The 54,283-nt window shown below is 72.3% G+C and carries 56 protein-coding genes and 1 pseudogene (2 of these 57 cut by a window edge); 24 read left to right on the top strand and 33 right to left on the bottom strand.

Annotated elements, in window-relative coordinates:
* The 6 genes in view from ACF9IK_RS10275 to ACF9IK_RS10300 are tightly spaced (at most 41 nt apart) and all read left to right on the top strand, a layout consistent with a single transcriptional unit that may run on beyond the window.
* Nucleotides 1-426 carry the 3' end of an ABC transporter substrate-binding protein gene (locus ACF9IK_RS10275; RefSeq protein WP_395293928.1) on the top strand. It extends 747 nt beyond the left edge of the window, so 426 of the gene's 1,173 nt are visible here — the last part of the coding sequence; its start codon lies off the left edge, out of view; the stop codon is at nt 424-426.
* Nucleotides 427-464: 38 nt separating this feature from the next.
* A complete protein-coding gene (locus tag ACF9IK_RS10280) occupies nt 465-1,370 on the top strand; it encodes an ABC transporter permease (RefSeq protein WP_395293929.1) in 906 nt (301 codons plus the stop codon).
* Entirely contained in the window at nt 1,358-2,203 is an 846-nt protein-coding gene (locus ACF9IK_RS10285) for an ABC transporter permease (protein WP_395293930.1), read from the top strand. The genes ACF9IK_RS10280 and ACF9IK_RS10285 overlap by 13 nt, the downstream gene beginning before the upstream one ends.
* 20 nt (nt 2,204-2,223) lie before the next feature.
* Entirely contained in the window at nt 2,224-3,309 is a 1,086-nt protein-coding gene (locus tag ACF9IK_RS10290) for an ABC transporter ATP-binding protein (protein WP_395293931.1), read from the top strand.
* 41 nt (nt 3,310-3,350) lie between these two features.
* The gene (locus ACF9IK_RS10295) at nt 3,351-4,034 is read left to right on the top strand and encodes an HAD family hydrolase (protein ID WP_395293932.1); all 684 of its coding nucleotides are present in this window, start codon (nt 3,351-3,353) and stop codon (nt 4,032-4,034) included.
* Nucleotides 4,035-4,041: 7 nt separating this feature from the next.
* Nucleotides 4,042-4,362 carry a DMT family transporter gene (locus ACF9IK_RS10300; RefSeq protein WP_395293933.1) on the top strand — a complete coding sequence of 107 codons (321 nt, stop codon included), beginning with the start codon at nt 4,042-4,044 and terminating at the stop codon, nt 4,360-4,362.
* A gap of 226 nt (nt 4,363-4,588) precedes the next feature.
* Here the strand turns inward: ACF9IK_RS10300 and ACF9IK_RS10305 are convergent, their stop codons facing one another.
* Together ACF9IK_RS10305 and ACF9IK_RS10310 are read right to left on the bottom strand one after the other, a co-directional pair.
* A complete protein-coding gene (locus ACF9IK_RS10305) occupies nt 4,589-5,677 on the bottom strand; it encodes an NAD(P)H-dependent flavin oxidoreductase (RefSeq protein ID WP_395293934.1) in 1,089 nt (362 codons plus the stop codon).
* A gap of 14 nt (nt 5,678-5,691) precedes the next feature.
* Nucleotides 5,692-6,300 carry a flavodoxin family protein gene (locus ACF9IK_RS10310; protein WP_395293935.1) on the bottom strand — a complete coding sequence of 203 codons (609 nt, stop codon included), beginning with the start codon at nt 6,298-6,300 and terminating at the stop codon, nt 5,692-5,694.
* Between the two features lie 119 nt (nt 6,301-6,419).
* Here ACF9IK_RS10310 and ACF9IK_RS10315 point away from each other — a divergent pair, with 119 nt between their 5' ends.
* The gene (locus tag ACF9IK_RS10315; RefSeq protein WP_395293936.1) at nt 6,420-7,025 is read left to right on the top strand and encodes a TetR/AcrR family transcriptional regulator; all 606 of its coding nucleotides are present in this window, start codon (nt 6,420-6,422) and stop codon (nt 7,023-7,025) included.
* Between the two features lie 129 nt (nt 7,026-7,154).
* On the opposite strand, the gene ACF9IK_RS10320 is transcribed toward ACF9IK_RS10315, so the two are convergent.
* The 5 genes from ACF9IK_RS10320 to ACF9IK_RS10340 form a co-directional block, all read right to left on the bottom strand.
* A complete protein-coding gene (locus ACF9IK_RS10320; RefSeq protein ID WP_395293937.1) occupies nt 7,155-7,832 on the bottom strand; it encodes a phosphonatase-like hydrolase in 678 nt (225 codons plus the stop codon).
* Between the two features lie 12 nt (nt 7,833-7,844).
* Nucleotides 7,845-8,966 carry a TIGR03364 family FAD-dependent oxidoreductase gene (locus tag ACF9IK_RS10325; protein WP_395293938.1) on the bottom strand — a complete coding sequence of 374 codons (1,122 nt, stop codon included), beginning with the start codon at nt 8,964-8,966 and terminating at the stop codon, nt 7,845-7,847.
* A 113-nt stretch (nt 8,967-9,079) separates the two neighbouring features.
* Nucleotides 9,080-9,592: a pyridoxamine 5'-phosphate oxidase family protein gene (locus ACF9IK_RS10330; protein ID WP_395293939.1), complete on the bottom strand. Its 513-nt coding sequence runs from the start codon at nt 9,590-9,592 to the stop codon at nt 9,080-9,082.
* A gap of 203 nt (nt 9,593-9,795) precedes the next feature.
* Nucleotides 9,796-10,488 (bottom strand): phosphatase PAP2 family protein, encoded by a 693-nt coding sequence (locus tag ACF9IK_RS10335; protein WP_395293940.1) that lies wholly within the window; start codon nt 10,486-10,488, stop codon nt 9,796-9,798.
* A complete protein-coding gene (locus ACF9IK_RS10340; protein WP_395293941.1) occupies nt 10,485-11,159 on the bottom strand; it encodes a DedA family protein in 675 nt (224 codons plus the stop codon). The genes ACF9IK_RS10335 and ACF9IK_RS10340 overlap by 4 nt, the downstream gene beginning before the upstream one ends.
* A gap of 325 nt (nt 11,160-11,484) precedes the next feature.
* Here ACF9IK_RS10340 and ACF9IK_RS10345 point away from each other — a divergent pair, with 325 nt between their 5' ends.
* Nucleotides 11,485-13,062, top strand: coding sequence for a GAF domain-containing protein (locus ACF9IK_RS10345; protein ID WP_395293942.1), 1,578 nt, complete (start codon nt 11,485-11,487; stop codon nt 13,060-13,062).
* On the opposite strand, the gene ACF9IK_RS10350 is transcribed toward ACF9IK_RS10345, so the two are convergent.
* Nucleotides 12,981-13,481 carry an SsgA family sporulation/cell division regulator gene (locus tag ACF9IK_RS10350; protein ID WP_395293943.1) on the bottom strand — a complete coding sequence of 167 codons (501 nt, stop codon included), beginning with the start codon at nt 13,479-13,481 and terminating at the stop codon, nt 12,981-12,983. The two genes, ACF9IK_RS10345 and ACF9IK_RS10350, sit on opposite strands and share 82 nt — an antisense overlap.
* Nucleotides 13,482-13,900: 419 nt before the next feature.
* Between ACF9IK_RS10350 and ACF9IK_RS10355 the strand changes: the two genes are divergently transcribed.
* The 3 genes from ACF9IK_RS10355 (at nt 13,901) to ACF9IK_RS10365 (ending at nt 17,321) form a co-directional block, all read left to right on the top strand.
* Nucleotides 13,901-15,334, top strand: a complete 1,434-nt coding sequence (locus ACF9IK_RS10355) for a hypothetical protein (RefSeq protein WP_395293944.1) — start codon at nt 13,901-13,903, stop codon at nt 15,332-15,334.
* 138 nt (nt 15,335-15,472) lie between these two features.
* Entirely contained in the window at nt 15,473-16,744 is a 1,272-nt protein-coding gene (locus tag ACF9IK_RS10360) for a TerD family protein (RefSeq protein WP_395293945.1), read from the top strand.
* Between the two features lie 85 nt (nt 16,745-16,829).
* A complete protein-coding gene (locus ACF9IK_RS10365) occupies nt 16,830-17,321 on the top strand; it encodes a GNAT family N-acetyltransferase (RefSeq protein WP_395293946.1) in 492 nt (163 codons plus the stop codon).
* Between the two features lie 34 nt (nt 17,322-17,355).
* Here ACF9IK_RS10365 and ACF9IK_RS10370 read toward each other — a convergent pair whose 3' ends face one another.
* Nucleotides 17,356-18,048, bottom strand: coding sequence for an RraA family protein (locus tag ACF9IK_RS10370; protein ID WP_395293947.1), 693 nt, complete (start codon nt 18,046-18,048; stop codon nt 17,356-17,358).
* A 160-nt stretch (nt 18,049-18,208) separates the two neighbouring features.
* Between ACF9IK_RS10370 and ACF9IK_RS10375 the strand changes: the two genes are divergently transcribed.
* Both ACF9IK_RS10375 and ACF9IK_RS10380 read left to right on the top strand, forming a co-directional pair.
* Entirely contained in the window at nt 18,209-18,487 is a 279-nt protein-coding gene (locus tag ACF9IK_RS10375) for a hypothetical protein (protein ID WP_395293948.1), read from the top strand.
* Nucleotides 18,474-18,941, top strand: a complete 468-nt coding sequence (locus ACF9IK_RS10380; RefSeq protein WP_395293949.1) for an NUDIX domain-containing protein — start codon at nt 18,474-18,476, stop codon at nt 18,939-18,941. The genes ACF9IK_RS10375 and ACF9IK_RS10380 overlap by 14 nt, the downstream gene beginning before the upstream one ends.
* Nucleotides 18,942-19,093: 152 nt before the next feature.
* On the opposite strand, the gene ACF9IK_RS10385 is transcribed toward ACF9IK_RS10380, so the two are convergent.
* Together ACF9IK_RS10385 and pruA are read right to left on the bottom strand one after the other, a co-directional pair.
* Nucleotides 19,094-20,023, bottom strand: coding sequence for a proline dehydrogenase family protein (locus ACF9IK_RS10385; protein WP_238863139.1), 930 nt, complete (start codon nt 20,021-20,023; stop codon nt 19,094-19,096).
* A gap of 122 nt (nt 20,024-20,145) precedes the next feature.
* Nucleotides 20,146-21,774 carry an L-glutamate gamma-semialdehyde dehydrogenase gene (gene pruA, locus ACF9IK_RS10390; RefSeq protein ID WP_395293950.1) on the bottom strand — a complete coding sequence of 543 codons (1,629 nt, stop codon included), beginning with the start codon at nt 21,772-21,774 and terminating at the stop codon, nt 20,146-20,148.
* Nucleotides 21,775-22,099: 325 nt separating this feature from the next.
* On the opposite strand from pruA, the gene ACF9IK_RS10395 reads away from it, so the two are divergent.
* Nucleotides 22,100-23,701, top strand: a complete 1,602-nt coding sequence (locus tag ACF9IK_RS10395) for a PucR family transcriptional regulator (RefSeq protein ID WP_395293951.1) — start codon at nt 22,100-22,102, stop codon at nt 23,699-23,701.
* 109 nt (nt 23,702-23,810) lie between these two features.
* Here the strand turns inward: ACF9IK_RS10395 and ACF9IK_RS10400 are convergent, their stop codons facing one another.
* Both ACF9IK_RS10400 and ACF9IK_RS10405 read right to left on the bottom strand, forming a co-directional pair.
* Complete coding sequence (locus ACF9IK_RS10400) at nt 23,811-25,292, bottom strand: alkaline phosphatase PhoX (protein WP_395293952.1); 1,482 nt, start codon at nt 25,290-25,292, stop codon at nt 23,811-23,813.
* Between the two features lie 246 nt (nt 25,293-25,538).
* Nucleotides 25,539-26,750 carry a hypothetical protein gene (locus ACF9IK_RS10405; protein ID WP_395293953.1) on the bottom strand — a complete coding sequence of 404 codons (1,212 nt, stop codon included), beginning with the start codon at nt 26,748-26,750 and terminating at the stop codon, nt 25,539-25,541.
* 261 nt (nt 26,751-27,011) lie between these two features.
* Here ACF9IK_RS10405 and ACF9IK_RS10410 point away from each other — a divergent pair, with 261 nt between their 5' ends.
* A complete protein-coding gene (locus tag ACF9IK_RS10410; protein WP_395293954.1) occupies nt 27,012-27,455 on the top strand; it encodes a VOC family protein in 444 nt (147 codons plus the stop codon).
* Between the two features lie 138 nt (nt 27,456-27,593).
* Here ACF9IK_RS10410 and ACF9IK_RS10415 read toward each other — a convergent pair whose 3' ends face one another.
* Nucleotides 27,594-29,246 carry a hypothetical protein gene (locus ACF9IK_RS10415; RefSeq protein ID WP_395293955.1) on the bottom strand — a complete coding sequence of 551 codons (1,653 nt, stop codon included), beginning with the start codon at nt 29,244-29,246 and terminating at the stop codon, nt 27,594-27,596.
* Between the two features lie 326 nt (nt 29,247-29,572).
* On the opposite strand from ACF9IK_RS10415, the gene ACF9IK_RS10420 reads away from it, so the two are divergent.
* Nucleotides 29,573-30,904, top strand: coding sequence for an MFS transporter (locus ACF9IK_RS10420; RefSeq protein WP_395293956.1), 1,332 nt, complete (start codon nt 29,573-29,575; stop codon nt 30,902-30,904).
* Between the two features lie 67 nt (nt 30,905-30,971).
* Here the strand turns inward: ACF9IK_RS10420 and ACF9IK_RS10425 are convergent, their stop codons facing one another.
* The 9 genes from ACF9IK_RS10425 to ACF9IK_RS10465 all read right to left on the bottom strand — a co-directional run bounded on the left by ACF9IK_RS10425 (nt 30,972) and on the right by ACF9IK_RS10465 (nt 38,551).
* A complete protein-coding gene (locus ACF9IK_RS10425) occupies nt 30,972-31,631 on the bottom strand; it encodes a Uma2 family endonuclease (protein ID WP_395293957.1) in 660 nt (219 codons plus the stop codon).
* A 125-nt stretch (nt 31,632-31,756) separates the two neighbouring features.
* Entirely contained in the window at nt 31,757-32,137 is a 381-nt protein-coding gene (locus ACF9IK_RS10430; protein WP_255752591.1) for a metal-sulfur cluster assembly factor, read from the bottom strand.
* Between the two features lie 21 nt (nt 32,138-32,158).
* Complete coding sequence (sufU, locus tag ACF9IK_RS10435; protein ID WP_313765944.1) at nt 32,159-32,611, bottom strand: Fe-S cluster assembly sulfur transfer protein SufU; 453 nt, start codon at nt 32,609-32,611, stop codon at nt 32,159-32,161.
* Nucleotides 32,612-32,631: 20 nt separating this feature from the next.
* Nucleotides 32,632-33,879: a cysteine desulfurase gene (locus ACF9IK_RS10440; RefSeq protein WP_395298534.1), complete on the bottom strand. Its 1,248-nt coding sequence runs from the start codon at nt 33,877-33,879 to the stop codon at nt 32,632-32,634.
* Nucleotides 33,880-33,902: 23 nt separating this feature from the next.
* Nucleotides 33,903-34,667: a Fe-S cluster assembly ATPase SufC gene (gene sufC, locus ACF9IK_RS10445; protein WP_238863128.1), complete on the bottom strand. Its 765-nt coding sequence runs from the start codon at nt 34,665-34,667 to the stop codon at nt 33,903-33,905.
* 6 nt (nt 34,668-34,673) lie between these two features.
* Nucleotides 34,674-34,991 (bottom strand): bifunctional 3-phenylpropionate/cinnamic acid dioxygenase ferredoxin subunit, encoded by a 318-nt coding sequence (locus tag ACF9IK_RS10450; RefSeq protein WP_313765941.1) that lies wholly within the window; start codon nt 34,989-34,991, stop codon nt 34,674-34,676.
* A gap of 5 nt (nt 34,992-34,996) precedes the next feature.
* Nucleotides 34,997-36,229 (bottom strand): Fe-S cluster assembly protein SufD, encoded by a 1,233-nt coding sequence (gene sufD / locus ACF9IK_RS10455; protein ID WP_395293958.1) that lies wholly within the window; start codon nt 36,227-36,229, stop codon nt 34,997-34,999.
* A gap of 57 nt (nt 36,230-36,286) precedes the next feature.
* Nucleotides 36,287-37,702 (bottom strand): Fe-S cluster assembly protein SufB, encoded by a 1,416-nt coding sequence (sufB, locus tag ACF9IK_RS10460; RefSeq protein ID WP_313765939.1) that lies wholly within the window; start codon nt 37,700-37,702, stop codon nt 36,287-36,289.
* A gap of 9 nt (nt 37,703-37,711) precedes the next feature.
* A complete protein-coding gene (locus ACF9IK_RS10465) occupies nt 37,712-38,551 on the bottom strand; it encodes a helix-turn-helix transcriptional regulator (protein ID WP_395293959.1) in 840 nt (279 codons plus the stop codon).
* A gap of 288 nt (nt 38,552-38,839) precedes the next feature.
* Here ACF9IK_RS10465 and ACF9IK_RS10470 point away from each other — a divergent pair, with 288 nt between their 5' ends.
* Together ACF9IK_RS10470 and ACF9IK_RS10475 are read left to right on the top strand one after the other, a co-directional pair.
* Nucleotides 38,840-39,766 (top strand): ABC transporter ATP-binding protein, encoded by a 927-nt coding sequence (locus ACF9IK_RS10470; protein WP_395293960.1) that lies wholly within the window; start codon nt 38,840-38,842, stop codon nt 39,764-39,766.
* Between the two features lie 47 nt (nt 39,767-39,813).
* Nucleotides 39,814-40,533: an ABC transporter permease gene (locus ACF9IK_RS10475; RefSeq protein ID WP_380234801.1), complete on the top strand. Its 720-nt coding sequence runs from the start codon at nt 39,814-39,816 to the stop codon at nt 40,531-40,533.
* Between the two features lie 62 nt (nt 40,534-40,595).
* On the opposite strand, the gene ACF9IK_RS10480 is transcribed toward ACF9IK_RS10475, so the two are convergent.
* The gene (locus ACF9IK_RS10480) at nt 40,596-40,850 is read right to left on the bottom strand and encodes a hypothetical protein (protein WP_395293961.1); all 255 of its coding nucleotides are present in this window, start codon (nt 40,848-40,850) and stop codon (nt 40,596-40,598) included.
* The gene (locus ACF9IK_RS10485) at nt 40,847-41,221 is read right to left on the bottom strand and encodes an ATP-binding protein (RefSeq protein WP_395293962.1); all 375 of its coding nucleotides are present in this window, start codon (nt 41,219-41,221) and stop codon (nt 40,847-40,849) included. The genes ACF9IK_RS10480 and ACF9IK_RS10485 overlap by 4 nt, the downstream gene beginning before the upstream one ends.
* 297 nt (nt 41,222-41,518) lie before the next feature.
* Between ACF9IK_RS10485 and ACF9IK_RS10490 the strand changes: the two genes are divergently transcribed.
* From ACF9IK_RS10490 to ACF9IK_RS10500, 3 genes and pseudogenes are all read left to right on the top strand, one after another.
* A complete protein-coding gene (locus ACF9IK_RS10490; RefSeq protein WP_395293963.1) occupies nt 41,519-42,382 on the top strand; it encodes a helix-turn-helix domain-containing protein in 864 nt (287 codons plus the stop codon).
* Nucleotides 42,375-42,569, top strand: a complete 195-nt coding sequence (locus ACF9IK_RS10495; RefSeq protein WP_395293964.1) for a DUF397 domain-containing protein — start codon at nt 42,375-42,377, stop codon at nt 42,567-42,569. Before ACF9IK_RS10490 ends, ACF9IK_RS10495 begins: the two co-directional genes overlap by 8 nt.
* Nucleotides 42,570-42,713: 144 nt before the next feature.
* Nucleotides 42,714-42,887: pseudogene (locus tag ACF9IK_RS10500) on the top strand (IS5/IS1182 family transposase); the annotation flags it as partial.
* A 7-nt stretch (nt 42,888-42,894) separates the two neighbouring features.
* Here the strand turns inward: ACF9IK_RS10500 and ACF9IK_RS10505 are convergent.
* A complete protein-coding gene (locus ACF9IK_RS10505) occupies nt 42,895-43,659 on the bottom strand; it encodes a maleylpyruvate isomerase family mycothiol-dependent enzyme (RefSeq protein WP_395293965.1) in 765 nt (254 codons plus the stop codon).
* 223 nt (nt 43,660-43,882) lie between these two features.
* On the opposite strand from ACF9IK_RS10505, the gene ACF9IK_RS10510 reads away from it, so the two are divergent.
* Nucleotides 43,883-44,386 (top strand): N-acetyltransferase, encoded by a 504-nt coding sequence (locus ACF9IK_RS10510; RefSeq protein WP_395293966.1) that lies wholly within the window; start codon nt 43,883-43,885, stop codon nt 44,384-44,386.
* A gap of 419 nt (nt 44,387-44,805) precedes the next feature.
* Here the strand turns inward: ACF9IK_RS10510 and ACF9IK_RS10515 are convergent, their stop codons facing one another.
* Nucleotides 44,806-45,990 carry a damage-control phosphatase ARMT1 family protein gene (locus tag ACF9IK_RS10515; protein WP_395293967.1) on the bottom strand — a complete coding sequence of 395 codons (1,185 nt, stop codon included), beginning with the start codon at nt 45,988-45,990 and terminating at the stop codon, nt 44,806-44,808.
* Nucleotides 45,991-46,134: 144 nt separating this feature from the next.
* Here ACF9IK_RS10515 and ACF9IK_RS10520 point away from each other — a divergent pair, with 144 nt between their 5' ends.
* Nucleotides 46,135-47,649, top strand: coding sequence for a hypothetical protein (locus ACF9IK_RS10520; protein WP_395293968.1), 1,515 nt, complete (start codon nt 46,135-46,137; stop codon nt 47,647-47,649).
* A gap of 53 nt (nt 47,650-47,702) precedes the next feature.
* Here the strand turns inward: ACF9IK_RS10520 and ACF9IK_RS10525 are convergent, their stop codons facing one another.
* The 6 genes from ACF9IK_RS10525 to ACF9IK_RS10550 all read right to left on the bottom strand — a co-directional run bounded on the left by ACF9IK_RS10525 (nt 47,703) and on the right by ACF9IK_RS10550 (nt 53,589).
* A complete protein-coding gene (locus ACF9IK_RS10525; RefSeq protein WP_395293969.1) occupies nt 47,703-48,101 on the bottom strand; it encodes a hypothetical protein in 399 nt (132 codons plus the stop codon).
* A gap of 231 nt (nt 48,102-48,332) precedes the next feature.
* On the bottom strand, nt 48,333-48,875 hold the full coding sequence (locus ACF9IK_RS10530; protein WP_395293970.1) for a hypothetical protein: 543 nt from the start codon (nt 48,873-48,875) through the stop codon (nt 48,333-48,335).
* Nucleotides 48,863-50,560 (bottom strand): alpha/beta hydrolase, encoded by a 1,698-nt coding sequence (locus ACF9IK_RS10535; protein ID WP_395293971.1) that lies wholly within the window; start codon nt 50,558-50,560, stop codon nt 48,863-48,865. The genes ACF9IK_RS10530 and ACF9IK_RS10535 overlap by 13 nt, the downstream gene beginning before the upstream one ends.
* A 3-nt stretch (nt 50,561-50,563) precedes the next feature.
* Nucleotides 50,564-50,896, bottom strand: a complete 333-nt coding sequence (locus ACF9IK_RS10540) for a hypothetical protein (protein ID WP_395293972.1) — start codon at nt 50,894-50,896, stop codon at nt 50,564-50,566.
* A gap of 282 nt (nt 50,897-51,178) precedes the next feature.
* On the bottom strand, nt 51,179-51,904 hold the full coding sequence (locus tag ACF9IK_RS10545) for an LAETG motif-containing sortase-dependent surface protein (protein WP_395293973.1): 726 nt from the start codon (nt 51,902-51,904) through the stop codon (nt 51,179-51,181).
* A gap of 299 nt (nt 51,905-52,203) precedes the next feature.
* Nucleotides 52,204-53,589, bottom strand: coding sequence for a choice-of-anchor A family protein (locus tag ACF9IK_RS10550; RefSeq protein WP_395293974.1), 1,386 nt, complete (start codon nt 53,587-53,589; stop codon nt 52,204-52,206).
* 232 nt (nt 53,590-53,821) lie between these two features.
* Between ACF9IK_RS10550 and ACF9IK_RS10555 the strand changes: the two genes are divergently transcribed.
* A protein-coding gene (locus tag ACF9IK_RS10555) for a COX15/CtaA family protein (protein ID WP_395298535.1) crosses the window boundary here: on the top strand, nt 53,822-54,283 show its start. Its footprint extends 546 nt past the window's final position; 462 of the gene's 1,008 nt are visible here — the first part of the coding sequence; its start codon is at nt 53,822-53,824; the stop codon falls past the right edge of the window.

Here is a 54,283-nt window from a genome sequence, read left to right on the forward strand (position 1 = left end):
GTCGAGTCCACCCCGGCCACCATCGAGAAGGGCGAGACCCCGATCTCGATCGACTGGTCCTACCTGAACGCCGGCTACACCGACGAGTTCAAGGACAAGGGCGTCGACTGGAAGGTCTCCGTCCCCGCCGACGGCAGCTACGCCCAGTTCTACAACCAGGGCATCAACAAGTGGGCCCCGCACCCGGCGGCCGCCCGCCTGTGGCAGGAGTACCTGTTCAGCGCCGAGGGCCAGAACCTCTTCCTGGGCGGCTACGCCACCCCGGCCACCTTCGACGCCCTGAAGAAGGACGGCACCCTCGACGCCGCGGCCGCCGCCAAGCTGCCGACCGTCGAGAAGCCGTTCACCACCTTCCCGACCCAGGACCAGATCACCGCGGCCAAGAAGGTCGTCACCGAGAACTGGACCAAGGCGATCGCCGGCTGACGATACGTCGGCAAGACTCGAACGGGCTGATCCCACACATGACCACGGCTCCCACCCCGGCGCCGACCACCCCCACCCACCGCCGGCGCCCCCGCCGGCGCCTCGGCGGCGCCTCCTGGCTCGCCACCGTGCCGCTCTTCCTCTTCTTCGCGCTCGGCTTCGGCCTGCCGGCCGTCGCGATCGTGATCGGCGCCTTCACCACGTCCACCGACGCGGAGGGCGGCGGCGGCCAGTTCACCCTGGACAACGTCACCGCGTCCGTCCAGGGCGCGTACTGGACGGCGATGGTCAGCAGCCTCAAGCTCTCCGCGCTCACCGCGCTGCTCGCCACCGTGATCGGCCTGCCGATCGCCCAGGCCGTGGTGACCTCCCGACACACCTGGCTGCGCCAGGCCGTGCTGACCGCCTCCGGCGTGCTCGCCAACTTCGGCGGCCTGCCGCTCGCCTTCGCGTTCGTCGCCACCCTCGGCAACGCCGGCGAGGTCACCAAGCTGCTGCACCTCACCGACCACGGCTGGACGCTCTACTCGTTCACCGGTCTGACGATCGTCTACCTGTACTTCCTGATCCCGCTGATGGTGCTCACCATCACCCCGGCCCTGGACGGCCTGCGGGTCCAGTGGCGCGAGGCGGCCCACAACAACCGGGCCACCACCGTGCAGTACTGGCGCCACGTCGCGCTGCCGATCCTGCTGCCCTCGCTGCTCGGTGGCTTCGTCCTGCTCTTCGGCAGCGCCTTCGCCGCGTACGCCACCGCCGCCGCCATGGTCGGGGCGACCGTCCCGCTGGTCAGCCGCTCGATCGCGGACGCGCTCTCCGGCAACGTCCTGGTCGGCCAGGGCAACCTCGCCCTCGCCCTCAGCCTCAACATGATCGTGGTGGCGGTCCTGGTGATGGCCGTCTACCTCCCCCTCCAGCGCCGGAGCGCCCGATGGCTCAGCTGACCCCCTCCCGCACCACGCCCCCGCGCCGCAAGGTGCGCTGGTGGCGCGGCGCCGTCCTGCTGCTCGCCGGGATCTACTTCATCGTGCCGCTGGCCGCCTCCGGGTACTTCTCGATCGACGACCCCAAGGGCTTCTCCTTCGAGGCCTACACCGGCCTGCTGAGCGCCGAGGGCTTCCTGGACAGCCTCTGGCTCACCCTCGGCCTGGCCGTCGTCACCGTGGTGGTGCTGCTGCTCCTGCTGGTGCCGGCCCTGATCGCGGTCCGGCTCGGCTCGCCCCGGCTGCGCCCGGTGATCGACGTGCTCTGCACCCTGCCGCTGGTCGTCCCGCCGGTCGCACTGACCGCAGGCCTGATCGGCGTGCTCCGCTGGGGCCCGGACTACCTGATGGACACGCCGTTCTTCCAGACCTTCGTGTTCGTCCAGGACCCGGACTTCCCGCTGGTCCTGGTCATCGCCTACGTGCTGATGTCGCTCCCGCTCGCCTACCGGGCGATCGACGCCGGCCTGCGCGCCGTGGACGTCCGCACCCTCGTCGAGGCCGCCCGCAACTGCGGTGCGTCCTGGCCTCGCGCGGTGGTCACCGTCGTGCTGCCCAACCTGCGCGGCGCGCTGCTGAACGCGTCGTTCCTGACGCTGGCACTGGTGCTCGGCGAGTTCACCGCCGCCTCCATCCTCGGCTACCAGCCCTTCCCGGTGTGGATCTACTCGGTCGGCAACAGCCAGGCCCACATGTCGGTGGCGGTCTCCATCCTGAGCCTGCTGATCACCTGGCTGCTGCTGCTCCTGCTGGCCGCCGTCGGCCGCGAGCGCGGCGCCAAGACCACCTCCTGAAACCCCCGGAGTTGCCCCCCATGACCACGGTTACCGCCCCCGTCGCCGGCGTCCCCCTCGCTCCCGGCGGCGCGACCGTCGAGTTCCGCTCGCTGCGCCGCACCTTCGGCGCCACCACCGCGCTGGACGGCCTCGACCTGACCGTCCACCCGGGCGAGCTGCTCGCCCTGCTCGGTCCCTCCGGCTGCGGCAAGACCACCGCGCTGCGCATCCTCGCCGGCTTCGAGCAGCACGACTCGGGCCAGGTCCTGGTCGACGGCAAGGACACCACCGCGATCCCGGCGCACAAGCGCGACGCCGGCATGGTCTTCCAGTCCTACAGCCTCTTCCCGCACCTGACCGCCGCCGACAACGTCGCCTTCGGCATGCGGATGCGCGGCACCGCCAAGGCCGAGCGCCGCCGGCGCGCCCAGGAGCTGCTGGAGCTGGTCGGCCTGCCGCAGCACGCCGACCGCTACCCGCACCAGATGTCCGGCGGCCAGCAGCAGCGCATCGCGCTCGCCCGGGCGCTGGCCCTGAAGCCGCGCGTGCTGCTGCTGGACGAGCCGCTCTCCGCGCTGGACGCCAAGGTGCGGCTCTCGCTGCGCGAGGAGATCCGCCGCCTGCAGCAGGAGCTCGGGATCACCACCCTGTTCGTCACCCACGACCAGGAGGAGGCGCTGTCGATGGCCGACCGGGTCGCGGTGCTGCGCGCCGGCCGGCTGGAGCAGTGCGCCGCCCCGTCCGAGCTGTACGCCCGCCCGGCGACCGCCTTCGTCGCCGAGTTCGTCGGCACCATGAGCCGGATCCCGTGCGAGCGCAGCGGGGACGGCGTCGAGGTGCTCGGCCGTCGCCACGCGGTGGACGGCGAGGTGCCCGCCGACGGCGCCCTGGAGGTGCTCGTCCGGCCCGAGAACGTCGCGCTCGCGCCGAACGAGCACGGTCGGGCGCTGGTGGTCGGCGCGTCCTTCCTGGGCGCCGTGACCCGACTGACCGTCCGGCTCGACGGCGGCACCGAGGTCAAGGCCGACCTGCCGACCGAGGCCGCCGCCGCACTGCCGATCGGATCGCGCGCCGCGCTGGCGCTGCCGGAGCGCGCGGTCCTGGTGGACCGTCGTACCGTCTGATCCACCGCTCCGCCTCCTGACGATCCACCGAAGGTACCGCCATGCCTGATTCCGCTGTTCCCGCCCTGCCCGCCGCCGTCCTCTTCGACATGGACGGCACCCTGGTCGACACCGAGCACCTGTGGTGGCAGGCCGCCGCCGAGCTCGCGGACGAGCTGCACCACCCGCTCACCGAGACCGACGCACCCGAGGTGCTCGGCCGGGCCATCGAGCACACCGCCGCGCACCTGCACCTGGTCAGCGGCACCGCGCTCAGCGAGGCCGAGCTCGCCGCCCGGCTCGGCGACTCCTTCGCCGGCAAGGTCGCCGCCGAGACCGTCCCCCGGCCGGGGGCCCTCGCCCTGCTGGCCGAGCTGCGGGACGCCCGGGTGCCCACCGCGCTGGTCTCCGCCTCGCCCCGCCGGGTGGTCGACATGGTGCTGGGCACCATCGGCCGCGACTGGTTCGCGATCACCCTCGCCGCCGAGGACACCCCGCGCACCAAGCCCGCCCCGGACCCCTACCTCGCCGCCGCCGAACGCCTCGGCCTCGACCCGGCCGCGTGCGTCGCCGTCGAGGACACCCCGACCGGCGTGGCCTCCGCCACCGCGGCGGGGTGCGCGGTGCTCGCCGTTCCGTCGAGCGACGCGCCGATCCCGGACGGGTCCAGGATCACGCTGCTGGACAGCCTGGAGCGGGCCGACCTCGCACTCCTGGGAAAGATCAGCACCACGCCCGGGGTTTGATTCTCCTATGCCCTACGTACTCCTCTCCCTGGCGATCCTCAGCGAGGTCTGCGCGACCAGCTGCCTGAAGCTGACCGAAGGCTTCAGCCGGTTCTGGCCGAGCGTGGGCGTGGCCATCGGCTACGTCCTCTCGTTCGTGCTGCTCGGCCGGGCCCTGAAGCACATCCCGGTCTCGGTCGCGTACGCGGTCTGGTCGGGTGCCGGCACCGCCGCGGTGGCCGGCATAGGCGTGGTCGCCTTCGGCGAGTCGCTGGGCCGGCTCCAGTGGCTGGGCATAGCCCTGGTGATCGTCGGAGTGGTGGTGCTCAACCTGAAGGGCAGCCACTGAGCGACGGTGCCGGGGAGCACGGCGACCGCACGGCAGACGGGATCACGCGGCCCGCCGGACCGCAGCGCGTCGCCTCCGGCGGCCACCGCGCGGTGCCACGCCGGGCATCCCCGCCGGACGCACGCCCGGATCGCCCCAGTACGTACGGTACGAGGGCGATCCGGGTGCACGCCGGGCCGGGCACCCGACGCCGCGCGCCGATCCGACGGGACCGACCGGACAGGCCCTAAGAGCGCGCCAGCACCCGGTCGGTGTCGGCGAGCAGGTGGGCCAGGTACTCCCGGGCCGTTCGCGGACGGGTGAGGGCGGCGGCCTGGCCGGCCCAGAGGTTCACCAGCCCGCCGTCGCCCCGGGCCGCCGCCGCCCGGCGCACCGGCAGCATCAGGGCGTTCTGCAGCGGGTACGGCGGCACCTCGTCCTCGTACGCGGCCAACGTGCGGACCAGCCGGTTGGGTATGCCTCGGGCCAAGCGGCCCGAGAACAGCCGGGTCAGGACGGTGGTCGCGGCCTCCGGCCCGTGCAGGGCCGCTCTGTGGACGTCGCTCGCGCCCGACTCCTCGGTGGCGAGGAAGCCGGTGCCGACCTGCACCCCGTCCGCGCCCAGCGCCAGGGCGGCCGCCACGCCCCGGCCGTCCGCGATCCCCCCGGCCGCGATCACCGGGACGGACACCGCGTCGACCACCTGCGGCACCAGTGCGAAGGTGCCGACGAGCGACTCCCGCACCGGTCGCAGCCAGGAGCCCCGGTGCCCGCCCGCGTCGCTGCCGGAGGCGACCACCGCGTCGAGCCCGGCCGCCTCCAGGGCGACCGCCTCGGCGGCCGTGGTGGCGGTGCCGACCGTCACGATCCCGTTCCGCCGGGCCCGTTCGACCACCCAGCGGGGAGGCACGCCCATCACGAAACTCGCCACCGGCGGACCCGCCGCCAGCAGCGCCTCCACCTGCTCGGCGAAGTCCGGCGCGGGCTGGGGCTCCTCCACCGCCACGCCCAGCTCGGCGAGGAACGGGCGCAGCCGCTCGGCGTGCCGGGCGAGCTGCCCGGCGTCCGCCGTCAGCCCGGCCTCGTCCGGCTGCGGCACCCAGAGGTTGACTGCGAACGGGCCGGTGGTCGCCGCCCGCAGCTCCGCGACCAGCGCGCCGATCTCCGCCGGCCGCAGGATGTGCGCGCCGTACGAGCCGAGCCCGCCGGCGTCCGCGACCGCCGCGGCGAGCCGCACGGTCGACAGCCCGCCGCCGAACGGCCCCTGCACGATCGGGTGCTCGACGCCCAGGAGCTCCCGCAGGCGCCCGCTGTCCCAGGACCGGCCGCCGTCCACCGCGCCGCCCCCCGTCACGCCGCCGCGGCGGTGACCCGCCGCCCGGCCGCGAGCTCGACCGCGGTCCGCGCAACCCGCCGGCCGAGGTGCTCGGCGGTGCGCAGGTCGGCGGCGGCGGGGTGCTCCTCCGGCCCGAGGTCGGAGGGCGCCTGAGCCATCGCCCCGAGGAAGCCGCCGAGCCGGTTGAGGTCGTCGGCGCTGCCGGTCGACGTGAACAGCCAGGCGGGCGGCAGGCCGAGGCTGACCCAGTTCATGCCGTGCTGGGCCGCGAACACCGCCATCGAGGTGAGGGTGTTGAGCTTGTCCCCGTTGACACCGGCCGAGGTGGTGAAGCCGGCGGCGAGCTTGCCGGCCCAGCCCTGCTCGGACCAGACCTTGCTGCTGCCCTCGGCGAAGGTCTGGAAGACCGCGGACGGGCCGCCCATGTAGGTGGGTGAGCCGAACACGATCGCCTCGGCGGCGGCCAGTTCGTCCCAGAGCCGGTCGCCGGGCTCGGAGACGTCGAGCAGCCGGGCGGCCGCGCCCGGCACCTCCTCGACCCCGTCCGCGACGGCCTGCGCCTGCCGGGCGGTGTGCCCGTACCCACTGTGGTAGGCGATGGCGACGGTGATGGTTTCGGACATCGCTGATGCTCCCCTCTCGACCGACTTCGGCCACCGGGTCCGGCGGCCGACGCCCGGAACTCTAGACGACCGGTCAACTATCTCGCAACGGGTAGTTGACCGGCCGTATACTGCCGCCCATGGGACGGACGAGCACCGCACGTGAACGCCTGCTGGACGCCGCCTGCGACCTGCTGCGCACCCGCGGCTACGCAGATGTCGGCGTCGCCGAGATCTGCGCCCGGGCCGACGTCCGGAAGGGCAGCTTCTACCACTTCTTCGAATCGAAGCAGGCCCTCACCCTGGAGGTGGTCGACGCCCACTGGCACCGCCAGCGCGCCGACTGGCTCGCCACCCTGCGGGCGCCCGACCGGCCCGCCCTGGCCCGGCTGGAGGAGCTGTTCCGCAGCCTGACCGGCATCCAGCGCGCGACCCAGGAGGAGCACGGCGCGGTCAGTGGCTGCCTGCTGGCCAACCTGGCGCTGGAACTCCCGGCCCAGGAACAGCCGGTCCGCGACCGGCTCGCCGCGGTCTTCGCCGAGGAGGTGGACCTCGTGCAGGCGGCCCTGGCGGAGGCTGCCGCCGAGGGCACCGTCCGCGCCGGGGCCGCCGACCGCGACACCGCCCGGGCCGCCGTCGCCCAGATGGAGGGCATGGTCCTCTTCGCCAAGGTGACCGACGACCCCGCCGTCCTGGACGGCCTCTGGCCACAGGTCTCCCGGCTCTTCGGCGTACGCGGGAACTGACCGGCCGGCCGTGTTCCGGCCGCCCGGCCCGGTGCGCCGGGCCCCGCCCGGTTGAAGCCCATCGCGCTCAGCCCGCACCGGCGGCGGCAGCCGGGCGGGCGCGGCCGGCCGCGCCCGCCCGGCCGGGGGTCAGCCCGCCAGCAGGGCCGGCAGCTCGGCGACGGACGCCAGCACGTGGGTGGCGCCGTCCGCCCGCAGCCGCTCCTCGCGGTGGGCTCCGGTCAGCACACCGGCCACCACCGCGGCGCCGGCCCGGGTGCCGGTCAGCATGTCGTAGCCGGTGTCCCCGGCGACGGCGACCTGCCGGACGGAGTCGGTGGCCGTCCGCAGCAGGGCGGTGAGGGCGAGGTCCGGGTACGGGCGGCCGCGGCCGGCCTCGGCCGGGCAGAGCGTGAGGTCGGCGATCGACTCCCAGCCGAGCGCGGTGAGGATGCGGTCCTGGGTGGACCGGGAGAAGCCGGTGGTCAGGACCACCTTGCGGCCCTGCCCGCGGAGTTCGGCGATCGCCTCGGCCGCACCCGGGAGGGCGGCGCAGTGACCGGCCTCGACCAGGCCGTGGTAGGCGGCCTCGAAGGCCGCGTTGGCCGTCCGGGCCTTCTCCTCCTCGCCGAACAGGTGCCGGAAGACGGAGATCTTGGACTCGCCCATGGTGGCGCGCACGTGCTCCAGCATGCGCGCGTGCTCGGGGCTGCCGGCCTCGACGCCGAGCCGGCCGGCGGCGGCGTGGAAGGCCTGCTCGACCAGGCCGTCGTCGGCGACGGTGGTGCCGGCCATGTCGAGTACGACCAGGCGGATGTCAAGTGACATGGGGGGTGTTCCTTACAGGTTGGCGAGGTCGGCGGTGGTCTCGGCGATGGCCGGCGAGCAGGTCATGCCGCGGCCGCCCGGGCCGGTGACCAGCCAGACGCCGTCACGCACGCGCTCGCGGTGGACGACCCGGGTGGTGTCGACGCACTGTGCGTACACGCCGGCCCAGCGGCGGCGGATCCGGGGCAGCGGGCGGCCGAGCAGCTCCTCGGCCACGCCGACCAGGTGGTCGTACGGGTCCTCGACCACGTCGAAGCCGAACGGCTGGTCGTACTCGTGGGTGTCCCCGATGGTCAGGCCGCCGTCGCGGCGCTGGACCATGAGCAGCTGCATCCCGTGCTCGGCGGCGACCGGCGGCTGCGGCTGGGCGGCCCTGAGCCGCTCCAGCGCGCTGCCGGCGAAGGCGGGGTAGTAGCGGAAACTGTCGCCGTCGGCGACCGAGGTGGTGAGGCCTTCATCCAGCGGGTCGGTCTGCATCATCTGCAGCCGCACCTTGCGGACGGGCAGGGCGGGTGCCAGCTCGCGGACCAGGCCGCCCAGCCAGGCGCCGGTGCAGAGGACGACCAGATCGCCGGTGTGGACGTCGCCGTGGTCGTCACGGACGGCGTTCTCGCCGATCACGTCGCGGACCTCGCGCCCGGGCAGGAAGGTGTAGCGTCCGCCGGCCTCCAGCGCGGCGCGCAGCGCGGGCTGGGCGGTGCGCGGCTCGACGGCGGCGTCCCGCTCACACCGCAGGGCGCCGAGCAGTTCGCCGCGCAGGGCCGGGTTGGCGGCGCGGGTCTCGTCGGCGTCCAGCAGCCTGTAGCCGCGCGCGGCGGCGTCCGGCAGCGTCAGCGCCTGCTCGGCGACGGCGAGTTCGGCCTCGGTGCGGATCGCGGTGAGCGAGCCGTTGGCCCGGAAGCCGAGGTCGGGCACGCGCGCGCCGATCCGCTCCCAGAGCTCGCGGGCGCGCAGCGCGGTGTCCAGCTCCTCGCCCGCGGCACGGCCGCTGACCCAGACCAGACCGAAGTTGCGCACCGAGGCACCGCGCGCCTCGGCCTCGCGCTCCAGGTGGACGACCTCGTGGCCGCGCTCGACGGCCTGCCAGGCGTGCATGGTGCCGAGCACGCCTGCTCCTACGACGATGACTCTCATGCGGCCAGACTGGTGCGACGAGGTGGACGACGGGGGGCCAAATCCGGTCCCGGAGGTGAACCGGTCGAAAAGTTGTACAGACAACCCGAGTGGATGGCCACCGGCGCCGGCGGTCAGCGGACGACGGTGGCCCGCAGATAGTTGCGCCGTCCGAAATTGGGCTCGTCCACCGCCGTCAGCTCCTCCACCTGGAACCGGTACAGCGCCGCCGCACCCGCGTTGGCCAGGTACTGCCGGCGGACCTCCGGGTCCTGCCCGAAGGACGGGAACCGCCCCTGGTACGCCGCGAACGCGGCCTCCGCCTGCCGCCCCCACGCCTCCCCCGCGCTCCCGGTCAGCTGGATCCCGCGCAGCTGCTCGCCGAAGACCGGCGGCGGCAGGAAGACGGTGGCCGCCGCCCGGGCCTCCTCGGCGAGGTGACGGCTGTGCCGGGTGGCCCGCTCGCTGACGAAGTACAGGACGAGGTCGTCGTCGTACGCGAAGAAGGCGAGGTTGGCGTGCGGGCCGTGCTCGTGCCCGGCGGTGGCGAGGGTGAGCACCATGGCCTCGGCCAGCAGGCCCTCCACGCCCTTGCGCAGCTCCCCCTCCGGCCGGTCCCCCTGCGTGATGTCGAGTCGGTACGGCAATTGGCACATCCCTCCGCTGGCACGGCCGGGCGCCGTCACGCCCCGCGCACGACTGAGCCGGGCGGACGCCCCGGTTCCCCGGAGGCCTCACGCCCGGCTCACATGCTCTCCCCGCCGCCCCGGCCACACAAGGGCCCTAAGCCACGGCCCGATCGGCAGGGGCCGGGTCCGGGTCCGGGAGCGAGGGCCCGGGCCGTCCGGCCCTAGCGTCGCTGCGACTCCAGCGGGACGCCGCCGGGGGCGGGCGCGGCGGCGCCGGCGCCCAGGAACGGCCGCAGCGCCCCTCCGCGCGCCCGGTCGACCAGCGGTGCGGCCCTCCCGGCGGCAAGGGCGAGCGGGACGGCCACCAGCACACCCACCAGCGCACCGACCAGGACGTCGTGCGGGTAGTGCACGCCGACCCAGACCCGGGACGCGCCCATCAGCACGGCGGCGACGGCGGCGATCGCGCCCAGCCGCCGGTCCGCGCACCAGAGCGCGGCCGCGGCGGCGACGGCGATCACCGTGTGGTTGCTCGGGAACGACCAGTCGCCCGCGCCCGGACAGGCCTCCAGCGTGCCGCGCACCCCCAGCTGGGCGCAGGGGCGGACCTCCTCCACCACGCCCTTGAACGCCGAGTTGACGGCGTAGGCCGCGACCACGATCAACGGCGAGGCCAGCACCCGGGCCATCACGGCCGGTCCGGCGCCGCGCGCCCGCCACCAGGCCACGGCCATCAGGACGGCGAACAGGCCGAGGCCGAGCGCGGACCAGATCCGGACCAGCTCGTCCGACCAGTGCGGCGCGGCGTCCGCCCACCCGACCACCCGCCGGTAGAGGCCGCCGTCGATGCCGCTGCCGTCGTACACGGCGAGGGCGCGCACGGGCGCCGCCGCGGGCGCCACCGACACCGTCACCGGGGGTCACCGCCGCCACGGCGGGACTTCCGGGCGCGGAACACTTCGAGAACAATCGGAATCACGGAGACAACTACTACCAGACCGACGATCGGTAGCAGATAACGGTCGATGTCAGGTACGGACGAGCCGAGCGCGTACCCGGCCAGCACCAGACCGACCACCCAGACCGAACCGCCGAGCACCTGCCAGAAGGTGAACGGGCGGACCGGCACCTCCAGCACGCCGCAGAGCGGGTTCAGCACGGTCCGCACCACCGGGATGAACCGGGCGAGCACGATCGCCTTGCCCGGCCCGTACCTGGCCAGCAACCCCTCCGCCCGCCGGACGCCCTCCTCCAGGCTCTTGCGTCTGCTGCGGCGCAGCAGCGCCCGCCCGCCCCGCCGGCCGATCAGGTAGCCCACCTGGGCGCCGGCCAGCGCGCCGGCCAGGGCCGCCGGGATCACCTGGTACAGCTCCAGCCGCGGCCCCGCGGTCGCACCCGGGACGCAGAGCAGCCCGGCGGTGAAGAGCAGCGAGTCGCCCGGCAGGAAGAAGCCGATCAGCAGGCCGGTCTCGGCGAAGAGCACCACGGCGATGCCGAGCGCGCCGAACGCGGTGAGCAGCGAGGAGGCGTCCAGCGGGTCCACCGCGAGGGCGGCGACGGCCGGGCCGGCGGGCGACGGGAGCAAGGCTGGCGGACCTCCGTGCGTTGACGGGCGGCGGCACGGCGGCGCACGCCCCGACCGCCTCCGGGGCGGCGGACGATCCACTCGAATCTAGGGCCTTTCCGGCCGATCCGGTCGTAGACAACGCCGGGCCTCCGGCGCGCCACGGGGGCGGCCGTCCGGGCCGTCCGGAGCCGACGGCCCGCCATTCCGCATTGGCATGTCCACTCTCATAGCCTCGCCCGTGCCGACTTGGCAGACCCCACCCGCGGGACCGGGCGCCCCCCGTACGCTTTCGTCAGCGCGTCGGCCCCGGCGCGCCCTCGGACGGCGGCGAGGAGCGAACCGAGTGCGGCAGACCGGACGGCAGACCCGACGGCCCGAGCGCCGATCCCCGCAGCCGGCGGCGGAGCTGGCCAAGGTCCACGACCGCGTCCTCGCCGAAGCCGCCGCCCGCGACCTCGCCCGGGAGGGCGCGCCGCCCTCCGACGGCGACCGGCCGCTCCCGCAGCCCCGCCCCGAGATCGGCGACTCCTGGGCCCGCCTGCGCCGTCTCGGCCTCGACCCGGACGCCGGCGCCGCCGCCGTCCACCTGGGCCCCGCCGAGGTCGAGCACCGACGCCGGGCCAGCGGCCTCGACTCGCTGCTGCCGGTGCTGCGCGACACCCTGCTCGACTCGGCCGGCGCCGTCCCGCTGATCCTGGCCATCGCCGACGCCGAGGGCCACGTGCTGTGGCAGGAGGGCGAACGGGGGCTGCGGCGCAGCGCCGACCGGATCGGCTTCCTCACCGGCGCCCGCTGGGTCGAGGAGGACGTCGGCACCAACGGCATCGCCGCGGCCCTGCGCGCCCGGCGGCCGATGCAGGTCCACTCCTCCGAGCACTACCTGCGCAGCCACCACTCCTGGACCTGCGTCGCCGCCCCGGTCCACGACCCGGGCACCGGCCGGCTGGTCGGCGCGATCAACCTCAGCGGCCCGGCCCACACCGTCCAGCCCTACCTGCTGCAGCTCACCGCCACCGCCGCCCGGCTCGCCGAGACCGAGCTGCGCGCCCGCCGCCTGGAGTCGCTGCACCAGCTGCGCACGCTGGCCGCCCCGCTGCTGGCCCGGGTGAACGGTCCGGCACTGGTGGTGGACGCCGCGGGCTGGACGGCCGCCGCGGCCGGACTGCCGCCGCCCACCCGGCTGCGCCTGCCCTCCGAGGGCTGGAACCCGGCCGCCGTGCACTGGCTGCCCAGCCTGGGCGAGTGCGCGATCGAGCCGCTGGCCGACGGCTGGCTGATCCGTCCGGTCCACCGGCCCGAGAACGGCCGGCCGGGCGATGCCGGGGCGGCCGTCGCCGAGCAGGCCCAGGGCGCCCGGCTCCGCGTCGACCTGCGCCGCCCGGACCGCCCCGAACTGTCGGTGCACGGCGTGGTCGGCAGCTGGTCGCACGCGCTGAGCCCGCGCCACGCCGAACTGCTCCTGCTGCTCGCCGTCGAGCGCGACGGGCGCAGCGCGGCCCAGCTCGCCGACGCGCTCTTCGGCGACCCGGGGCGGACGGTGACGGTGCGGGCCGAACTGTCCCGGCTGCGGCGCCACCTCGGCGGCCTCCTGGCCCACCGGCCCTACCGGTTCGCCGACTCGGTGCTGGTCACCGTGCTGGGGCCGGAGGATCCGTACGACCTGCTGCCGGCCTCCTCGGCCCCGGCCGTGCGCCGGCTGCGGGCCGCTCTGGCCGCCGGAACGGTCCGGCTCCCGGGCGCGAACGGCGCCCCGCCACCGGCCGTGGCCGTGGCGCCGGGCGCCGCGCCCGTTCCGGCGCCGCGCGGCCCGGCGGGTCCCGGGTCCGCGCCGACCCGCTGTCAGCCGTCGGCGAGCAGTGCGGACAGCTGGGCGTCGGTCGGGCCGCAGGCCTGCTCGGCCTCCTCCGAGACCAGCGCGTAGGTCCGCTCCAGCCAGGCCTGCACCCGGGGCTTGGAGACCTCCAACAGGGCGCTGCCGTGGGGTGATTCCAGCGCCAGGTGCAACGTCGAGCCGTGGCACGGGCAGTACGCCGGCCACAGCTTGACGTCGCCCTGGCCGCTCAGGGAGCGCAGTCCGTCGCGCAGCAGGTCGCGCGAGAACACCCAGTCGGCCTCGTCCGGCCGGCCGAGGTGGAACGTCAGCAGCACCTCGTACGGGCGCTCGGCGTCGAACCGGAACCGGGTGCGGACCTCGCCGACGGCCTCCTCGCCCAGCGATATCCGCAGCGTGAGCACCTCCTCCACCGCCGCCGGGGCGGCGGTGGAGCCTGCCTCATCGCCGCCCGTGGGGGTGGCGGCGAGAGGGGCAGTGGAGGGTGCGGGCAGCGGGTCGGGCGGCATGACGGTCTCTCCGGGACGGCGTGGGATTCCCTCAGCCTGCGCTACCGGACGCCGAACCGGCAAGGGTTGCAAGGGGGTTGCAACCCTCCCGGCACCGACCGGAGAACCCCTGCCCGCCTTGTCAGACGGACCGTCAACTTCCGTTCCCGGAAAGGATGTCCACGGGTCGGATTGGTTCGGTCCGAGGGCTGGCCGCCCACCCGGCCCCCGCTGGTACGCTCGTCCCCCTGCCGGCGCGGGCCCGCGTGCGTCCACCGGCGCGCCCGCGTGCGCGCCCGGGGACCGTCGCGGCCGGATCCGGGGTGGCCGGGGCACACCTTCGGGGCCCGGAGCGGTGATTCGGGACCGACGGCGCCGCGTGGGACAATGCGGCGACCGCAACGGCGACTTCGGGGGATTTCGTGGAGGGGAGGGGTCCGGTGGCTGCGCGCGAGGACACCGGGCAGGGGGCGCCGTACGGGCATGACCGACAGCACGAGCGCCGCGGCCTGCACGGTCGGCCGAAGCCCTTCGGCGGCCGGCTCCGGCTGCCCACCCTGCGCTTCTCCGGTGCCGCGATGGCGATGTCCACCGTGGTCGGCATCAGCATCGCCACCACCTTCCTGCTCAACGAGCAGCAGGGCGTCGGCCGCCGGGCCGGGGTGTCCCGGGTCGGCTCGACGCCGCCTCCCGCGCCGGACACCGGCGACGGGACGGACGACGCCTCCGCCGCCGCACCACGCGACCGGACCGCGCCGCCCGGCCGTCCCGGGGTCCGTCCGGCGGAGGAGTCCTCGCCGAGCGCGGCCGTCGCACACCCGCCGGCCTCCGGCGGACCCGCGTCGCAGGCCTCGGCCCCGGCTCCGTCCCTGCCGCTCGCCGAGGGCGGCCGCGCTGACCGGGCCGACGCGGACCGGGGATCCGGCCCGTCGGCCGAGGCGCTCGGGGCCGTCCCGGACGACCGCGCGACCGCGACCGGCGGGCCGACCACCGATCCGGCGACCGCGAGCCCGTCCGGGTCACCGTCGGCCTCGCCGTACGCCACACAGTCCGGCTCCCCGCAGCCGGCGCAGCAGCAGCCGGCCTCACCGCGGCCGCTGCTCCCGGACACCGGCGCGCCCGGGCCGCAGCTCCCCGAGATCCTCGCCACCGGGCCGGACCAGGACGGCCGGCCGGCCGACGGCGCACCCGGCCCCGCCAAGGACACCGGCACCGGCACCGGCACCGGCACCGGCACCACCGATGGTCCCACCGACGACGCCGCCGACCTGGCGCTCACCGGCACCGCCGTCGTCCAGCCGCTCGGCCGCGACGGCAGCCACCACCTGCTCACCCTCACCGTCACCGAGCCGGTCACCGCGCTGCAGGCCGAGCTCCGCCTCTCCGCCGGCGAGCTGGCGCCCGGCAGCGGCACCGTGTGGACCGACCTCCCGGGCGCCGTGGCCACCGTCCAGCAGGAACGCGGCACGCTGGTCTACCGGTTCACCACCCCGCCCGGTACCGACGTCCGGCCCGGGCGGTACGGCTTCGGGGTCCGGGGCGTCCGCCCACTGCCCGCCGCCGAGCCCCTGCCGACCACCGCGACCCTGCCCTCCGTCACCGTCCCGGGCCGCCCCGGAACCGGCGTAGTCGGCCCCACCGGCGTAGTCGGCCCCACCGGCGTAGTCGGCCCGAGCGCCGCGAGCCGACCCGGGGCAGGCGTGACAGCCCCCACCGGCCCGATCGCCCCCACCGCCGCGGCCACGCCGACCGGGGCTCCGCGCACGGCCGCCGCGAAGGCCCCCGCGGTCGAGAGCTGGAACGCCGCCGCCTTCGCCATCGACCACCCGCGGGCGGTCGCCGCACTCGGCACCTTCACCGCCGCGGCGCGCTGACCGTCCGCCCGACAGCCCGACAGGTCACCGGCCCGCTCGGGCTCTTCCGGCCGGGCCCGTTCGTTACTGTGGGTACCACTCGGCACGGCGCCCCCGAGGCGGGATCGATGCCGTGCCACCGCATCCGAGGAGGAGTACGTGTCCACGGTCCTGACCCAAGGCGGCAACGCCCCGCTGACCGCCGCGCGGGTGACCGTCGAGGTCACCGCGCCCAAGGCGCTGGACGTCTCCGGCCTGTTGCTGACCGACGCCGGTAAGGTCCGCTCGGACGCCGACTTCGTCTTCTACAACGCCCCTAACGGCCCCGGCGTCACCCACCGCCCGGCCACCGCCGGCACCCCGGACGCCATCGCCATCGACACCGCCGCCGTCCCGGCCGGTATCACCAAGATCGTGGTGACCGCCAGCCCCGACGAGGCGGGCGCCACCTTCGCCGGTATGGAACCGACCGCCACCGTCCGCGACGCCGACTCCGGCCAGGTGCTGGTGACCTTCACCCCGCCGCCGCTCAGCCGCGAGACCGCGCTGATCGTGGTCGAGGTCTACCAGCGCAACGGTGCCTGGAAGGTGCGCGCGGTCGGCCAGGGCTACGCCGACGGGCTTGCCGGCATCGCCACCGACTTCGGTGTCAGTGTCGACGACGCGCCCGCCCCGGCAGCGCCGGTCGCCTCTCCCGTCGCACCCGCGGTCGCCCCGCCCGCGCCGCCGGCCCCGCCCGTGGCCCCGCCGGCGCCCCCGGCCCCGCCCGCCCCGTCGGCCGACCCGCGCGTCGCGATGACCGCCGGCGGCCCGGTTCCCGCCGCCCCGCCGGCCGAGCCCGTCCCCTCCCTCACCAAGGTCACCCTGGACAAGGGCCGGGTCAGCCTCACCAAGGGCGGCTCGGTCTCACTGGAGAAGAACGGCAAGCCCTTCCTCTCCTCGGTCCGGATGGGCCTCGGCTGGGAGCCCGCAGGCCGCGGCCGCAACATCGACCTGGACGCCTCCTGCATCGCCTTCGACGCCCAGCGCGAGAAGCTGGACACCGCCTGGTTCATGAAGCTGGGCATCTTCAACGGCGCCGTCGCCCACTCCGGCGACAACCTCACCGGCGAGGGCGGCGGTGACGACGAGTCGATCACCGTCCACCTGAACGGCCTGCCGCCCGAGGTCTGCGGGCTGGTCTTCGTGGTGAACTCCTTCTCCGGCCAGAAGTTCACCGAGGTCAAGAACGCCTACTGCCGTCTGGTGGACGCCGGTTCGGGCCAGGAGCTCGTCCGCTTCGACCTCACCTCCTCCGAACCGCACACCGGCGTGGTGATGTGCAAGCTGGTCCGCCAGTACTCGGGCGAGTGGGTGATGACCGCGATCGGCGAGTACGTCGACGCCAAGACCGCCCGCGCCATGGTCAAGCCCGCCGCGTCGATGCTCTGACGCCCCGTCGGTGGTGCCCGGGCCACGGCCCGGGCACCACCGCAAACCGGTGGCACCCGATCCACCCCGCTGGCATCCTGTCCGCATGCTGATCAGGGAAGCCACCGCCGAGGACTGGCCGGCCGTCTGGCCGTTCTTCCACGCCATCGTCGCCGCCGGCGAGACCTTCACCTTCCCGCTCGACCTCGACGTCGAGCAGGGCCGGAGCTGGTGGATGCTCGACGCCCCGAACCGCACGGTGGTCGCCGTCGACGAGGCGACCGGCGCGGTGCTCGGCAGCGCGAAGATGAACCGCAACCACCAGGGCAACGGCTCGCACATCGCCAGCGCCAGCTACATGGTCGACCCGGCGCACTCCGGCCGCGGCGTCGGCCGGGCCCTGGCCGAGTACACCCTCGACTGGGCGCGCGAGTCCGGCTATCGGGCCATGCAGTTCAACGCGGTGGTCGCCGCCAACGAGCGCGCCGTGCACCTCTACCGGTCGCTGGGTTTCGACATCATCGGCACCCTCCCCGAGGGGTTCCGCCACCCCGAGCTGGGCTACGTCGGCCTGCACGTCATGTACCGGGCACTCTGAGCCGGAACCTCAGCCGGAGCCGGACCGGAGCCGGCTACTCCTCGATCGCGCCGCCGACGCGCCGCAGGTGCCGCCGGAAGCTGTAGGACGGATCGGCGGCGCGCCGCTCCAGGTACTCGTCGAAGGCCGTCTGCCGGCGCAGCGTGTCACCCGAGCGGATCCGGTCCGCCTGCGCGCGCTCGGTGCGCGCGATCCCGGCCGCCGTCTCCAGCAGCTCGTCCACCCGGTCACCGGGCACGAACAGCACACCGTCGGCGTCCCCGAACACCGCGTCCCCGGCGCTCACCAGGTGCGGCCCGAAGCGCGCGGTGACCAGCGCCTCCGGCTCCCGCTCGTCGAGCCGCAGCGGGCCGAGCGGCAGCGACCCGTAGCTGAACACCGGCAGCCCGATCTCCACCAGTTCGGGGGTGTCCCGGTGCAGGCCCCACACCACCACCCCGGCCACCCCGGCGGCCCGCGCCTCCAGCACCGCGAGGTCGCCGACACAGGCCTCGTCCGTGCGCCCGTCGTTGTCGATCACCAGCACGTCACCCGGCCCGGCCGCACCGTACGCCTCCAGGAAGACGTCCACGCTCCCGTAGTGCCGCACCGGCAGCGCCCGCCCGGCGATCCGGCTCCCGGCGGCGACCGGCGCGATCCCGGCCGGCGCGGGGCGCGGCTCCACGCCCAGCCGCACACAGGCATCCGCCAGCAGCGGCGTCGACAACTCGGCGAATCTCTTCTGCACGCCAACTCCTCGTGTTCGCCATCCAGTTCACCAGCAAGGCGATCCTACGGCGCCCCCCTCCCGCACACCATCGAGCGAGAAGCCGCCGTACACGGCACAGCGCCGCGGACTCGCCGTCAGCGTGACTGACGCCTGAAGGAGGGGCATCAGGAGTGCTGTGGTGCACGAGCAACCGATCACGGGCTCCCCGTCGCAGGAGGACGTCCAGCCGGAGAGCTTCCTGAGCAGCCCGTCGGTCTTCCGCTTCGACAACGACATGATCGGCACAGCGCCGCTGCCCGGCAGGATCAGCCACGCCGCCCCGATGATGCACCTACGGCGGGCGCAGGGCGACGGTGTGTTCGACCGGTTCGCCGGCCACATCGAGGACCTGTCGGGCAAGGGACGCGACGTGTGGACGATCCCGACCGCGGAGGCGGTGGAGCATGCCCAGGCGTGACTACGAGGACGGTCCGAACGCCCCGAAGGCGAACTGCCTGGTACCGGCCGCCGGCGTCGTCGTGGTGGACGACGCCGGGCGCGTGCTCCTCCAGCGACGCACCGACAACGGCATGTGGGCCCTGCCCGGCGGCAGGATGGACCTTGGCGAGTCCCCGGCCGGCTGCGGAATCCGCGAGACCCGCGAGGAAACCGGCCTCGACATCGAGATCACCGGCATCGTTGGCACCCACACCAACCCCGGGCACGTCTTCGCCTACGACGACGGTGAGGTCCGTCAGGAGTTCTCCGTCCGCCTTCTCGGGCGCCCGATCGGCGGCGGGCTTCAGGTGTCCGACGAGTCCCGCGAGGTGGCGTGGTTCTCGCCCGCGCAGACGGACGAGCTGCCGATGGTGCCCAGCACCCGTAAGCGGCTCGCGGACTGGCGGGGTGGTGTGATCCCGGTGGTGCGATGACCAGCCCTGCCGGCAGCCTCCCGTAGAAATGGATCTCTGTCAGGACTCTGCGGGCCCCGTTGGGCCGCATGGTCCGGCCGGAGGCGTAGACCGGTCGCACGACTTGGCGGCGGAGCTGATGTCAGCTCCGCCGCTGGTCATATGGCCTGAGGTCAGCCGCGGGTGGCCATCGCGCGCAGGAAGAAGGTGAGGTTGGCCGGGCGCTCGGCGAGGCGGCGCATGAAGTAGCCGTACCACTCCTGGCCGTAGGGCAGGTACACCCGCATGGTGTTGCCCTCGCCGGCGAGGCGCAGCTGCTCCTCCGGCCGGATGCCGTACAGCATCTGGTACTCGTAGGAGTCGCGCTTGCGGCCGTTCCACTGGGCCAGCTGGTCGGCGATCTTGATCATGTGGGGGTCGTGCGAGGCGATCATCGGGTAGCCCTCGCCGGCCATCAGGATCTTCAGCGCCCGGACGTACGCGAGGTCGACCTCGTGCTTGCCCTGGAAGGCCACCGACTCGGGCTCCTTGTAGGCGCCCTTGCACAGGCGCACCCGGGAGCCGGCGCCGGCGAACTCGCGGCAGTCGGCCTCGGTGCGGCGCAGGTAGGCCTGGAGGACGACGCCCAGCCACGGGAAGTCGGCCCGCAGCTCGCGCGCGATGGAGAGGGTGGAGTCGGTGGTGGTGTGGTCCTCCATGTCGAGGGTCACCGTGGTGCCGGCGGCGGCGGCCGCCTCGCAGATCCGGCGGGCGTTCTCCAGGGCGATCTTCTCGCCGTCCACCGGCAGGAACTGGCCGACCGCGGACAGCTTCACCGAGACCTCGGCGCCGGCCGCGAGGCCGGTGTCCTTCAGCGCGGCGAGCAGGTGCTCGTACGCCTCGGCGGTGGCCGCGGCCTGGGTGGCGTCCTGGGTGTCCTCGCCGAGGTGGTCCAGGGTGACCTTGCGGCCGGTGGCGACGAGGTCGTCGCAGGCGGTGACCGCGTCGTCGAGCTTCTCGCCGGCGACGAAGCGCTCGACTATGGCGTGGGTCGGCGGGAACTTCTCGACCACGGTGCGGACCTGCGACGAACGCGAAGCCGCGAGGAGGGCGGAACGGAGCATCGTGACTCCTGGGGCTGGTGCTTCCAAGGGTGGCAGAAGGGCCGGGGCGGCGGCTCGGGGGTTGGTCCGCCGCCCCGGCGGGCGGCGCCCGGCTGCGGGGCCGGGCGCCGGTGGGCGGAGGGTCAGCCCATGTGCGGGTAGCGGTAGTCCGTCGGCGGGACGAAGGTCTCCTTCACCGAACGGGTCGAGGTCCAGCGCGCCAGGTTCTGCTTGGCGCCGGCCTTGTCGTTGGTGCCCGAGGCCCGGCCGCCGCCGAACGGCTGCTGGCCGACGACCGCGCCGGTCGGCTTGTCGTTGATGTAGAAGTTGCCGGCCGCGAAGCGCAGCTTGTGCATGGCGTCCTGGGCCGCGGCGCGGTCCTGGGAGATGATCGAGCCGGTCAGGCCGTAGGCCGACACCGACTCCATCTGGGCCAGCATCTCCTCGTACTTCTCGTCCTCGTAGACGTACACGGCGAGGACCGGGCCGAAGTACTCGTCCTTGAAGTACTCGCTCGCCGGGTCCTGGCAGACCAGGACGGTCGGGCGGACGAAGTAGCCCACCGAGTCGTCGTAGGTGCCGCCGGCCAGGACCTCGACCTGCGGGTCGGCCTGGGCGCGGTCGATCGCGGCCTTGTTCTTGGCGAAGGCGCGGTCGTCGATGACGGCCGACATGAAGTTGCCCAGGTCGCTGACGTCGCCCATGGTGAGGCCCTCGACCTCGTCGCGGAAGTCGTCCTTCAGCCCGGCCCAGATCGAGGCCGGGACGTACGCGCGGGAGAGCGCCGAGCACTTCTGGCCCTGGAACTCGAAGGCGCCGCGGGTCATCGCGGTCTTCAGCACGGCCGGGTCGGCGGACGGGTGGGCGACCAGGAAGTCCTTGCCGCCGGTCTCGCCGACGATCCGCGGGTAGGTGCGGTAGCCGGCGATGTTGGTGCCGACCTCGCGCCACAGGTGCTGGAAGGTCGCGGTGGAGCCGGTGAAGTGGATGCCGGCCAGCGCCGGGTGCTTCAGCGCGACGGCGGAGACGTCCAGGCCGTCGCCGGTGACCATGTTGATGACGCCCTTGGGCAGCCCGGCCTCCTCCAGCAGCTGCATCAGCAGGTGCGCGGAGAACTGCTGGGTCGGGGACGGCTTCCAGAGCACCACGTTGCCCATCAGCGCCGGCGCGGTCGGCAGGTTGCCGGCGATGGCGGTGAAGTTGAACGGGGTGATCGCGTAGACGAAGCCCTCCAGCGGTCGGTGGTCGCTGCGGTTCCACACCCCGTCCGAGGAGATCGGCTGCTCGGCCATGATCTGGCGGGCGAAGTGCACGTTGAAGCGCAGGAAGTCGACCAGCTCGCAGGGGGTGTCGATCTCGGCCTGCTGGGCGGTCTTGGACTGGCCGAGCATGGTGGCGGCGGCCAGGGTCTCGCGCCAGGGGCCGGCCAGCAGGTCGGCGGCCTTGAGGAAGATCGCGGCGCGGGAGTCGAAGGAGAGCGCCTGCCAGGCCGGAGCAGCGGCCAGGGCAGCGTCGATGGCGTCCTGCGCGTCGGCCTGGGTGGCGTTGCGCAGGGTGCCGAGCCTCGCCGCGTGGTTGTGCGGCTGGACGACGTGGATCTCGGTGCCGCCGCCCATCCGGCGCTCACCGTTGATCGTCATGGTCAGCTGGACCGGCTCCTGGCCGCCCAGCTCCTTCAGCTTGGCCTCCAGGCGAGCCCGTTCCGGGCTGCCGGGGGCGTAGCTGTGGACCGGCTCGTTCACCGGCGCGGGGACCTGGGTCACAGCGTCCATAGAGCGCACGCTCTCCTTCGGTTGATGCGGGGGATGCCGACGCGGGTCGCACGTCGACCACACGACGAACGCTATTCCTGCGCAGGACCCGACTTGATTGGCCGGGCGGCTAAAGTCCCCCGTACGGCGTTGTCCGCTCCGACGAAGGGGGTCACGGTAGGGTCACGGCACCGCCTCGATCACCGGGTCCCGTCGGGTCCGGACTGCCCGCTGCCCGCCGCCCCACCCGCCTTCGCCCTCACCGGCCGCCCGAATCCTGTCCGCCCGGCTAAAATCGGCCGCACCGCATTGTCCGAGCGGATGAAAGCGGATGGAGGAGGGCCGGATGACCACCCCCGGACTCCCGCTCCGCCGGCTGCTGATGTCCCTCGGCGAGCCGCTGGTCGAGCTCCAGGCCGCCCCGCACGGGTTGGACGTCCCGGTCCGGGACGTCGCGATCCTCGACCCGGAGGACCCGCCCACCGCCGCGACCGGCGAGCTCGTGCTCGCCATCGGCGCCCGCGGCCGGGCCGCCCTCCCCGCACTGCGCGCGGCCGGCCGGGCCGGCGCCGCGGCCGTCGCGGTGAAGCTGGACGCGCCGGGGCAGGCCGACGCCCTGCGCGAGGCCGCGGCCGAGGCCGGCGTCGCGCTGCTCTCGGTCCGCCGGGAGACGCGCTGGGAGCACCTGGACTCGCTGGCCCGCGCGATCATCGCCGGCCCGGACGCCCCGGACACGGCCGGCACCCCCGAACACAACGCGGGCGACCTCTTCTCCCTCGCCCAGACCGTAGCCGTGCTCACCAACGGCATCGTCTCGATCGAGGACACCTCCAGCCGCGTGCTGGCGTACTCCCGCTCCTCCGACTCGGACGAGGTGGACGACCTCCGCCGGCTCTCCATCCTCGGTTGGCAGGGCCCCGAGCCCTACCTCTCCAAGCTCCGTGAGTGGGGCATCTTCCAGCACCTGCGCACCTCCGACGCGCCGATCGCCGTCGACCCGCACCCGGAGCTGGGCCTGCGCCGGCGCCTGGCGATCGGCATCCGGGCCGGGGCGCAGCCGCTCGGCACCATCTGGGTGCAGGAGGGTGCGCAGCCGCTGGCCCCGCTCGCCGACCAGGCGCTGGTCGGCGCGGCCCGGGTGGCGGCGGCGCAGCTGGTCCGGCGCCGCCGCGAGCTGTCGGCGGACGTCCGGCTGACCCGGACCCTGCTCACCGGGCTGCTGGAGGGCTCCACCGGCCCGCAGTCGCTCGCCACCCACCTGGGGCTGGACCTGCACCGCCCGGCGACCGTGCTGGCGTACAGCGCCCGGACCACCGAGGCGCTCACCCGCTCCGAGGTGACCGGCCTGATCTCGGTGCACACCGCGGCCCGGCACCGCAGCGCCCTGCTCGCCCCGATCGAGTCGCGGGTGTACGTGCTGCTGCCCGAGCTGCCGCCGGGGCTGGCGATGACGACGGTGCGCGGCTGGGCGCAGGAGGTGGTCGCGGCGGCGCGGGACCATCTGGGGGTCCCGCTGCGGGCGGCGATCGGCTCGACCGTGGACGGCCTCGCCCGGGTACCGGACTCCCGGGCCCAGGCGGACCGGATCCTGGACGCGATGGGCCGGGGCGGGGTGGACCTGGAGGTCGCGGCGCTGATCGACGTCCAGGCCGAGGTGCTGGTGAGCGAGATGCTGGCGCTGCTCCAGGAGCGCGGCGGCCTGCGCGACCCCCGGCTGACCGCGCTCACCGCGTACGACCGGCGGCACGGCACCCGGCTCGCCGAGTCGGTGCTGGCCTGGCTGGACGCGCTGGGCGAGGTGCGGGTGGCGGCGGACGCCCTGCACATCCACCCCAACACCCTGCGCTACCGGGTCCGCCGGGCGGAGCAGTTGACCGGTATCGACCTGACCCAGCCGCAGCAGCGGCTGCTGGCCATGCTCCAGCTACGACTGCCGCCCGAGGGCTGACCTCCGGGAACACCGGGCAGTCCGCCGCCGGACGCCGGAACGCCGGGAGGGGCCCGCCGGAGCGGGCCCCTCCCGTCAGCTGCGGTCAGCTGCCGTCAGTGCTGCGAACTCACTCGCCGTAGCCCTGGCCGCGCTTGTGCTCCTTCAGCCGGTGCCACGGGCCGGTGATGGCCAGCTGGATGCCCGGGGTCTGGATGTTGGCGAACAGGGTCTTGCCGTCGTCCGAGAAGGTGACGCCGGTGAACTCGCTGAACTCCGGCTTCTCGGCGGTGCCGATGTTCAGCTCGTTGCGGGCGATCGGGTAGGTCAGACCCTCCTCGGTGGCACCGAACAGGTGCGAGACGCCCTCGCCGTCCTCGGCGATCACGATGCCGCCGTAGGGCGAGACGGTGATGTTGTCCGGGCCGTCGTAGTTGTCGTGGTCGCCCCAGACGTCGGTGTTGACGCCGAGCAGCACCTTCAGGGTGATGGTGCGGCGGACCGGGTTGTAGAACCAGACCTGGCCGTCGTGCTGCAGCGGGCTCTCGGAGCGGGCGAAGCTGGAGACGAAGTAGAAGCCGCCGTCACCCCACCACATGCCCTCCAGCTTGCGGGCGCGGGTGACCTCGCCGTCCTTGAACTGCTTGCGGATGGACACCGTGCGGGCATCGCGGTCCTGGACCTTGACCCAGTCCACGCCGTAGGTGGTGCCGACCTTGGTGGCGCGCGAGAGGTCGTCGATCAGCTTGCCCTGCGCGTCGAAGACCTTGAAGGCCTCCAGCACACCGGCGTCGGCGGCGAGCTTGCGCAGCTGGTAGCGGCCGTGCTTGAAGCCGGCCGGCGGGGTCCAGCGGAACAGCAGGCCGTTCGGGTTGGAGGCGTCCTCGGTCAGGTAGACGTGGCCGCGCTTCGGGTCGACGACGACGGCCTCGTGCGCGAACCGGCCGAAGGCCTTCACCGGCTGCGGGTCGCGGTTGTAGTCGTCGTCGAACGGGTCGACCTCGAAGATGTAGCCGTGGTCCTTGGTGAAGCCGTTCTTGCCGGCCTTGTCCTCGGTCTCCTCGCCGGACAGCCAGGTACCCCACGGGGTCACGCCGCCCGCGCAGTTGGTGGCGGTGCCGGCGATGCCGACCCACTGCTCGACCTTGCCGTTGGACTTGGCGTGCACGATGGTGCAGCCGCCGGCCGCGCCCGGGTCGTAGACGTGGCCCTCGGTCAGCGGCACGGGGTTCGGCCAGTTGGCGCGGGCGCCGCTCAGCTCGTGGTTGACGACCAGCAGGTTGCCGCCGTGCTCGTCCTCGAAGGCGGAGGTGCCGTCGTGGTTGCTCGGGGTGAACTCACCCGTGCGCAGCCTGGTCTGGCCGGCGCGGTTGAGCACCTTGTACTTGAAGCCCTGGGGCAGCGAGAGCAGGCCCTCGGCGTCCTTGACCAGCGGGCCGTAGCCGACCGCGGCGCGCTCGGCGTCGGCGGTCGCGGCGGCCTGCACCTCGCCGCCGGCCGGGGCGGCGATCGCGCCCGGGGCGCTGGCCAGCGCCTCGGCGCTGCCGGCGATCAGGACGCCGGCCCCGACGAGGGTGGAACGGTTGACGAAGTCCCGGCGGGACAGCGACATGTCAGTCACTCCTGAGAGGTGGGCCGCCGACCGGGTCGGACCCGGTGCGTGGCGAGCGAGGTGTCGAGGCAGGTCGTCGACGCCCAGCAGACTCCGCCGTTCCGGTGAACGCCCAGTGAATCGGACACCTCGTCAGGGTGGTCATTTGCCAACCGTATTCGAACCCGTGACCCGCCCTTTGCCGTGAGCACCACAGGTCACGCGGGGTCGGCCGGCCGCATCGCCCGGCACCGGCCCCGCGGGACCTCACCGCCCGGTGCGCGCCACCCGCCACTGCTCCCAGGCGGCGAGCCAGAGCTGCTCGGCGAGCCGGTGCTCCTCCCAGTGCTCGCCCTCGGCGCGGGACCGGTCCCGCCACACCTGTGCCCAGGCGCGCTGGGCCGGCAGGCTCGGCACCTCGCTGGCGAACACCGTGTGGCGGATCACCTCCTCGACGGCGGCCGCCCCGTCCGGGGTCCCGACCGCCCACGGGATCTGCCGGGCGAGCCGGTCCAGGTGGTTGACCATCGCGGTCACCGCCGCCACCGCCTCCGTCCGGGACTCCGAGGCGAGGCGCATCTGCTGGCGCACCGCGGCCTCCCAGCGCAGCGTGCCGGTCTCGCCGCGCAGGTCGCGCGGCAGCCGCGGCGTCCGGCCGGCCCGGACCTGCGCCTCGATCGCGGCCGACTCGGCGATGCTGTGCTCGATCACCGCGCGGTGTGCCTCCAGCCCGGTGACCGGCGGGAGCTCGCGCTCCTCCACCGGCACGTACCGGCCGCGGCGCGCGGCGAGCGAGCGGAGCAGGGCCGTGCGGCCCACCAGGTACCGCTCGGTCTCCGCCACCGGTGCCAGTTCGAGCCCCCCGGGCCGGACCCCGCGCGCGCAGACGGTGACGGTCAGTCCGCCCACCCGCAGCCGCCCGGCCCAGACCGGCCCGGCACCCGGCTGCGGGCAGACGTCGGGCAGCGGCGCGTCCGGCCGGACCCAGCGCTCGCGCCGGTCCTCGTGCACCTCGACGGCCTGCGGCTCACCGTCGACGGTGATCCACTCGCGCAGCTCCCGGACCCGCCCGGGGCAGTCGCCCTCGTCCACCCCGAGCTGCTCGTAGACCCGGTCGCGCTCGTCCTCGACCACGTCCTCCAGGTCCGGCAGCGCGTCGAACCGTTCGGCGCCCGGTCGGTAGGTGCGCACGGTGACGTACGGGCCGTCGGCACAGGTCCAGTCGCCGGACTGGACCTCGACCCAGCAGAGCAGGCCGTCCGAGGTCTCGAACGCGGCCAGCGCGTCGCCGTCCGGGGCCACCCCGCCCGCGACGCCGTACACCGGGAAGTCCGCCGCGGCGAGGGCGCGGCGGGCGAAGTCCTCCTGCTCGGCGCAGCCGTCCTCCCGGCCCCACGGCTCCGCGGGCCGCTCACCGCCGCCCCGGAGGCCGTCCCGCCGGCCACCGCTCTCCCGCTCCCGCTCCCGCTTCCGCGTCATCCCGGGCCGCACCCCCTGTCCTCGCCGGCTGTGTGCCGCCTCCGGACACGATACGTCGCCCGACCTGCCGGGTCATCAGCCCAGGTGCCCCGGCGGGCGGATCAGGGGGGCGGATCGCCGGGCGGACCGGAGCACGCACCGGGGCACGGCCCGGGGGCGCGGCCCGGGGGCGCGGCCCGGGACACGGATCGGCGCGTGGATCCGCAGGGCTCCGCCGTGTCAGGGCCCGGGTTGTCAGTCCGGCTTCCTACGCTGTCGGGCATGACAGCGCACAAGGACTTCCCGGCCCGGATCAGCATCGTCACCCTCGGCGTCGGCGACCTCGACCGCAGCGCCCGCTTCTACGAGGCGCTCGGCTGGAGCCGCTCGCCGGCCTCCAGCCCCGAGATCGTCTGGTTCCGCACCGCCGACTCGGTGCTCGGTCTCTTCCCCAACGACGAGCTGGCCGCCGACGCGGGCGTGCCCGACACCGGCGAGCCGTCCTTCCGGGGCGTCACCCTGGCGGTGAACCTGGAGTCGCCCGAACGGGTGGACGCCGCCCTGCGGACGGCGGTCGAGGCCGGCGCCACGGTGGTCAAGGCGCCGGAGCCGACCAGCTGGGGCGGCTACTCCGGCTACTTCGAGGACCCGGACGGCCACCTCTGGGAGCTGGCCCACAACCCGTTCTTCCCCTTCGCCGAGGACGGCTCGCTCGACCTCCCGTGAGCCCGGCCCGACACGAGCCCGACACGAGCCCGGCCGCCGTGAACACGGCCCGCCGCACGACCCTCCCGCCGTGAGCCCCGGCGCCCCCGCAGGGCACGAGGACTCCCACGGGGGCGGGGCAGGGGAGGGATCCCGGCGTCAGCCCTTGGAGCGCGCCTTGAAGGCGGCCTTGCGGGCCTCCTTGGCCACCGCCCGGTCCAGGTGCAGCTCGCCCACCACCTCCAGCACGTCCGCCGTGTAGGGGTGGTCGACCCGCCAGAGTTCGCCGAAGTAGCTCGCCGGGTTGTCCGTCACCGGCAGCTCGGCGATCAGCTCGCGCAGCACCTCCGCATCGCCGCCCGTGTCGAGCAGCTGGGCGGCGAAGGTGTCCACCACGGTCCACAGCGCCATCGCCCGCTCCGGCGCCGGCACGTCGGCCGCCCCGCGGCCGACCAGCCAGGCCCGCGCGCCCCCGCCCAGCTCCGGGTCGTCCAGCACCTCCCGGGCGGCGGGCTCGGCGCCCTCGCCCAGCATGGTCAGCGCGAGCTGGCAGAGCATCCGCCGCATCGGGGCGTACGCGTCGCTGCCGCGCGCCGCGGCCAGCAGCTCGCGCGCCGCCACCACCGGCTCCCGGCCGGTGACCCAGACCTTCAGTTCCTCGTCCGGCAGGACGTTGGAGGCCTCGCAGACACCACGCAGCAGCTCGACCGCGCCGCCCTGGGCCAGGTCGCCGACCAGCGGGGCGTCGTAGCCGTCCTCCAGCAGCCACTTCCGGATGCCGTACTGGCCGAGCGGGGTCAGCCGGACCAGTCCGAAGCGGGCCGACTCCTCCTCGTCCAGCGGCTCCTCGCCGACCGCGGGGAGCACCGGCTCCCCGCCCTCCTCGGCCTCCTCCTCGTCGAAGAGCTCCGGGTCGATCGGGCGGTAGTCCAGCACGCCCAGCTCGGCGAGATCGCCCAGCATCGGGTCCAGGGCGACCATCACATCGGTGATGTCGCCGAGCAGCTCCTCGCTCGGCTCCTCCCCCTCCGGCACCACCAGCAGCGCGGCCAGCACGCCGAGCGGCACGGTCTCGGTGCCCGGCTCGGCGAACGCGGTGGTCTCGTACAGCACCTGCAGCGCCTCGTCGAGCAGTTCGGCGGCCTCGTCCCTGGCGTCCTCGACCCGCGCCAGCCGGTCCTCGTCCTCCTCGGTCTCGGCACCCGGCTCGGCCGCCGCGCCGACTTCCTCGCCCTCGGGCAGCGAGTCCGCCTCCACGGCCAGCTCACGGACGATCCCGGCGGCGGTCAGCCAGAGCTCCAGAACGGTCTCCGGGTCCCCCTCCTCGGCCGGCTCCAGGTCCGGCCCCGGGACGGCCACGTGCTCGCCGGCCGCGGTGGTGCCGATCTCGATCAGGTCCAGGTCGCACGCCAGCGACCAGGCCCGCATCGCCTCGACCACCGCCTCCTCGGGCGCGTCGCCCTGCTCCGGGGCGAGGCCGAGCAGCCGGGCGGCGGGCGCCCGGTCCGGGCCGGTGAGGTCGCCGTGCTCGTCCACCGGCCGGTGCGGGGCCGTCCAGCGGGCCAGCTTCAGCGCGTACCCGAACATCGGCACGGCCTTCGCCTGGGCGGTCAGCTCCGTCTCGGACGGCAGCTTGACCGGCGGCACCAGCACGGCCGCGTCGTCCAGGTCCTCGTCGTCCAGCCCGTGCGCGGCGAACGCCCCGTAGAGGTCCTGCAGCTCCAGATCCGCCGGTAGCACCGCCCCGGCCGCCCCCTCGTCCGGCGCGCCCTCCGACGAGGCCCCAGCGTTCTTCCGACGTCGTCCGGCCATCGTTGTGCGTTCTCCCTACACCGAGCGGTCAGCCGATCGACACCCCGGATATCAGCTCCGTGTGCCGGTCCACCACCTCAGCGTATAGGCCGGGCACCTCCGGCGCCCGGCCTCCAGGGGCGCGCGCCGCAACCGTGCGCCCACCCCTTATCCTTCGAACGGTGCCGTGCCCACCCCGCGCGGACCACCGGGCAACGACGCCCACCCCTCAGCTCATCCGCTCCACCAGGGAGCCCCGCACCGCGGCCACCACCACAGCGCCTCCGGACGGGTGCGCCGGCACACCCCGCCGACCCGGTGGTGCCCTGCCTCAGGAGATCCCTTACATGGCGGACCTCTCCCCCGCCGGCCCCGGCCTGCGCACCGCGCAGCTCGACGGACGCCGACTGTCGGAGGCCCTGCTTCCCATGGAGCTCGCGCCGCGCGCCCAGCTCCAGCTCGCCGCGATCAGCCGTTGGAACGCGCTGCGCGGCGTCCGCGTCGGCCTGGTGTCGACCGCGCTGCTGCTGATGCTGATCGGTGCCAATCTGGCGACGCCGATCTACCCGCTCCTCCAGCAGCGCCTCTCCCTGACCCCGCTCGACACCACGATCCTCTTCACGGTCTACGTGTTCGCGCTGGTCCCCGTCCTCGCCGTGGTCGGCCACTGGTCCGACCACCTCGGCCGGCGCGCCCTGATCCTGCCCGCCGTGGCACTGGCCGCCGCCGGCGACGTCGTGTTCGCCACCGCCGGCGGCTTCTGGCAGCTCGCCGCCGGCCGTGCCGTCCAGGGCATCGCGGTGGGCGTGTCCACCGGTGCCGCCGGCGCCGCCCTCGGCGACCTGCTGCCGGACCGCCCCACCCTGGCCGCCAAGCTGACGCTGGCCTGCTCAGCGGGCGGCGTCGCGATCGGCCCGATCGTCGGCGCGCTGTTGTCCGGCGGGTCCGACCCGCTGCTGACGCCGTTCCTGCTGCACGCCGTCGGCCTGCTGGCGCTCTGCGTGCCGCTCGCCGTGGTGCACCCGCGGATGCCCGGCCGCAACCGCCCGCCGGCCTCCCCGCCGCGGATCACCACCCCGGCCCACCTGCGCCCGCAGCGCCTCGCCCTGCCGACCGCCGGCCGCCGTGAGTTCCTGCTCGCCGCCGGCGCCGGGTTCGTCTCCTACGGCGTCTTCGGCGTCTACCTGGCCCTCGCCCCGGCCTTCTCCGCCCGGCTGCTGCACACCTCCTCGCACCTGACCGGGGCGATCGTGGCCGCGCTGCTGCTCGGCTCCTCCGCCGTGGCCCAGCTGCTCGTCCCGCCGACGGCGGACCGCCTGGTCATCGCCCTCGGCATGACCGGCCTGGCGACCGGCCTCGGCCTGGTCGTCACCGCCCAGTACACCGGCACCCCGGCGCTGCTGTTCATCGGCAGCGTCCTCGGCGGCATCTGCCAGGGCATCGCCTTCCGCTCGCTCTTCACCACCGCCGTCGCCGCGATGAACCCGGAGCGGCGGGGCTCGGAGCTGAGCTCCCTGTGGATCATCGTCTACCTGGGCAGCTCCGCGCCCATCATCGCCGTCGGCGCCCTCACCCAGCGCTACGGCCTCCTCCCCGCCGTCAGCGGCTTCGCCACCCTCGCCGCCCTCGCCTGCGCGGGCCTGGCCCTCGCCGTCGCCAGGCGCCCGAAGCACGCCTGACCTCCACGCACCAACGCCGCCGCCCGGGACGGATCTCCGTCCCGGGCGGCGGCGTTGTGTGAGGGCCCTACACGGTCCAGGGCTTCCAGGCATCCGTCCCGACCTCGACACCGAAGGGCTCGGGCAACCGGACGGCCTCGCCGAACTTCCACTCGCCCAGGACCTCGTACGTCCCCTCGGCCTTGTCCGGCTCGCCGGACAGGGTGATCCCCGGCTGTCGCGGATCGCGATCGATCAGCAGGTAGTGCGGAACCCCTGTCCGCGCGTATCCGCTCCACTCGGTGGGCTTGATCTGTCGGCCGAACACGGGCCGCCGATCGTGGCGCGCATCGGACGACGAGGTGACCTCGACCACCAGCTCAAGGTCGAGCGGGTGGAGATGGAGTGGATCCTCCGCCCGCTTGTCGGCATCGACGTCCCTGTGCACGACCACCATGTCGGGGATGTAGCCGTCACCGATCTCGACCAGATCCAGGTTGATGGTCTGCACAGCCCGCCACGGGAAGGCGGCATCGAGAAACCAAGCCCGCTCAAAGCCTCGCCGAACGTCCGAGAGGATCCCTCCATGGGCATAGACCGGCGCTGGTGACACGACGATCTCCCCTCCGATCACCTCAACCCGCGTGCCGTCGTCCGGGAGCCGGAGGTACTCGTCGAGTTCACCCCGGACCTCCATGGCATACGGCGAGTCAGGCAGAAGCAACTGCGCGAACGCAACTACCGACATGACATCGCTCTCTCCGACGTCGCGGCACCAGCCTGGCCGCCTGGTCGCAGATATACCACTGCCGCACAAACCTTTCCCTCGAAAGGGAGGTTTGCGCGGCAGTGAGTTGACGGAAAGCCCGACCGTCAGACGTTGAAGCCGAGGGCGCGGAGCTGCTCGCGGCCGTCGTCGGTGATCTTGTCCGGGCCCCACGGCGGCATCCAGACCCAGTTGATGCGCAGGTCCTGGACGAGGCCGTCGGTGGCGGTCTTGGCCTGGTCCTCGATGACGTCGGTCAGCGGGCAGGCCGCCGAGGTGAGCGTCATGTCGATGGTGGCCACGTCCGACTCGTCGATGTGGATCCCGTAGATCAGGCCCAGGTTGACGACGTCGATCCCCAGCTCGGGGTCGACGACGTCCATCAGGGCCTCGGTCAGGTCCTCGACGGAGACGGTGCCGGCGGTGGTGCCGACGATGCCCAGCGGCGCCTCTTCGGCGGAAGGGGCGGGCGTCTCGGTGTCACTCATGGTCTGTCCTCCTCTTCTGCTTCAGTCGTTGACGGCGGGCCGTGCGGCCAGCGCCTGGGCGGTGGCGTCCTTCCAGGCCATCCAGCTCAGCAGGGCGCACTTGACCCGGGCCGGGTACTTGGAGACGCCGGCGAACGCGATCGCGTCCTCCAGCACCTCCTCGTCGCCCTCGCCCTGGCCCTTGCTCTGCATCAGCTCCAGGAAGGCCTCCTGGACGGTCTGCGCCTCGCCCACGGTCTTGCCGACCACCAGGTCGTTCAGCACCGACGCGCTGGCCTGGCTGATGGAACACCCCTGCGACTCGTACGAGACGTCCGCGACCTTGGCGCCGTCGAGCTTCACCCGCAAGGTGATCTCGTCGCCGCAGGTCGGGTTGACGTGGTGCACCTCGGCGTCGCCGTCCCGCAGCCCCTTGCCGTGGGGGTTGCGGTAGTGGTCCAGGATGATGTCCTGGTACATCGAGTCGAGCTTCATGATCGCTGTGCCCCGTCCCGTCAGCCGAAGAAGTTCCGGACGTGGTGCAGGCCGGCGATCAGGGCGTCGACCTCGCCCGGCGTCGAGTACAGATAGAACGACGCCCGCGTGGTCGCCGGAATTCCGTACCGCAGGCAGACCGGCCGCGCGCAGTGGTGGCCGACCCGGACGGCGATGCCCTGCTCGTCCAGCACCTGACCGACGTCGTGCGGGTGGATGTCGCCCAGCGTGAACGAGATCGCGGCACCGCGGTCCACGGCCGTGCGCGGGCCGATGATCCGCAGGTCCGGGACCTCCAGCAGGCGCTCGACCGCGTACGCGGTGATCGCGTGCTCGTGGGCGGCGATCTTCTCCATGCCGATGCCGGACAGGTAGTCGACGGCCGCGCCCAGCCCGACCGCCTGGGCGATCGGCGGGGTGCCGGCCTCGAACTTGTGCGGCGCGGGGGCGTAGGTGGACGAGCCCATGGTGACGGTCTCGATCATCTCCCCGCCGCCGAGGAACGGCGGGAGGTCCTCCAGCAGCTCCTGGCGGCCCCAGAGGACGCCGATGCCGGTCGGGGCCAGCATCTTGTGGCCGGTGAAGGCGACGAAGTCGGCCTCCAGCGCCTGCACGTCCAGCACCATGTGCGGCGCGGCCTGCGAGGCGTCGATCAAGACCAGCGCGCCGACCGACTGGGCCTTGCGCACGATCGTCTCGACCGGGTTGACGGTGCCGAGCAGGTTGGAGACCAGGGTGAAGGAGACCACCTTGGTCTTCTCGGTGATCAGCTCGTCGATGGTGGAGAGGTCGAGCCGGCCCTCGTCGGTCAGCCCGAACCACTTCAGCTTCGCGCCGGTGCGCTGCGAGAGCAGCTGCCACGGCACGATGTTGGAGTGGTGCTCCATCTCCGTGATGACGATCTCGGAGTCCTGGTCCACCCGGTAGGGCTCGTCGGCCCAGCCGAGCATGTTGGCGACCAGGTTCAGCGACTCCGAGGCGTTCTTGGTGAAGATCACCTCGTTGCGGCTGGGCGCGTTGATGAACGCCGCGACCTTGTCACGGGCGCCCTCGTACAGCGCCGTGGCCTCCTCGGCCAGCACGTGCACGCCGCGGTGGACGTTGGCGTTGTGCCGCTCGTAGTAGGCGGTCAGTGCGTCCAGCACCTGGCGCGGCTTCTGCGAGGTGGCCGCGTTGTCCAGGTAGACGAGCGGCTTCTCCTCGTGCAGCAGCCGCTGCAGGACGGGGAAGTCCTTGCGGATCGCGTCGGTGTCGAGCAGGCCCTTCAGAGCCGCCGACTCGTGAGCACGGGTCACTCGGAAGCGCCCCCCTTCACGTAGGCCTCGTAGCCCTCCTCCTCCAGCTTGTCGGCCAGCTCGGCACCGCCGGACTCGACGATGCGGCCGCCCGCGAAGACGTGGACGTGGTCGGGCTTGATGTAGCGCAGGATGCGGGTGTAGTGGGTCACCAGCAGGGTGCCGACCTCACCGGTCTCGCGGACCCGGTTGATGCCCTCGGACACGATGCGCAGCGCGTCGACGTCCAGGCCGGAGTCGGTCTCGTCGAGGATCGCGATCTTCGGCTTGAGCAGCTCCAGCTGGAGGATCTCGTGGCGCTTCTTCTCACCGCCGGAGAAGCCCTCGTTGACGTTGCGCTCGGCGAAGGCCGGGTCCATCTGGAGGGCGGCCATCGCCTCCTTGACCTCCTTCACCCAGGTGCGCAGCTTGGGGGCCTCGCCGCGGACCGCGGTGGCGGCGGTGCGCAGGAAGTTGGAGACCGAGACGCCGGGGACCTCGACCGGGTACTGCATCGCCAGGAAGACGCCGGCGCGGGCGCGCTCGTCGACCGACATCTCCAGCACGTCCTCACCGTCCAGCAGCACCGAGCCGCCGGTGACGGTGTACTTGGGGTGGCCGGCGAGCGAGTAAGCCAGGGTGGACTTGCCGGAGCCGTTCGGACCCATGATGGCGTGGGTCTCGCCCTGCTTCACGGTCAGGTCGACGCCCTTCAGGATCTCCCGGGGGCCGTTCTCCGCCTCGACGGAGACGTGCAGGTCACGGATTTCAAGGGTTGCCATGTGTACTCAGGACTCCTGGTTGACGGAGACGAGCACATCGTCCCCTTCGATCTTTACGGGGTAGACAGCGACCGGCTTGGTGGCAGGCAGGCCGGAGGGCTTGCCGGTGCGCAGGTCGAAGCTGGAGCCGTGCAGCCAGCACTCGATCATGCAGTCCTCGACCTCGCCCTCGGAGAGCGAGACGTTCGCGTGCGAGCAGATGTCGTTGATCGCGAACACCCCCTCGTCGGTGCGGACGACGGACACCGGAACGCCGTTGAGGTCGACCCGCTTGGGCACGTCCTCGGCCAGCTCACTGAGCGCGCAGGCGCGGAGAAAACTCATCGGGTTCAGACCGCCGCTTCCAGCTCGGCCTCGATCTTCTCCATCAGGTGGTCCTGGATCTCGGCGACACCGATCTGCTGGACCAGCTCGGCGAAGAAGCCGCGCACCACCAGGCGGCGGGCCTCGTCGGCCGGGATGCCGCGGGCCTGCAGGTAGAACAGCTGCTCGTCGTCGAACCGGCCGGTGGCGGAGGCGTGTCCGGCGCCGACGATCTCGCCGGTCTCGATCTCCAGGTTGGGGATCGAGTCGACCCGGGCGCCGTCGGTGAGCACCAGGTTGCGGTTGTGCTCGTAGGTGTCGGTGCCCTCGGCGGCCGCGCGGATCAGCACGTCGCCGACCCAGACCGCGTGCGCGTCCTGACCCTGCAGCGCGCCCTTGTAGACGACGTTGGAGCGGCAGTGCGGGGTGTCGTGGTCGATGACCAGACGGTGCTCCAGGTGCTGGCCGGCGTCGGCGAAGTAGAGGCCGAACAGCTCGGCCTCGCCGCCGGGCGCCGCGTAGGTGACCCGCGGGTGGATGCGGACCAGGTCGCCGCCGAAGGTGACGACCACGGACTTCAGCGAGGCGTCCCGGCCGACCAGGGCGGTCTGCTGGGCGGCGTGCACCGCGTCCCGGTCCCAGTCCTGGACCGAGACGAAGGTCAGCTTGGCGCCGTCGCCGAGCAGCAGCTCGACGTTGGCGGCGCGGGTGCCGGTGCCGGTGTGGTTCAGCACCACGACGGCCTCGGCGAACGGCTTGACGTCGATGACCACGTGGGCGAAGCGGGTGCCGCCCTCGCCGTGCACGTCGATCTTGACCGGCTCGGTGAGCACCGTCTCCTTGGGGACGGTGACGACCAGTGCCTGCTCGAAGGCGCTGAACGCCTGCGCGGCGACCCGGTCGACCGGCTTGCCGGCCTTGCCCAGGCGGGCGTCGTCGCGGCCGACGGTCTCGGCGGTGACGCCGTCCGGCAGGCTCAGCTCGACCTTGTCCTCGCCCTTCTCCGCACCGACGGCGCTGCCGTCGTGCAGGCCGCCGAGGCGGTGCAGCGGGGTGAACCGCCAGTCCTCCTCGCGGCCGGTCGGCACCGGGAAGTCGCCGACCTCGTAGGAGGGCTTGACCGCGACGCGGGCGTCGATCGGCTGCTGGACGGTGGCACGGCCGGTGCCGGGGCCGGCGAGCTGCGCGCCCGCGCCGGCCGTACCGACCTCGATCGACCCGGCGGTGGTGGAGCCGGTGGGGGTGTTGACGTCAGCCATGGCTGTCGTAGTGCTCTCTTCCTAAGAATGCGGACAAGGACTGCGTGCGGCTTCGCGTCAGCCGACGGAGCCCTCCATCTGCAGCTCGATCAGCCGGTTCAGCTCCAGCGCGTACTCCATCGGCAGCTCACGCGCGATCGGCTCGACGAAGCCGCGGACGATCATCGCCATCGCCTCGAACTCGGTCATGCCGCGGCTCATCAGGTAGAAGAGCTGGTCCTCGCTGACCTTGGAGACCGTCGCCTCGTGGCCCATGGACACGTCGTCCTCGCGGACGTCCACGTACGGGTAGGTGTCCGAGCGGGAGATGGTGTCGACCAGCAGCGCGTCGCAGAGCACGTTGGACTTGGCGCCCTTCGAGCCCTCACCGATCTCGATCAGACCGCGGTAGGAGGTACGGCCGCCGCCCCGCGCCACCGACTTGGAGACGATGTTGGAGGAGGTGTTCGGCGCCATGTGGACCATCTTGGCGCCGGCGTCCTGGTGCTGGCCCTCACCGGCGAAGGCGATCGACAGGGTCTCGCCCTTGGCGTGCTCGCCCATCAGGTAGACGGCCGGGTACTTCATGGTGACCTTGGAGCCGATGTTGCCGTCGATCCACTCCATGGTCGCGCCCTCGTACGCCACGGCGCGCTTGGTGACCAGGTTGTAGACGTTGTTCGACCAGTTCTGGATCGTCGTGTAGCGGCAGCGGCCGCCCTTCTTGACGATGATCTCGACGACCGCGGAGTGCAGCGAGTCCGAGGAGTAGATCGGCGCGGTGCAGCCCTCGACGTAGTGGACGTAGGCGTCCTCGTCGACGATGATCAGCGTCCGCTCGAACTGGCCCATGTTCTCGGTGTTGATCCGGAAGTAGGCCTGCAGCGGGATGTCGACGTGGACACCCTTCGGCACGTAGATGAAGGAGCCGCCGGACCACACCGCGGTGTTCAGCGCGGCGAACTTGTTGTCGCCGGCCGGGATGACGGTGCCGAAGTACTCCTTGAAGATCTCCGGGTGCTCGCGCAGCGCGGTGTCGGTGTCCAGGAAGATGACGCCCTGCTCCTCCAGGTCCTCGCGGATCTGGTGGTAGACGACCTCGGACTCGTACTGCGCGGCGACACCGGCGACCAGGCGCTGCTTCTCCGCCTCCGGGATGCCCAGCTTGTCGTACGTCGCCTTGATGTCCGCGGGCAGGTCCTCCCAGGACTCGGCCTGCTTCTCGGTCGAGCGGACGAAGTACTTGATGTTGTCGAAGTCGATGCCGGAGAGGTCGGAGCCCCAGGTCGGCATGGGCTTCTTGCCGAACAGCTTGAGGCCCTTGAGCCGCAGGTTCAGCATCCACTCGGACTCGTTCTTCTTCGCGGAGATGTCGCGGACGACGTCCTCGCTGAGACCGCGCTTGGCAGCGGCACCCGCGGTGTCCGGGTCGGCCCAGCCGTACTCGTAGGTGCCCAGGCCTTCGAGCTCCGGGTGCGAAACGGTGTCAGTCATGCGAGCTTCCTAACGCGCGGACGCTGAGTCTTCGGTGGACGTACCGGCAGTCGGCACTGCATCGGAACCGCCCGCGGAACGCAGGGTGGGCGACGATGCGGCACCGGGTGCCGGCACATAGGTGGTGCAGACCCCGTCGCCGTGGGCGATGGTGGCCAGCCGTTGCACATGGGTGCCCAGCAGCTGGGAGAAGACCTCGGTCTCCGCCTCGCACAGCTGCGGGAACTGCTCGGCGATGTGCGCGACCGGGCAGTGGTGCTGGCAGAGCTGGGCGCCCGCCGGGGCTTTCGCCGCGGCCGACGGGACCCGCCGCACCGTGGCAGCGTACCCGTCGGCGCTCAGGGCCTGGGCGAGCGCCTCGGTGCGCTCCCCCGCCTCGGCCCGACGCACGGCGTCGAGGTAGCGCTCGCCCTGCCGCCCGAACCGGGCCCGGGCGAAGGCGGCGACGGCCTCCTCGCCGGCCGTGCCGCCGCCCACGGCGTCCGAGATCCAGCGCAGCGCGTCGGCGGCGAGCTGGTCGTACGCCTGGTAGAAGGCGTCCCGGCCGGCGTCGGTGAGGGCGAAGACCTTGGCCGGGCGCCCCCGGCCACGGCTGCCGTACACCCGCTGCTCGCGGGCGTCGACCAGGCCGGCGGCGGTCAGTCCGTCCAGGTGACGGCGGACGGCGGCGGCGGTGAGGCCGAGCCGGCTCGCCAGGTCGGCGGCGGAGGAGGGACCGTGGTCGAGGATCGACCGGGCGACCCGGTCCCGGGTGGCGCGGTGGCCGTCCAGCAGCACCTCGGCCGCCGTCGCGGGCACGGCACAGCCGGGGGCCGACTCGGCCTCCTGCTGCGGGGCGTGCTCGCGCATGTTTTTCACAACACGATTGTTGCGTAATTACTTCCGGCGAGACAAGCCGTGATGCAGGCCTCACTCGTGTCATCTGTCACGCAGGTAAGGCTTACCTGACCTGCGAGAACGATCGCGGCGGGCGCCGTCCCACCCGGTCGGGCCGGAGCCGTCCCGGGCTTCAGCGGGCTGACCTGCGGAGCTCCGGGTCGGGCCGGGCGGGGGTGGCCGTGCGTCCGCCGCGCGTCCGCCACGCCTCGACGTGGCCTCGGCGCGGGGCGCCGTGTTCACCCTCTTAGACTCGCCCGTATGCACTCCGAACCCGCGGTCCAGATCACCGGGCTGGTCAAGCGCTACGGCGAGAAGACCGCGGTGGACGGCCTCGACCTCACCATCCCCCGCGGCGCCATCACCGCCGTGCTCGGCCCCAACGGCGCCGGCAAGACGACCACCATCGAGACCTGCGAGGGCTACCGCCGCCCCGACGCCGGCACCGTCCGGGTGCTCGGTCTCGACCCGGTCGCGCAGAGCGCCGCGCTGCGCCCTCGGATCGGCGTGATGCTGCAGTCCGGCGGCGTCTACGCGGGCGCCCGCGCCGTCGAGATGCTGCGGCACACCGCGAAGCTGCACGCCCACCCGCTGGACGTGGACGCGCTGGTGGAACGGCTCGGCCTCGGCTCCTGCGGCCGCACCACCTACCGCCGGCTCTCCGGCGGCCAGCAGCAGCGGCTCGCCCTGGCGATGGCCGTGGTCGGCCGCCCCGAGCTGGTCTTCCTGGACGAGCCCACCGCCGGCCTCGACCCGCAGGCCCGCCGCGCCACCTGGGACCTCGTCCGCGACCTGCGCCGGGACGGCGTCACCGTGGTCGTCACCACCCACCACATGGACGAGGCCGAGCAGCTGGCCGACCGGGTCGCGATCGTCGACCGCGGCCGCGTGATCGCTGAGGGGACGACGGAGGAACTCTGCCGCGGCGGCGCCGAGTCCTCGCTGCGCTTCGACGGCCCGCCCGGTCTCGACCTCGGCCCGCTGCTCAAGGAGCTGCCCGAGGGCGCCACCGCCGACGAACCGGCCCCCGGCAGCTACCGCATCGAGGCGCCCGTCGACCCGCAGCTGCTGGCCACCGTCACCGGCTGGTGCGCGGCCTCCGGCATCCTGCCCGAGCGGCTCACCGTGCAGCGCCGCAGCCTCGAAGACGTCTTCCTCGACCTGACCGGACGGGACCTGCGCTCGTGACCTCTGTGGACTACTCCCCCAAACCGGGCGCCGCGCCCGTCGGCCGCATGCTGCTCGCCCAGACGGCGTTCGAGACGAAGATGCTGCTGCGCAACGGTGAGCAGCTGCTGCTGACCGTGGTCATCCCGACCGTGCTGCTGGTGCTCTTCTCTGCCGTGGACATCGTCGCGGTGGACGGCCCCGGCAAGCGGGTCGACTTCCTGGCGCCGGGGCTGCTGGCGCTGGCCGTGATGTCCACCGCCTTCACCGGACAGGCCATCGCCACCGGCTTCGAGCGGCGTTACGGGGTGCTGAAGCGGCTGGGCGCCAGCCCGCTGCCGCGCTGGGCGCTGCTCACCGCGAAGACGGGGTGCGTGCTGGTGACGGAGGCGCTGCAGGTGGCGCTGCTGTCGGTGATCGCGCTGGCGCTGGGCTGGTCCCCGCAGGGCGATGTCCTGTCCGTGCTGGCCCTTCTCGTCCTCGGCACCGCGGCCTTCTCGGGGCTCGGCCTGCTGATGGCCGGCACGCTGAAGGCCGAGGCCACGCTGGCCGCGGCGAACCTGGTCTTCATCCTGCTGCTGCTGGCGGGCGGGGTGATCGTCCCGCTGAGCAAGTTCCCCTCGGCCGTCCAGTCCGTCCTGGAGCTGCTGCCCATCGCCGCCCTCTCCGACGGCCTGCGCTCGGTGCTCCAGACCGGCGCCGGGGTGCCGTGGGCCGACCTCGGCATCCTGGGCGCCTGGGCCGTGCTCGGACTCGCGGCCGCGGCCCGCTTCTTCCGCTGGGAGTAGCCCCGCGCGTGAGCTTGTCGCGAGGCCCCCGTCCCACTGGCGGGGGCCTTCGCGTTGGCTGCTCAGGTCGGTATGCGGTGCCGGCCGGTTGCGGTGGGCGGCTTGGGGATCTCGGGACCGAAGCGACCGGCCTGCCGGGCGATCCAGGCGTACTCGTGGGTGCCGTCGGGAAGCGGGCGCAGCTCCCACCGGCCGTGGGGGGTGATCGGCTTCGGGGCGTCGCCGTTCACCCTGACGGCAGTGACGACGCCGAGGGCGACGGTGACGAAGGCGAGCGCGAGCAGGGTGAGGAGCGCCGCGCCGACCAGGACGTTCACGCGGCGCAGTCCAGCTCGAACCAGACGCACTTGCCCTTGCCGCGCTTGCGCGGGGCGGCGCCGAAACGGTGGGTGAGCGAGCGGACGAGGTGCAGGCCCCGCCCGGAGAGCGCGTAGGGGTCGGCGGAGATGCGGGGTTCCGGGAGCACCGGGCTGTCGTCCGCGACGGAGACACGGACGGTGCGGTCGGAGGAGAGGACGAGGACGACCATCGGCGCCGGGCTGCCGCCGTGGCGCCAGGCGTTGACGTACAGCTCGTGCAGGGCGAGCTCGGCGTCGTGGATGAGGTCGTCGGGCCAGCCGGCGGCGGTGAGCGTGTCACGCAGCTCGTCCCGGGCGGCGGACCAGTCAGGCGGGTTGAGGGCACACATGGGAAACCTCCGAGCGAGGTGGGGTGCGAGGAGATCCGGCGGAGACATCGCCGTGAGCCAAGCTGGAGCGGGACCGGAACGGACACGCCTGGCTGCTCTGCGGCGCACTGGGCAGCAGGCGCCTACTGCCAAGGGAACAGGCATTACTGACGATCCGTCGGATCGCTGTGATGTAGACCATAGCGCAGCACTACCTAAAATTAAGTAGCGATCGGGGAAGTTACCTCCCCAGGGGGACAGATGGTCCTGCAGACGGACAGAGCGGCAGACTGGTCCCACGAGACGTGAGAGGACGCCATGCCCGGTCGCCACAACCCGACCCTTCGTCAGCGCCGCCTGGGTGCTGAGTTGCGGAGGATGCGAGAACAAGCCGGCCTCGGTGGCAGCGAACTCGCCCGTACGCTCTCTGTGAGTGCGGCCCATGTAACCCAGCTGGAGACCGGGAAGAGCAGCGTCAGCTCAGACCGGCTCCGGACCTTCGCAGCAGCCTGCGGGTGCACCAACCAGCCACTCATCAACGCCCTGGCCGAGATGGCAGCCGAGCGGACGAGGAACTGGTGGGACGAGTACCGGGGAACCTTGGGCGCAGCCTTCCTCGATGTGGCAGAGCTGGAAGGCTACGCGGAGGGGATCACCACGTACACCATCACATTCATTCCAGGACTGCTTCAAACCAAGTCGTATGCCACCTCGGTGTTCAATCGGGCGATCCCGCCCCTGCCCCAACATGAAGTCGACACCAGGCTGGCATTCCGTCTGCGGAGGCAGGACCTCGTTCGGTCCGGCAAATCCGGATACTCGGCCTTCATTCACGAAGCCGCGCTCCGAATGCAGTTCAGCGGGCCGACAGTCCTTTCGGAGCAGCTCGGCTCCCTCGTCAAGGACTCCGATAGCCCGAGCATCACCGTTCGCGTCGTACCGTTCGAGATCGAGTCCCTTCCCGGCCCCAGCGAGAACTTCACCTATGCAAGAGGCCCGGTCCCCGAGCTCGACACCATCCAGATGGACGTCAGCTACGGCCACCTTCTACTCGACGCTCCGACGCAACTCGCAAATTACAGGGAGATCCTGACTCGCATGGCGTCCGTGGCTCTCACCGAGGAGGACTCACGCGAGTTCATCCTCTCCATCAAGAAGGAGATCGAGGGCAGGAATGGATAGTCCCGCGTGGCAGAAGTCCAGCTACTCCAGTGCCAATAACGCTTGCGTCGAGGTGCGCACCGCTGACGGCCTGATCGAACTCCGCGAGTCCGACGACGCCGACACCATCCTCCGCACCACCCCCGCCAACTTCGCCAAGCTCGTCCAAGCCATCAAAGCCGGCGAGCTCGACCAGCACGCCAACTGATTGCCCCCAGCAGCCCGTCCCGGCGTAGGAAGTTGGACCCGCCGACTTCCTACGCCGGCCTCCGGCCCACCTCACAGCATTCGCCCCGCCGAACTGACGCTCGGCGGGGCGAAATGCTCAGGAACCCTTGGAGGACATCCAGCCCGCACCGCCCGCCGTGGGAGCGAGACCTCCAACCACCTCGGCCGGCACCGCTGGGTGATCGGGCGCACTAACGCCCGGCTCGGCGGCTTCCGTCGGCTGCACCGCCGCTACGAGCGCAAGGCCGACCACTTCGCCGCCTTCGCCGGCATCGCGGCAGCCATCATCTGCACCCGCTCGGCCCTTAGCCCCAGTTCTGCAGTCGCTGGAGCAGGTCGGCATCGCCCTCCATCCGCAGCGAGCCGGCCGGGATGCGCATGTACATGAGCAGGGCCATCTCACTCGCCGTGCCGTAGATGGCGGCGGTGGGCTTGCTCTCGGCGGCCTCCGCCGCGGTGAGGCGGGTGAAGCGGGAACCGGCGGCGTCCACCGTCTGGCGCCAGGAGCCGGCCTCGGCTGCGTGGTAGTCCATGGTGGCGGGCTCGCCCGGCCACGGGACCGTGACGGTGCAGACGGTGGCGAGGAACTCCTCGATGGCGTCGACCGCCTCGATCGTCGGCAGCTCCTGCGGGGTGCCGGAGGCCAGCTGAGCGTCGTAGGTGTGGATCAGCGACTCCGGGACGCGGCGGCGGGCCGCGGCGGCCACCGTGTGCAACGAGGCCAGCGGCTCCCACCAGGCCCAGCAGCCCCGGTCCGGGCCGGCCTCGCGCAGAGCAGTGAGCAGCTGTTCCGTCGAGTCGGCCAGCCAGGCTATGAGGGCCTCGCGCTCCCGGGGCGCCGCCAGCCCGTCCTTGCTCGGCCGCTCGTCGCCCGGCGCGGTGTTCCGCACGATGTAGGCCCAGAAGCGGTCCCCCTCACTGAGGTGGTTCGCCAGGTCGTACAGCGTCCAGCCCGGGCAGGACGGGACGTCGGCGTCGAGGCTGGGGGCCGCGGCGACGGCGGCGCGGAACGCGGCGGACCGCTCGTCAATCATCCGCAGCAGAGCGGGGAAGTGGAGATGCTCAGTCACGCAGGCCTTGTATCACCCGGACCGGAACTCTCGCACCCGCTTTTAAGCCCCCAGATGAGATGTCCTCTCAAGCAGCCGTTGCCATACCGATCATGGAGTCTGTCGATCGAACGGGAGTCTCGATCGGGTGATCGCGGGCCCTGCCCGGCATGAGCGCAGGGCCTGCCGGTACAGGGGGAGGTCCAGGGGAGCGGACGGCCGCGCGCTGCTACGGTCGCGTGCCATGAGCTGGCTTCCCGATGACTTCGTCCACCCCGTCCTGGTACCGCTGCCGGGCGGTGGCCATCACCTGCGGCCGATCCGGGAGGCGGACACCCCGCTCGACTATCCGGCTGTGATGGGTTCGCGCGAGCGCCTGTGGGCCATGTTCGGCCCGGCCTGGGGCTGGCCCGCGGCCACCATGACCTACGAGGCCGACCAGGCCGACCTGTTGCGGCACGAGAAGGAGATCGCCGCACACCAGTCCTTCAACTACGCGCTGTTCGACGCGGCGGAGACGGCTCTGCTCGGCTGTGTCTACATCGACCCACCGGAGAGGGCCGGCGCGGACGGCGAGATCTCCTGGTGGGTGGTGGACGAGCTGGTCGGCAGCAAGATCGAGCAGGCCTTCGACGCGCTGGTGCCGCAGTGGATCGCCGCCGACTGGCCGTTCGAGCAGCCGCGCTTCCTCGGCCGCGAGATCTCCTGGTCGGACTGGCTCGCCCTGCCGGAGCACCCCGGCACGTGAGTGGTTGCCGCCCGTACCGACCTCGAAGGCTGTCGATCGAACGGGAGTCTCGATCGGGTGATCGCGGCGGTTTCCGCGCGTGAAAGCAGGGCCTCCAGGTAGCTCGGGGCTGCGATCCCATTCCGAGTGGTTCCCGGAGGCCCTGTTGTCTCTGTTGCACGTTCCCGAGCATTCCGATGACTTCTCAGATCCAGGTCTGAGCTGCTGCGAGGAGAAGTCTGCGGGCGTCCGTGTCATACAGGGCGCTCGACGCGAGCAGATCGAACACCCTTCGTTACTGCGCGACTGCCGCTGGACAGCTGAGCGGCAACTCCGCGCTGACGACCTCCGCGATCACCTGCTGATCGTCGAAGCCTCTGCGCGCGTTCCGGCTACCGGTGGAGGGCGACCTGGACGACGGCGTGGCGGCCGCTGGTCCGTCACGGCGTCCCGGTGCTGTCGAGGTGGGTCACGGTGTCCATGGCAACGCCGACGATCACGTCCGACTTCAGCGTTCGCAGGGCCGTGACGGACGTGGGGAAGTGGCCGGCCGTCTCGGTGAAGGAGGTGGTCGGCGGCCAGAGCTGATCGCCGACCAGGCGGCGGTAGTTGAGGTCGCCCTTGAGGATCGTCATCGCCGTACCGGTGAACTCGGCCCGGAGGTCGGCGGGCATGTCGCGGTACGGCAGCGGTGCACAGAAGAACGGATGCGTACGGACCACGAGAGCGCCGCTGTTCATCGCGTGCCACAGCCGCCTGCCGACCGCCGCAGCGACCTCCGAGGGCGCGGTGCGCAGCCGTTCGACCGAGGCGAGGACGTCGGCCATCGTCGCGTCCGACACGAAGTACGGCTGGGGCTTCACGTACAGGACGACTTGAGCGGACAGGCCGCCGCCCAGGAGGTGGTCGATCAGCACCAGGTCCGGCAGCAGCTCCCGGCCGGCGTTGTCCGCGACGACGCAGATCCGCCCGCCCCTCGTACGCTCCAGCTCGGACCAGAGAATCGCACGCTCGTCGGCAACCAGATCGGACGCGGTCGGCCCGCCGGCCTCGGCGGTGATCTGGAAGCTGAGATCCGCCCGGTTGCCCCACAGCGCGGACGACAGCAGGGCATCTGCCCTCCGCGTGGTCGACAGACCGTCGAGTTCGCTCAGAGCGGCCAGCTCCTCGTCCACCGCCGCCCCGGCCAGCTCCGCGCTCTTGAACGGCGCGAACGGGTCGACACCCTGCCAGGCACCGGGCCGGAAGTAGCCGATGGCGTCGAGCAGCCGACGGTAGAAGTAGCTCTCGGCCCACAGGAACGGCACATCGCTCCAGGGTCGGCCCCACAGGCCCGCGCCCCACTCCAGCCACTGGGCGTGGTCGTGGTCGCTCTCCGCCGGCGGCTCCAGAACGCCGGTGGTGCTGTCCGCCAGAAGCCGCTCCACCGCTGCGCGCTCGGCAGGGCCGTACGGCCGTGCATCGAGAACCTGCTGGACGAGCTTCGGGTGGCGCTCGTGGAACACGCCCCAGGCGAAGGATCCGGGGGCATCGATGCGAATCACGGGTGCGGTCATCACGTGGGTGCTCGTCTCTCTCGTCTTGAGCGGACCGTCGGGCAGCCCGGCAGTCTCGCCGACGGACACGCAATTCAAGATCAGTCACTGACTGCCCACCGGCCGGCGCCGACACTAGACGATCACCGTCACCAGGACTGCGACCATCAGCACCGCGCCGCTTGTGAATGCGTAGACTCTTCACGGCCGTACACGCCTGGGATTGGGGGGTTCGTGAGCGAAACGGAGCGTGAACTGCCTCCGCTGCGAGCCGGGCGACAACCTGCCGGGCTTGCGTTGCTGAAGATGCTGGATGACCCGAGAGCTCCACAGCTCTGCGTTGTTGCGGGGCCGCCGGGCATCGGCAAGTCCCACTTGCTGACCTGGTTGGCCGACGCCTGCAGCGGCTCTGACAGTCCGGCCGGCCGTCGACCGGATGTCGCGCTCTCGCTGTCGGGAATGACGGCGGACGCGACGGTCTGGATGTTGGCAGCCCGGCTGGGCGTCTATGCGCGTACTGCTTCGGATCTCGTGCTGGCTCTGCAGAAGAGCGACCGTCCGAGGCTGTTGCTGCTGTGGGATCTCGACCGTTCGACCGAGCCTGACGTCATTGCGCTGCAGGTGCTGGGGCGGCTTCGGGACGTGCCGAGGCTACGGGTGGTGGCCGAGAGCGTAGACGGTGTGAGGGATGCCCTCCCAGAGGCTGCTGTTCTTGACCTGGACGAGCCCCGATGGACCGACCCTCCGCGGTTCTCGGCCTGGTACGAGAAGCAGCGAGGCAATTCTCCATTCCGGGCTGCGGATGTCTACCCCAGTCCGGGCCTGGCGGAGCTCGCTGCGATGGTTCCGGCCGGAGTGTCCGGACAGCCAGCCGTGGATGTGCGTTCTGCGTGGTGGGCTGCTGTCGGAGACGAGGCGCGTCCGGCGTTTGCCGCGCTCGCCGGTGCGGAGCAGCCGCTCACCCTCGTCCAGTGGTCGGCCATCGCGGGTCCCGAGTCCGTCGAGGCTGCGGCTCAGCTGCTTCCTACCGACCCGAGCGCAGGCGGTACGTGGTGGTTACCAGCAGGGCCACTGAGGGACACGGTCACTGCCGGTGCAGACCCGGCCGACCCGGCTGAACTTGCGAGGGCTCTGGCCGGAACCATTCCCCGCCTCCCCGACCGTTCTCCCGACTACACGCATGCCGACCCGACAGAGCTGGGTCTCGTCCTGCGCCAGGCGATCCGCGCGGGTATGGCGGGCGAGGTACTCGAAGACGTCGAATTGCTGGCGCATGCCGACCCGGTAGCGGTCACCAGCGCGCTTGCTGCTGAGCCGAGCAGCTGGATCGCCAAGGCGTGGAGTCTTGCCGGGCCGGCATTGATCGACGAGCCGGATCCGACCGTTCGGGCCCTCATCCACTCCCGAAGCCTTGCCGAGGCCGCACTGATCAGATTGGCGTCCGGCGAGGGAAACCCATCAGAACTGCTCACGGCACTGCTGGACGCCGAACTGCTGGTGTGCCCTGACGCCCGGACAGGTGCGGTGTTGGTGACGACCGGAGCCAACGGCAAGGACGGCGTGGACGCATGCACCTCACGAAGCCACGTTCCGAGGCACTGGCCGGACTGCGTCCGGCTCTCCGGCCGTAGTCTTGCCACCACGTTCGAAGGGCTGGACCTACGACTCAACCCCGCGAGTCCGACGTCCCTCACCTTCCCGCTCGATGATCTCCGGCGGTTCGCCGAGGGCGTGCGCTCCCCCATATGAGAATGGCCTTCCTCCCGTGGTGACCCCTGGATCCAGGGGTCACCACCATCGATTCAGCGGCCGCGGCGGCGAGGCTCCTCGGGCTCCGCAGGCGGCTCCCACCCCTCGCGAGCCTTCTCCTGCAGTTCGGCGATACTCCCCGCCCTTGTCCGAGAACCAGGCAGGACCTGCCCCGACCAGCCGCCTTCGGTGTCAGCGGACAGCTCAGCCAAGGCCAGCGACGGCAGCAGCCCACGGGCCTTGGCCTCACGCAGCTTTCCGTACCAGTAACTGCCACTGTTCATGGCGACGGCACCGGCAGCGGGCCGGTCCACCCAGCCTGCGGCGTCGTCCGCGTCGCACGCCCACAGGTAACCGAGGATCCCGGTGCTATCGCTGGCAACCGCCACATACTCGACGGGCTTCTCGGTTCGGAACGCATAACGGACCGGTCCGCCCTCCACCAGTCGCATTTGCATGTCCAGCCCAAGGAGTCGGCTACCCTCGTTCCCAGTCATCTCTCAGTTCCCTTCACTTGGGGACCTACAGGACGGGCCGGTCCCCTCTCTGTCAGCGAACTCGACCATCTCACGCTCCACGCCACTGATTCCCACCCACCTGGTTCATCACCGAGCGTGGGAAGGAGTTCAGGCCACCGCCAGCCACCCCGACGTCCAGGCAGACCGGCTCCACCTGCCCCAACGTCAGGGCGACGGGGTCCCATTCGGCCAGACGCAGGGTGTGCTGACCTTCAGTGAGAGATTGCGGCTGCCGTCAGACACTCCGCTGAGAACCGCTATGAACTTGTTCTTCGGATTCTTCAGCTTCACCCAGTCGGTAGTGGCATCCGGGGCCAACTCGAACCCCTTCCCCATCAGAAGGGACCTGAAGGCGGCGTTGGCCTCCGCCTTCGCCTCCAGCGGAACATCTCCGAACCCGTACCCTCGCGCAGTCTCTTTCCTGCCGTGCGGACCGACGTCGTTGTGATCGCACTCCAGGTCGCTGAAGTCGCTCAAGGTGCTCGCCAGGGGCTGAACCGGCAGCTTCGCCTGGATCTCCGCGAGGTAGCTGTCGACCTGAGACTTTGCCTGCTCAAGCGTGATGGTTGCCTTTCTCCGTTCCGCAATGGTATCCGCCCCACAGGAGCTCAGAGTCATCGCCGAAACGGTCAGCCCAGCAATGACAGTCATCCGACGGAGCCACGGCGAAGCTTCAGGGGTGCGCCCGACAGCCCTCACGAGTTCCACTTCCCCACAATGATCTCCCCCATCGCCGCGAGCGAGCGCGAGTTTTCGTTCCAGTAGTCAGAGTGGCCCGTATCCGGACTGGTCGGAATTTTCCGAGCACCGAAGTCTGGAATCATGGGATCCCGCCCGTGAATCAGGTGATGGTCGGGATTCTGAATCAACCCGTACCACGTGCCGAGGTTGTTGCCTCCATTACTCGCCAGCTTGTCCGCGGTCTGGGGAAACGCCATATCGATCTTGTCGATGTCACCCTTCGCGACGAAGACGTGGGACGGATCGACACCGAGATCGCGGGCATGTTCGACGCCGACGCCGGGGCTGGCGATGAGGACGACGTTGTCCACCGGAAGACCTTTGTCGCGCATGGCATGGCCGACGGTCGTGGTTCCGTAGCTGTGGGCGAGAATCGTATTGCTCGAAGGATCTCCCTCGTGTGTCGCACGAAGTCCCGACTCGAAGCTGTGAAGGCTATTCGCCGCGCTCTTCGCGTAGGTGTCGAGCGTCGCATCCGGAACGATCGACTGCGGTGCGTCGTAGCCGACCCACGTGATCGATGACGTGGTCTTCGACCGCTTGGTGGCTTCATCCGCCGAGGCGACCATGCGATCCGACCGAATGATGTCACCGTTGATTTCACCGAGCCGCGCTCCAGTGCCGGGGACATATGTCGAGACATAGTCGGCAGTGTCAGGGTTGTTGACCGCGACGATGGCGTGGCCGTTGCCCTTGGTGTCGAAGCCGAGCAGGTAGGTGGGCGGATGCGCGTCATCGACCTTGGTCACCAGTCGCTTCTCGATGGCGTTCACTCCGGTGAGCTGCTCCTGCAGGAGGGCCTTCCTCCTCTCCCACTCGTCGTGGGCCGGGTTCGACACGGCACCGCTCATGCCTGCGATCTTCGCGGGCGGCTCGGGCCCCAGGTGGTCGAGCTGGAGCTGGAGGTTCTGCTTCGCCTGCTGCAGGGTGATGCGGTTGGCGCGGTCGCGGGCGATGGCCGGGATGCCGTCGAGGTTGCCGATCTGGTCGGGGTGGGCGTCGACGAACCTCTGCTGCTGAGCCTCGGTGAGGCCGCTCCACCACTGCTTGACACTGTTCGGATCGGTGCCCACAGCGGGAATGTTCTCGCGGGCGGTCTCGGCAGCCTGGTCCTGTGCCACAGTGGCGGCGTTCAGTCCGGTGCCGCTGCTCGCATTCGCCGCCAGACGGCTCAATCGCGCGCTGATCTCCTGGTCGGCGTGGACGGCGTCGTTGAGTGCGGCGGTGATGCGGTTGCTGACCGCTACGGCGCGCGCCTCGGCACCCGCGCCGGCGAAGTTCGGGGAGCTGGGCTCGTTGTCCCAGGTGATACGGCCGTCGGGGCCCACATTGAGCTTCGCGTTCCTGGCGTCGTCGAGGGCGCTGATCAAGTGCGACTGCGCCAGCGCGAACTGTTCGGCAGCGTTGTCGAGTGCCTTGCTGACGAAGGAGAGCTCCTGGCGGGCGGCCTGGAGCTCGCCACCCAGATCCTTGATGCGCCCCTGAGCCGTGTCGGAGGTGGGTCCGGTCCAGTGCGACGCGCCGAGCCGATCCGCCACCTCGTGCTGCCAGGCTTCAACGTGCTGCCCGAAGGCGGTGGCCAGTGCGTCGAAAGCGTTCTTCGCGATGGCGATGTTGTTGATGTTGGCGTTGTAGAGCGTGGCGATGTCCATCGGCTACTGCGCCTTCCGCTCGGCGGCGGCCCGCGCCTTCTCGGCGCCAGAGGTGTTCCCGGAGGCCACGACCGTCCCGAACGGGTCGGTCGCCGGGGGCGGCGTCGCGCCGCCCTGCGCAGGGCCTGCAGTGCCGCGGAGATGCGCGTAAACGCTCTGCTCCCCCTGCCGATACAAGGCCGCCGTCTTGACGAGCTTGGAGCCGACGTCCGACATGTCGCCGGAGAGCTTGTCCAGCAGTGCCTTCCAGTTCGTGCCGCAATTGTGTACAGCGCCTGCCGTGAGCCAGCCCTGAAGCGTAGCGGCTGCCTGATCGCTCGGCGCGATGATCTTCACCGTCTCTCCCGGCACCTGTCCCGCTATGTGCTGGGCGGTCTGCCCGCAGCCCTCCAGCGCCGCGGGATTGACCTTTAACTCGGAAGCGAGATCTGGATTCGGCACGGTTCCCCCCTGTGCGTCGAGTCAGTGTCGCGATGCCGAAAGTCTGCCGGGCCCGGCTTGTGCTGTACATGAGTACTCGTACTCATGTGGGCGCCTCGACGAGGCGCCCTCCGAACGTCGGCGGCCCCTCGCTCGATGGCGTGAGCAAGGGGCCGCCGTGCATGCTTCCAAGCGCTGTCAGTTCTCGCTGCTGCCGCGGCGCTTGCGGGCGACGAGGACGAGGGCGCCGCCGAGGAGGAGGACGCCGCCGCCGACGGCGGCGATCAGCGGGGTGGCGTCGCTGCTACCCGTCGCGGCGAGCGCGGGGACCGGGGCCGGGGTGGTCGGCGCCGGGGCGGGCGTGCGGGTCGGGGCGGGGGTCGCCGTCGCCGTCGCCGTCGGGCTGACGGTCGCGGTGGGCGAGGGCGTCCCGGTGGGAGTCGGGGTCGGGGTGGGGGTGACAGTCGGGGTGGGGGTGGGCGTCACCGTGGGAGTGGCCGTCGGGGTGGGCGTCTTGGTGGGCGTGGGGGTCGGGGTCGGGGTCGGCGTGTGGCAGACCTCGATCGTCTTGGTCTCGCTCTTGTTCCAGTCGCCGTTCTTCGGGTCCTCGGTGGTGGTGACGACGAAGGTCGCGCTGACCGGCTTGTCGTGGTCCTTCACGGGGAACGTCTCGTGGAACTCCCTGCCGAACACCTTCTGGTCCAGGACCTTCTCGCCGTCGACCGTCAGGCTGACGACGTTCTTCACACCCGCCTTGTCGCTGTAGTTGGTCAGGTCGATCACGATCTTGTCGCAGGTCACCTGCCACTTGGGAGTGTGCGCCGAGGCGTCCGCCGCCAGGGCGAGGGGCAGCAGGACGGCGGCCGCCGCCGTCCCGGCCAGTGCCGCGCCCCTGATCCCCCGCTGCCGCTGCTGTCGCGCCATTTCGTTGTCTCCTCCGAACGGTCTTGTGCAGCAGGCTTGTTGAGTGGTCTGGCGGTGGCCCGCTACGACTGTCCGGGGGACTCTACCGGCACTCCCACGCCTCCCCACACCCCACCGCGCGACCGGATTTCGGCTGTCCGTCCGGCCCCGGATGTGCATCGGAAGCCCATCACATCCGTGACCTCGGAGAACACCGGATCGACACACTTGATCGGGTTCCGTCACACCGGCCGGAAAACGACGCCCCCGGTGGTCGGGCCCGGCCACCGGGGGCGTCGGAGCGGTCAACCGCGGACCGGTCAGGCCTTCCTGGCCGCCCGTCGGCGGGTGGCCACCACGATCGCGCCGCCCGCGGCGAGGACGACCGCGCCGCCGATCGCCAGCGGGACGACCGGGCCGGAGCCGGTGTGCGCGAGGTTGCCCCCGGCGGTCGGCGTGGCGGACGGGCTCACGGAGGCACTCGGCACGCTCCCGGGGGCGGAGGCCGAGGGGGAGGCCGACGGGACGCCCGAAGCACCCGGGGTCGGCCGCCCGCTCACCGGGGCGGACGGGCTGCCGGAGCCGGACGGCGTACCGGGGACACCCGGCGCGGTCGAGGGCGCGGTCGCCGAAGGCGAACCGCCCGGGACCACCGGCGGCACGGTCGGCACCGTCGTCGGCGGCACCGTCGGGACGGTGGTCGGCGCCGGGACGACGGCCGGCAGGCAGCCGGTGAACGGGTAGTGGTGCGTCTCCGCGCCGCCCTTGCCGGTCAGCGACTTGGCGATCACCGAGCCGTTGACCGGGCCGCCACTGCCGAGGTCGAAGGCGGCGTTCGGCGCGAGCACGGTCCCGGCCCAGGCCGCCGCGCTGTTCTTGACCACCTTGCCGGCGGTCGGGAAGTTCCAGAGCAGCTTGGCGCGGACGGCCCCGCCCGCGGCGCTCTGCAGCTTGTCATCCAGGACGTAGGCCTTCCGGCCCTCGTCCCAGAGGTGGAAGCCGGTGGTCTTCGCCGCCGCCATGTCGTACGTGTCGCCGGTCACGTTGACCACGGTGACCGAGCCTGCCGGAACCTTCACGTACACGTCGGTGGCGCCCTGGAGCCTCTCCGCGGTGACGGTGAAGGTGTTCAGCCCGGTGCCGGTGCCGCCCAGGTAGAGGTCGGCTCCCTTGGCCTCGACGGTGGCCGCGGCGGTCTGCGACACGGCGCCGAGCGCGGCGGAGGCGGCCCGCAGCGCGGCGAACTCGGCCTTGAAGTCGATCGGCGACACGCCCTGGCCGACCCGGCCCTGGTGCGCCTCGACCACGGCGCCGGGGGCCTTCGCGCCGTAGACGCCGTTGCCCTTCATCACCTGGGTGCTGTGCCCGGTCACGGTGCCGGCCACGACCAGCGCGTTCCCGCCCGGCAGTGCGGCGACCTGCTCGGGGGTCAGCTCCTGGCCGACCGAGAAGCCGCCGGTGAAGTCGGCGTTGCCGCCGACCGCGACCGCGCCCTCGGCGTCCGGGGTGTGGGTGTCGTCGCCCTCGACGAACTCGCCGTAGAGGCTGGCGACGCCGAGGCTCCGGCACGGCGCAGCGGAGGCGCCGGCCGCACCGGGCCCGGCGGCGTGCGCCGCCGGGACGACGAGGGCGATCGGGGCGGCGAGGCCGGCCAGGGCGAGGGATCCGCCGAGCGCGAGCGCGGCGGCGGGTACGGGTATGCGCATGTGCAGGATCTCCGCTGGGACGTGCGGGGTGGGTGGAAGGCCCGAGGAATGGTCTGGACCAACCTGCACTCTTTCGGCCATCTCGCCGATTGGTCAAGACCAATCGCCACCTCGCCCGAATGATCCCTTTTACACGGGTGCACCCGCAGGTCGCGGCCTGCGCCCGTGAAACGGCGGGGCCGCGCCGCACCGGCCCGGCCCCGCCCCAAGATCGCCTGTAAAGCCGCCTACGATTGACCCCGTGCGTACCCCCTTTTCCCTGCTCGCCGAGCGCTGGCAGCCCTCCGCCGCTACGGTCAGGCGCGCCGCGCTCGCCGCGCTGGTGATGAGCGTGGTGATCGTGGTCACCGGCGGCGCCGTCCGGCTCACCGCCTCCGGCCTCGGCTGCACCACCTGGCCCCGCTGCACCGGCGAGAGCCTGACACCCACCCCCGAGATGGGCTTCCACGGCATCGTGGAGTTCACCAACCGGATGCTCACCTACGTGCTGAGCGCAGCGGTCGGCTGGGCCATCCTCGCCGCCCGCTGCCACCGCCGGCCCTCGGCCGAGGGGTCCGGCACCCCTTGGCGGCGCAGCCTCACCAAGCTCGGCTGGGCACAGTTCTGGCTGGTGATGAGCAACGCCGTGATCGGTGGCATCACCGTGCTGACCGGCCTCAACCCGTACACCGTCGCGGTGCACCTGATCTCCGCG

The sequence above is a fragment of the Kitasatospora hibisci genome (genome assembly GCF_043950205.1).
Taxonomy (GTDB): Bacteria; Actinomycetota; Actinomycetes; order Streptomycetales; family Streptomycetaceae; genus Kitasatospora; species Kitasatospora hibisci.

Excerpts from the sequence above, each read along its gene's own strand:
- pruA (WP_395293950.1), bottom strand. The coding sequence starts at position 21,774 with ATGGACGCTGTGACCCAGGTCCCCGCGCCGGTGAACGAGCCGGTCCAC.
- sufD (WP_395293958.1), bottom strand. The coding sequence starts at position 36,229 with ATGGCTGACGTCAACACCCCCACCGGCTCCACCACCGCCGGGTCGATC.
- ACF9IK_RS10425 (WP_395293957.1), bottom strand. The coding sequence starts at position 31,631 with ATGTCGGTAGTTGCGTTCGCGCAGTTGCTTCTGCCTGACTCGCCGTAT.
- sufC (WP_238863128.1), bottom strand. The coding sequence starts at position 34,667 with ATGGCAACCCTTGAAATCCGTGACCTGCACGTCTCCGTCGAGGCGGAG.
- ACF9IK_RS10365 (WP_395293946.1), top strand. The coding sequence starts at position 16,830 with ATGCTGATCAGGGAAGCCACCGCCGAGGACTGGCCGGCCGTCTGGCCG.
- ACF9IK_RS10550 (WP_395293974.1), bottom strand. The coding sequence starts at position 53,589 with ATGCGCATACCCGTACCCGCCGCCGCGCTCGCGCTCGGCGGATCCCTC.
- ACF9IK_RS10430 (WP_255752591.1), bottom strand. The coding sequence starts at position 32,137 with ATGAGTGACACCGAGACGCCCGCCCCTTCCGCCGAAGAGGCGCCGCTG.
- ACF9IK_RS10415 (WP_395293955.1), bottom strand. The coding sequence starts at position 29,246 with ATGGCCGGACGACGTCGGAAGAACGCTGGGGCCTCGTCGGAGGGCGCG.
- ACF9IK_RS10470 (WP_395293960.1), top strand. The coding sequence starts at position 38,840 with ATGCACTCCGAACCCGCGGTCCAGATCACCGGGCTGGTCAAGCGCTAC.
- ACF9IK_RS10485 (WP_395293962.1), bottom strand. The coding sequence starts at position 41,221 with ATGTGTGCCCTCAACCCGCCTGACTGGTCCGCCGCCCGGGACGAGCTG.
- ACF9IK_RS10495 (WP_395293964.1), top strand. The coding sequence starts at position 42,375 with ATGGATAGTCCCGCGTGGCAGAAGTCCAGCTACTCCAGTGCCAATAAC.
- ACF9IK_RS10320 (WP_395293937.1), bottom strand. The coding sequence starts at position 7,832 with ATGTCACTTGACATCCGCCTGGTCGTACTCGACATGGCCGGCACCACC.
- ACF9IK_RS10410 (WP_395293954.1), top strand. The coding sequence starts at position 27,012 with ATGACAGCGCACAAGGACTTCCCGGCCCGGATCAGCATCGTCACCCTC.
- ACF9IK_RS10490 (WP_395293963.1), top strand. The coding sequence starts at position 41,519 with ATGCCCGGTCGCCACAACCCGACCCTTCGTCAGCGCCGCCTGGGTGCT.
- ACF9IK_RS10525 (WP_395293969.1), bottom strand. The coding sequence starts at position 48,101 with ATGCGACTGGTGGAGGGCGGACCGGTCCGTTATGCGTTCCGAACCGAG.
- ACF9IK_RS10295 (WP_395293932.1), top strand. The coding sequence starts at position 3,351 with ATGCCTGATTCCGCTGTTCCCGCCCTGCCCGCCGCCGTCCTCTTCGAC.
- ACF9IK_RS10285 (WP_395293930.1), top strand. The coding sequence starts at position 1,358 with ATGGCTCAGCTGACCCCCTCCCGCACCACGCCCCCGCGCCGCAAGGTG.
- sufU (WP_313765944.1), bottom strand. The coding sequence starts at position 32,611 with ATGAAGCTCGACTCGATGTACCAGGACATCATCCTGGACCACTACCGC.
- ACF9IK_RS10310 (WP_395293935.1), bottom strand. The coding sequence starts at position 6,300 with ATGTCCGAAACCATCACCGTCGCCATCGCCTACCACAGTGGGTACGGG.
- ACF9IK_RS10405 (WP_395293953.1), bottom strand. The coding sequence starts at position 26,750 with ATGACGCGGAAGCGGGAGCGGGAGCGGGAGAGCGGTGGCCGGCGGGAC.
- ACF9IK_RS10350 (WP_395293943.1), bottom strand. The coding sequence starts at position 13,481 with ATGCCGCCCGACCCGCTGCCCGCACCCTCCACTGCCCCTCTCGCCGCC.
- sufB (WP_313765939.1), bottom strand. The coding sequence starts at position 37,702 with ATGACTGACACCGTTTCGCACCCGGAGCTCGAAGGCCTGGGCACCTAC.
- ACF9IK_RS10465 (WP_395293959.1), bottom strand. The coding sequence starts at position 38,551 with ATGCGCGAGCACGCCCCGCAGCAGGAGGCCGAGTCGGCCCCCGGCTGT.
- ACF9IK_RS10395 (WP_395293951.1), top strand. The coding sequence starts at position 22,100 with ATGACCACCCCCGGACTCCCGCTCCGCCGGCTGCTGATGTCCCTCGGC.
- ACF9IK_RS10380 (WP_395293949.1), top strand. The coding sequence starts at position 18,474 with ATGCCCAGGCGTGACTACGAGGACGGTCCGAACGCCCCGAAGGCGAAC.
- ACF9IK_RS10535 (WP_395293971.1), bottom strand. The coding sequence starts at position 50,560 with ATGGACATCGCCACGCTCTACAACGCCAACATCAACAACATCGCCATC.
- ACF9IK_RS10510 (WP_395293966.1), top strand. The coding sequence starts at position 43,883 with ATGAGCTGGCTTCCCGATGACTTCGTCCACCCCGTCCTGGTACCGCTG.
- ACF9IK_RS10280 (WP_395293929.1), top strand. The coding sequence starts at position 465 with ATGACCACGGCTCCCACCCCGGCGCCGACCACCCCCACCCACCGCCGG.
- ACF9IK_RS10400 (WP_395293952.1), bottom strand. The coding sequence starts at position 25,292 with ATGTCGCTGTCCCGCCGGGACTTCGTCAACCGTTCCACCCTCGTCGGG.
- ACF9IK_RS10315 (WP_395293936.1), top strand. The coding sequence starts at position 6,420 with ATGGGACGGACGAGCACCGCACGTGAACGCCTGCTGGACGCCGCCTGC.
- ACF9IK_RS10450 (WP_313765941.1), bottom strand. The coding sequence starts at position 34,991 with ATGAGTTTTCTCCGCGCCTGCGCGCTCAGTGAGCTGGCCGAGGACGTG.
- ACF9IK_RS10385 (WP_238863139.1), bottom strand. The coding sequence starts at position 20,023 with ATGCTCCGTTCCGCCCTCCTCGCGGCTTCGCGTTCGTCGCAGGTCCGC.
- ACF9IK_RS10545 (WP_395293973.1), bottom strand. The coding sequence starts at position 51,904 with ATGGCGCGACAGCAGCGGCAGCGGGGGATCAGGGGCGCGGCACTGGCC.
- ACF9IK_RS10420 (WP_395293956.1), top strand. The coding sequence starts at position 29,573 with ATGGCGGACCTCTCCCCCGCCGGCCCCGGCCTGCGCACCGCGCAGCTC.
- ACF9IK_RS10475 (WP_380234801.1), top strand. The coding sequence starts at position 39,814 with ATGCTGCTCGCCCAGACGGCGTTCGAGACGAAGATGCTGCTGCGCAAC.
- ACF9IK_RS10290 (WP_395293931.1), top strand. The coding sequence starts at position 2,224 with ATGACCACGGTTACCGCCCCCGTCGCCGGCGTCCCCCTCGCTCCCGGC.
- ACF9IK_RS10325 (WP_395293938.1), bottom strand. The coding sequence starts at position 8,966 with ATGAGAGTCATCGTCGTAGGAGCAGGCGTGCTCGGCACCATGCACGCC.
- ACF9IK_RS10300 (WP_395293933.1), top strand. The coding sequence starts at position 4,042 with ATGCCCTACGTACTCCTCTCCCTGGCGATCCTCAGCGAGGTCTGCGCG.